The following is a 47,257-nucleotide window of genomic DNA, read 5'->3' as shown; positions in this document are numbered from 1 at the left end:
ACGGCATACGAGATCAGCCTCGGTCTCGTGGGCTCGGAGATGTGTATAAGAGACAGGTGCGGGGTGGGTGGGGCGTGCGGTGGCTGTGTCAGACGGCCGTCCAGTCGGTGATGTAGGTGGTCAGCCGGCTGACCGCGGCGTCGATGACGGCCCGGCCCTGGTCGGCGGTCGCGGTGGTGGGGTCGCCGAGGACGCCGTTGAGGCTGAGCCGGTCGTAGCGGACCGTCAGGGAGGGGTGGCCTGGCCGCCGTGACAGCCGGGCCAGGGGGTCGAGCGCGGCGGTGGCCGTGCTGCCGGGGGTGAGGCGCGCGGTGTGGACGAGGTCGGGCGCGACGTGGAGCATCTGCGCCGTCTCGGCCTCGCCGCTGTGGCCGTGGACCTCGCTGACGCCCATCGCGGCGACGACGTGCGCGGCGAGCGGGGTGAGAGGGGTCCAGGCGAACTGGAGGTCCTCGTGGGTGGTGAGGAGGTCCTGGGCGACGGTGGCGAGGGCCGGGCCGTTGCCACCGTGTCCGGTGAGGACGAGGATCTTGCGCCAGCCGTGGCGGTACAGGCTGTGCGTGTACTCGCGGGTGACGGCGGCGAAGGTCGTGGTGGTGAGGGTGACGGTGCCGCTGAACGCGAGGTGGTGCGGCGAGACGCCGACGGGCAGGGCGGGGCCGACGACCGCGAGGCCGCCGAGGGCCGTGGCCGCCTCGGCGGCGACGTGTTCGGCGCGCAGGGTGTCGGTCGCCAGCGGGAGGCCGGGGCCGTGCTGTTCGAAGGCGCCCGCGGGGAGGATGACGACCGGGCTCGACCGTACGGCGGCGGCGGCCTCCTCGGTGGTCATGCGGGCGAGGTGGTGTCCGTGGTGGTCACTCATGGGGGATGTCCTCGGGGAACGCGGCGGTCTCGATGGCCTCGCGGATGGCGGCCAGGTGGCGGCGGGTGAGGTCCTCGGCGGCGGCGGGGTCGCCGTCGCGGACGGCCGCGTAGATCTCCAGGTGTTCGGCGTGGTCGCGGGCGCGGTCGTTGTACCGGTGGCGGATCTCGACCTGTTCGCGGGCGCGGACCTGGAGCAGGGCCTCGACGGTCTCGCGCAGCAGGGGGTTGCCCGAGGCCGCGGCGAGGGCGACGTGGAAGGTGGCGGATCTCGCCGGTGCGCGGCGCGGGGGGTGCAGCGCGTTCCCTGTGGTGGCGTGGAGGTGCGCGACGGCCTCGGGGGTGCGCACGCGTGCCGCCACCGCCGCGATGGCGGGCTCGACGACCAGGCGGGCATCGACCAGTTCGAGCACGGAGCGTCGGTTGCTGCGGGGCAGGTGCGGGTTGGCGAGCACGCGCCGGTCGATGCCGGGGCCGACGTAGGTCCCCGAGCCGTGGCGGAACTCGACCACACCGGTGGCCTCCAGGCGGCGCAGGGCCTCGCGGACGGTCGGCGTCGTGACGTCGAAGTGGCGCGCGAGTTCGCGGGAGGAGGCCAGCACGTCCCCCGGCCCGAGGTGCTGGGCCCGGATGATGTCCACGATGTCGTCGGCCAGGCGGGCCGACAGGGACTGCTCACCAGAAGTCATAAAGTGACTAGATCAGTCGGGGCGCGGTGGCGTCAACACCTGTGACGGCACTTACCGGCGGAGCCCGGGAGGGGCCGCACGCCCCGCACGGCGGGGGGAACGGCCGTGCGGCGGCGGCGCGTTCGCCGCCTGGAGGCGCCCGGGACGGCCCCACGGGACGCGCGGCGCGTGACGGGCGTCACATTCCGGGGCCGGACGGGCGCCGCGGCGTCCCACGACCGGGCCCCGCTCGAACAGGGGCACGGCAACGGCGGGCGCGCGCGGCGGACACCGGGAGGAAGTGCTCCCGGAGCTGACGGTATGTTCGGGCTCACGGCGGACCGGTACGCGCGCGGTGCACGGCGCCGGGCCGCCGTAGCCGCCGTACCGGCCCGGTGCGGCGTCCCGTTCGACCGAGAGAGAAACCCATGCCGCCGACGATCCGCAGGGCCGTCATCCCTGCCGCCGGGCTCGGTTCGCGCCTGCTGCCGCTGACCAAGGCGACCCCCAAGGAGATGCTGCCGGTCGGTGACAAGCCGGTGATCGAGCACACGGTGCGTGAACTGGTGGCGTCCGGTGTCACGGACATCACCATCGTCGTCTCCGGCGGGAAGTCCCTGATCCAGGAGCACTTCCGCCCCAACCCCGCCCTCGTGGAGCGGCTGCGCGCCGACGGCAAGACGGCGTACGCGCAGGCCGTCGAGGAGGTCGCGGACCTGGCCAGAGCGGGCCACATCACCTATCTCGACCAGCACGGCCCCTACGGCAACGGCACGCCGGTGCTGAACGCGGCGCGGCTGGCGGGGGACGAGCCGATGCTCGTCCTGTGGCCCGACGACGTGTTCGTGGCCGAGGTGCCGCGGGCGCAGCAGCTGATCCGCGCGTACGAGGCGACCGGCTGCCCGGTGCTGGCGCTGATGCCCATGGAGCCGGGCGACTCGCGGCGCTACGGCGTGCCGCTGGTGAAGGAGGACCTCGGCGACGGGCTGCTGCGGATCACCGGTCTCGTCGAGAAGCCGGAGCCGGAGCAGGCCCCTTCCGCGTTCGCGGCGATCGGCGGCTACGTCGTCACGGCGGGGATCATCGAGGAGCTGCGCGAGCAGACGGCGCGCTGGCACGAGCACCGCAGCGGCGAGATCTACCTGACCGACGCCATCAACGCGTACGCGGCGAGCCGCGCCGTGTACGGGCAGGTGATCTCCGGGCGCTGGTACGACACGGGCAACCCCGCCGACTACCTCGTCGCGCAGATGGCGTCCGCGCTGGCGCACCCGGAGTACGGGCCGCTGCTGCGCGGGCTGGCGCGTGACCTCGACGGCACGGCGTCGTCCGTCTGACCCGGTGGCCGCCCGCGCGGCGGCACGGCGCGGCCGGTCACCCGGCCGCGCCGGATCAGCCCTTCAGGGAGCCGCTGAGCAGGCCGCTCTCGAACAGCCGCTGGAGCCCGAGGTAGACCAGGACGCTGGGGATCATCAGCATCAGCGAGGCGGCCATCCGCACGCCGACGCCCTGTTCCTGGCTGGCCGACAGGTTGGTCACGACCAGCGTGAGCGTGTACATGTCCGGGGTCTGGGCGACGAGCAGCGGCAGGAGGTACTGGTCCCAGATCATCAGGAAGCCGAAGACCGCGCAGGTGCCGAGCGCCGGGCGGCACAGCGGCAGGACGATCTGCGCGAAGATCCGGAAGTCGCCCGCGCCGTCGGCCCTGGCCGATTCTTCGAGCTCCAGCGGGATCGTCCGCATGAAGCCGGTGAGGACGTAGACGGGCAGCGCCCAGCCGACGACGGGGAGGACGAGCCCGGCGTACGAGTTGAGCAGGGTGCCGCCGCCGAGCGGGTCGGGCAGTTCGCCGAGGACCAGGTAGAGCGGGATCGCGATGACCTCCTCCGGCATCATCATCGTGGAGAGCACCGCCAGCAGCACCAGGGCCTGGCCCCTGAACTTCTTGCGGGCCAGCGCGTAGGCGGCGAAGGCGCTCACCGTCAGCTGGAGGAAGAGCCCGACGCCGGTGACGACGGCCGAGTTGAGCAGCCCGCGCCCGACGCCGTAGCCGAACGCGGTGCTCAGGTTGTCGAAGGTGAACTCGCGCGGGAGAACGGCGAGTTCGCCCAGGCGCAGGGGGACGCCGCTGAAGACCGTGGCGACCATGGTCCACAGCGGCAGGACGAACACGGCGAGCACGAGCGCGTACAGCAGCGCCCGGACGGCGGCGCGGGCGCCGCGCCCGGCGGGCATCCGCAGGCCGAGCGCGGTGGTCGGAGCGGCCATGGCGGTCAGTCCTCCCTTCTTCTGCGCCACCACAGGGTGAGGCAGGTCAGGACCACCGTGACGAGGAAGAGGACGGTGGAGACGGCGGAGGCCATGCCCAGCTGGTTGTTCTGGATACCGGCCTTGTAGGTGTAGGTGACGACGGTCTCCGTCGATCCGGCGGGACCGCCGCCGGTCAGGACGTAGATCTCGGTGAAGACGCGCAGGCCGCGGATGACGCCGAGGGTGAGCACGATCGTCGTGACGGGGCGCAGCTGCGGCAGCGTGACATGGCGCATCCGCTGCCAGGCGCTCGCGCCGTCGAGGGCCGCCGCCTCGTACAGCTGGCGGTCGATGGCGGCGAGCCCGGCGACGAAGATGACCATGTCGTAGGGGGCGCTCTTCCAGATCTGGACGAGCATGACCGAGGCGAGGGAGCTGTCCGGGTCGGACAGGAACGGCAGGGGCCCGAGGCCGACGAGTCCGAGCAGCGAGTTCAGCGGCCCGTGCGCGCCGGGGTACAGCAGGGTGTTCCACAGCTCCACGACGGCCACCATGGCGGTGACGACGGGCAGGAAGACCGCCGTGCGCAGCAGCCGGAGGTGTCGGGCCGGGCCCTCCAGCAGCAGCGCGAGGGCGAAGCCGATGCCTGCCGAGAGGGTGACGGTGACGGCGGCGTCGATGACGGTGTGCGCGACGGCGGAGCGGAACGCGTCGTCGCCGAGGGCCTGTGCGAAGTTCTCCCAGCCGGTCCAGGTGTTGCCCAGGTAGGGGCGGACCTCGAAGAAGCTGAGGTACATGCCCCACAGGGTCGGCCAGAACTTGAAGAAGCCGAAGAGGAGCAGCAGCGGCGCCAGCCAGAGCCACGGACCGGCCGCGCGGGCGAGCCGGCGCGGGCGGCGGGCCGCCGTCCGCGCCGGGGCCGTCTCGCGCCGCTTGGTGAGGACGGCCATCGGCGTCAGCCGCCGATGCCCGCGTCGCCGAGCATGCCGGTGAAGGTGGCGTCCAGCTCGGCCATGGCAGCGGCGGTGTCGCCGCAGTCGGCGGCGAGGCTGTTCAGCGTCTCGGCCGCGGCGGCGCGGTACGCGCCCCAGTTGGGGACGGCGACCGGTTCGTAGACGCCGTTCTCCTCGTAGACGCGCCTGGCCAGCTCCCAGCGCTCGTCGCCCGCGCGGACCTCGGCGACGTCCACCGTGGTGTTGACGGGGAGGCGGACGACCGTGGCGGAGCCGACGCCGATCATCCCCGTCTCCTGCGCCTCGGCCGAGATCATGTACTCGGCGAAGCCGGGGAACGCGTCGGCGTGGTCGGAGCCCGCCATGGCGTACAGGGAGGTCCCCTCGGCCAGGCTGCCCGCGCCCGCGGGGCCCGCGGGCGGGGCGACGGCGGTGTAGAGGCCCTCGATCTCGGTGGCGTCGGTGGTCGCGTAGGCGTACGGGCCGGTGAGGTACATGCCGGTCACGCCCGTCTGGAAGGCGGTGTTGGTGGCGCTGGTCACGTGGTTGAGCGCGCCGGGCTGGGCCATGGGCGCGTCGCCGCAGATCATGCGGGTGAGGAGGTCGGCCGACGCGACGGCCGCGTCGGACCCGGCGCCGGAGACGTAGGCGCCGTCGCCGCCGGGGACCGGTTCGAGGAAGGAACCGCCCGCCTGCGCCAGGTAGGTCGCCCAGTTCCAGGCGAGGTAGCCGCGTTCCGTCGAGCCGGGGACCGCCATGCCGTAGGTGTCGTCCTGCCCGTTGCCGTCCGGGTCCTCGGTGGTGAACGCGCGGCCGACGGCGAGCAGTTCGTCCCAGGTCGTCGGTGCCTCCATGCCGACGGCGTCCAGCCAGTCGGTGCGGACGAGCAGGACGTTGGCCTGGGCGGAGAACGGCACGGCGTAGGTGGCGCCCGCGATGTCCGTGGTGGACGCCCACGCGGTGTCGCTGACGTCCTCCTGGCCCGCGAGGGCGTCGCGGTCGATCTCGGTGATGATGCCCTGGCCGAGCATGGTGCCGAGCTGGGCGGCGTCGTTGATGACGACGTCGGGCAGGTCGCGGGCGGCAGCGGCGGCGTTGAGCTTGGTCTCGAAGTCGGTGAGGGTCATGAAGAGTTCGACCTCGACGCCGGTCCGCTCGGTGTACCCGGCGAAGATCTCCTCGTAGGCGGCGGCCGAGTCCTCGGCGCCGCGCACCCAGACCTGGAGCGCTCCCCCGCCACCGCCCGAGCCGCCCTCGCCACCCCCGCAGGCCGTCAGACCGGCCGTCACCACGAGGGCCGTCACCGGTGCCAAGGCACGGCCGACCCAGCGTCCCCGCACTGTACTCATCGCGACTCCGATTCACATACCTGACTGGAATTCAAAACCAGGAACGAGCATCGGACGTTAGGTGCGCCCGGCGACACCCGTCAAGGGGACGGCCGGAATTGCCGAGGTTCGCCTCATGCCCCTTGACTCGGCGGTGCGGCGAACCTAGCTTCCCCTCAACTCCCGTTCAGCGACGGGAATAGCGTTCACTTGCATGAACCGGTCCGACCCCCATGGAGGACACAGAACCATGCGTACGCGCACAGTCACCGCCGCGTCGCTCACGGCCCTGACGCTGGCCGCGGGCGTCCCGCTCGCCTCGGCGACGAGCCCCTCCGCGGCGGCGGCCGTCGTCGAGGTGACCACCGCCGACGAGTTGGAGGACGCCCTCGCCTCGGCCGCGCCTGGCGACACGATCCGCCTCGCCCCCGGCACGTACCGGGGCAACTTCGACGCGACGGCGGACGGCGCCCCCGGCGCGCCCGTCACCCTCACCGGCCCGGCCACGGCCGTCCTGACCGCGGGCGGCGGCTACGGCCTCCACCTCGACGGCTCGTCGTACTGGAACGTCAGCGGCATCACCGTCACCGGCGGCCAGAAGGGCATCGTGCTGGACGACGCCGACCACGTGCACATCAGCGACGTCACCGTCCACGACCTCGACATGGAGGCCGTGCACTTCCGGGAGTCCAGCTCGGACGGCTCCCTCACCGGCTCGCACATCCACGACACCGGGAAGAACGGCCGCGGGATGGGCGAGGGCGTCTACGTCGGCAGCGCGGGCGGCACCGGCGACCGCAGCGACAACATCCTGATCCAGGACAACGTCCTGGGCCCCGGCATCGGCGGCGAGAACATCGACATCAAGGAGGGCACGACGGGCGCCCGCGTCATCGGCAACACGTTCGACGGCAGCGGGCTCACCGGCGCCAACTACGACGACTCGTGGGTGGACATCAAGGGCAACGACGTCCTGGTGGAGGGCAACACCGGCACCCGCACCACCAACGACGGCTTCCAGACGCACGAGGTGCAGGACGGCTGGGGCTGCGGCGCGGTGTTCAGGGACAACCACTCCGACCTGACCGGCGCGAGCGGCCCGGACCGTTACGCCATCAACGTCACCAACTACGACGCCGAGGACTGCCCGGTCACCATCGGGAGCGGCAACACCGTGACCGGCGGCAACGGGCTGGCCAACCCGGGCGTGCCGGTGGACGGTTCGACCGGGCCCACCGACCCCACCGACCCCACGGACCCCACGGACCCCGGCCCTGGCCCTGGCCCCGACGGCGGCTGCACGGCGTCCCACCGGGTCACCTCCAGCTGGTCGGGCGGCTTCAACGCCGCCGTCACCGTCACCAACACCGGCGACGCGCCCCTCGACGGCTGGACCGTCGCCTGGGACCTCGGCACCAGCCGCCTCGCCAGCCTGTGGAACGGCCAGTACACGCTGGACGGTTCACGTATCACGGTGACGAACGCGTCGTGGAACGGCGCCCTCGCCCCCGGCGCGAGCGCGAGCGTGGGCTACTCGGGGGACGGCCCCGCACAGGCAGGACCGGTCGCCACGGTGTGCGCCGCCGGATGACGTCCGCCGCACCGGCCGTCAGGTCGCCGGAGCAGACGCGGCAGTGGCGCACAGCCGGTGGACCAGCGGGTGCCAGGGCCGTCGCGCGGGGCCGGTGAGCACGAGGACCCGGCCGAGGCGCGGCGTGAGCGGCACCATGACGAGCGCGTCGCCCAGCATCGTGTGGGCGAGCGACGGCATGACGGCCACGCCGAGCCCGGCCTCCACCATCCCGAGCAGCGTGCCGATCGTGTGCACGCGCTGGGCGGGGCGGTAGGGCACGTCGGCCTCCGCGTGGAGCGCCGTGATCTGCGGCTCGCAGCCACCGGCCGAGACGAGCAGCGGGTCGTCGAGGAGGTCGGGGAGGCGGATCACCGGCTCCGCGGCGAGCGGGTGGTCGCGGCGGAGCACGGCGCGGAAGTCGTCGCGTGCCAGCTCGACGGCCTCGGGGTGGCGCTGCCCCGGGTCGATGAGGACGGCGGCGTCCACCGCGCCGGTGCGCAGCCAGTCGGCCAGCTCGGCGTCCGTGCCCTCGAACAGGCGCACGTCCAGGCCGGGCAGCCCGGCCTTCCAGTGCCGCAGGAGGCCGGGGACGAGGCGGTGGGCGGCGGTGGGGGCCGCCGCGAGCCGTACGGTGCCCGTCGCCGCGCTCGTGTGCAGGCCGGAGACCCGCGCCTCCAGCGCGCGTGCCGCCGCCTGCACGGCGCGCGCGTGGGCGAGCAGGGCGTCCCCGAAGGCCGTGGGGGCGACGGCGGGGCCGCGCTGCACCACGGGCGTGCGGACCTCGCGTTCCAGCGCGGCGACGGTGTGGGACACGGCGGACTGGCTCATGCCGAGCTGGTCGGCTGCGGCGCTGAACCCGCCGTGGTCCACGACGGCGAGGAAGACGTCGATCTGCCGGAGCGTGACGGCCATGAGGTCAGCTCATCCTTTTATGCGCATCATGTGTTTGCCGCATGATGCCAGCCTAGTCCAGGCTCGGGACCGCGGAACGGGGCGTGGGACGGCACGGACGGGAGCGGGCATGGGCCGGGGTGGGAAGGGCGCGCTCGGCGCCGGTTACCTGGGGGCGGCAGCCGCCTGGAGCGCGAGCTTCCTGTTCATCAAGGTCGCCGTGGGCGGCCTGCTGCCGGGACAGGTCGTCGTCGGGCGCCTCGCCCTCGGCGCCGCGACGCTGGCCGTCGTCATGGCCGTCACCGGCCGGACGTGGCCGCGCGGGGTGCGGGTGTGGGCCGAGCTGACCGCGATGGGGGCCGTGCTGTGCGTCGCGCCGTTCCTGCTCTTCACCTGGGCCGCGCAGGACCTCCCCTCCGGGCTGTCCAGCATCTTCAACGCGGCCACGCCGGTGGCCACGATGCTGGTGGCGCTGATCCTGCTCCCCGAGGAACGGCTCACCAGGACGAAGACCGCCGCCTTCCTCACTGCGGCGGCCGGGGTCGTGCTCGTCGCCGGGCCGTGGCAGTCGGCCGGAGACCTGGGCGGCGGGCGGGCGCTGACGGCCCAACTCGCCTGCCTGGCCGGAACCGTCTGCTACGGCATCGGCTTCGTCCAGACCCGCCGCTTCCTGCGGCGCACGCCCTACGACGCGGTGACCGTGACGGCCGGGCAGATCGGCGCGGGCGCGCTGCTGGCCCTGCTCCTGGCGCCGTTCGTCGCCGTCGGGCCGCTGTCGCTCACGCCGGGCATCACGCTGAGCATGCTGGCCCTGGGCGCGGTGAGCACGGGCGTCGCGTACATCTGGTACGCCCGCGTGATCGACGCCTGGGGTGCCACCGTCGCGTCCACTGTGACCTATCTGACACCGGTGGGCGGAGTCGTCCTCGGCGTGCTGGTGCTCGGGGAGGAACTGGCCTTGCGGGAGGTGGCCGGTGGGCTGGTCGTCGTCCTCGCCGTGCTCGTCGGCCAGGGGCGGCTGCGGCTGCCGCGCGCAGGCCGGGGGGCGGGGGCGGGCGGCACGGAGCACGCGTCAAGGGGTATACCGGACGGAACGGGACAGGAGCGGGACGAGAGAAGTCGCCCGGAACGACGGAGGTGAGCGCGTGCACCGGACCGACGGGCAGCGCGTGGTGGTGGGTGTCAACGGATCGCTCGGCAGCATGACGGCGCTGCACCGGGCCGTCGAGGAGGCACGGCGCCGTGGCGCGTCCCTGGTGACGGCCCTGGCGTGGTCCCTGCCGCCCGGCGGGCTGCGGCGGCCGACCTCCCCGTCCCTGGCGGACGACCACCGGCTCGCCGCGCGCGACCGCCTGCGGGAGGCGCTGCGGACGGCGTTCGGCGAGGCACGCGTCGGGGTGCCGGTGGAGGCGGTGGTGATCGAGGGACCGGTCGGCGCCGCGCTGGTCTCGCTCGCCCACCGGCCCGACGACCTGCTCGTCGTCGGCGCCGGGCGGCGCGGACCGTGGCGGCGGGTGCTGGGCACCTCGGCCACCCGCTACTGCCTGGAACACGCCCCCTGCCCGGTGCTGGCCGTGCCGCACGCGCCGCTGCACGACGACCTGGACGCGCTGCGGCGCCTCGGCCGCCGGAGCGCGTGGCGGGAGGGCTTCCTGCCGGGGCCGCGTACGCCGCGCTGAGCACCTTCGCGCCAACACGCGCGCCATGGATTGACGGCCGCGGCCGTCGCGCTTACAACCCTGGATGAGAGCGCTCTCACCTCGGGAACGGCCGGGCCCTGGACAGGCCCGGCCGTTCCTCCACCGTCCAGGAAGGCGTTCCCCCATGACCGCATCCCGCGCGGCACTCCCGCGCGCACGAAGATTCGGGCCGCGACCGGCGGCCCGCACCCTGCTCACCACCGTCGTGGCCCTGGCAGGCGTCCTCGCGGCGCTGCTGTCCACCCCGGCGAGCGGCGCCGTCCCGTCCCGTCCCGGCTGGGCGCTCCAGTGGAGCGACGACTTCACCGGCGCGTCCGGCTCCCTGCCCTCCGCCGCCAACTGGCGGATCGACACGGGCCACGGCTACCCGGGCGGCCCCCCGAACTGGGGCACGGGTGAGATCCAGAACTACACGAACTCCCCCGCCAACCTGAGCCAGGACGGCAACGGCAACCTCAGGATCACGCCGCTGCGCGACCCGGCGGGCAACTGGACGTCGGCCCGTATCGAGACGCAGCGCGCCGACTTCAAGGCCCCGGCGGGCGGCGTGCTGCGCATCGAGAGCCGCCTCCAGATGCCCAACGTCACGGGCGAGGCCGCGCTCGGCTACTGGTCCGCCTTCTGGGCGCTCGGGTCGCCGTACCGGGGCAACTACTGGAACTGGCCCGCCATCGGCGAGTTCGACGTGATGGAGAACGTCAACGGCATCAACTCCGTCTGGGGCGTGCTGCACTGCGGCGTCAGCCCCGGCGGCCCCTGCAACGAGACGAACGGCATCGGCGCCAGCCGCCCCTGCCCCGGCGCCTCGTGCCAGTCGGCGTTCCACACGTACAGCTTCGAGTGGGACCGCTCGGTCACGCCCAACGCGCTGCGCTGGTACGTGGACGACCAGCTCTTCCACACCGTCACGCAGAGCCAGTTCGACGCCACGACCTGGGCCAACATGACGGACCACGCCGGGTACTTCATCCTGCTGAACGTCGCGATGGGCGGCGGGTTCCCCGACGGCGTCGCGGGCCGCGCCACCCCGACCCCGGCCACCGTGCCGGGGCGGCCGATGGTCGTGGACTACGTCGCGGTCTGGACGCGGGGCGGCGGCGGTGGCCCCAGCGACCCGCCGGACCCGCCCGGGTCGCCCCGGCTCCACCTGGGCACGGGCGGCGCCCTCGGCGCGGCGGGGAGCACGGCGGGCAGCGCGACGGTGGCCTCGGCGGGCGGCGCGAACCACGACGGCACGCCGAACCAGCCGCAGACGTTCACCGCCTCGGGGGTGAACGGCGAGTGGACCGGCGGCGCGACGACGTTCGACCTGTTCGCCGACTCGGGCACGGCGGTCGGCAACGGGCAGCAGGTCCGGATCTCGTACGACCGGACGTCCGACGGCAGTTGGGACCGCACCGAGACGTACCACTACTTCGCCACCGACCCGGTGCCCGGCTACGAGCACTACACCCAGGCCGCCGGGCTGCGCGCGTCCACCGGGAGCCACGGCAACCTGGTGAACGGGCGGGTGCGCGTCGAGGTGTGGAACGCCATCGGGAACGGCCCGAGCACCGTGGGCGTCGGCAACCAGTCCGTCGTCACCATCCCGTACAACTGATCCACGCGCCGTGCCGCCGTCCGCCGCGCCAGGCGTGACGGGCGGCGGCACGGCCACGCGTCAGCCGTTCACGAGGGACATGTAGAAGTCCCAGTCCCAGTTGGGCCCCGGGTCGGTGTGGTCGTTGCCCGGCACCTCGACGTGGCCGACGATGTGCTCGCGGTCGGTCGGGATGCCGTGGCGGTCCGCCAGGTAGCGCGTGAGGGCGGCCGAGGAGCGGTACATCACGTCGGTGAACCACGCCGGGTCGTCCACCCAGCCCTCGTGCTCGATGCCGACGCTGTACGCGTTGCCCGCCTTCGCGTGCCAGGCGGTGTCGGCGTCCCGCACCATCTGCGTGACCTCGCCGTCCGACGAGCGGATCACGTAGTGGGAGCTGACCTCGGAGTCCGGGTTCTGGAACCAGCTGATCGAGCCCGCGTACGAGCCCTGGGTGACGTGGACGACGACGGCGCTGATCTCCTGGGTGCGGCCCGCCCGGTAGTTCTCGCTGTGCGCCGGGACCCAGCGGGCGGGCGGATAGTCCTCGCTCCGCGCGCCGGGCGCCGCGTCGGCGTACCGGCCGCGGTCGGGGCGGACGGCGTGCGGCGTCGTGGTGACGGTCTCGCCGCCCTCGACGCGGACGCTGACGCCGTCGCGCAGCAGGCCGTAGACGGTGTCGGCGTAGAGGCGGGCGGCGGAGTCGGCGCTCGCCCCGCCGTACTCGGCGACGAGGGGGTACCAGGCGGCGAGGTCGCGCCGTTCGTCGTCGGTCAGTCCCGCCGCGTCGGCGGCGGAGCGCAGGACGGCGGCGGCGCCGAGGATGTTGGCGGGGGTTTCCTGGCGGAGCCGGTCGGCGGGCAGGCCGGTGACGGCCGCGGCCGTCTCCAGGGTCCGGTGCGCGGGGTTGTCCACCAGGTGCATGACGCCGTAGCCGCGCAGGTGGCTGGGGAGGCCGTCGTGGTCGTCGAGGCGCGTCTCGCCGTAGCCGACCGCGACCAGCAGGTCGCGCGGTACGCCGTACGTCTCTGCCGCCGCGGCGAACGCGTCGTTGACGGACGCGGCGTCCGCCGGGGCGGCGGTGGCGGCCAGGGGTGTCGCCGCGGCGAGGAGGGAGGCGAGGGCGGCGGCCAGGGGGATCATGCGCAGGCGTCCATGGGCAGATCGTCCGGACATGAGGCTCCGATCGGTGAAGGCGGACGCCGGGGGCGCGCGCCGGGGACGAGCGGCGCCGCGTGGGGGTGGGCGCCGCGCCGGGTCCACCCTCAGGGCCGCTGCATGCCCATGTCAACGAGGCGTGCCGGGGGTCGGCCGCGGCCCACCGATCGGACGCACCCGGGCGCGCTCAGGAGCCGTCACGGACGCGGGCGTCGCCCTGGACGCGGTACGTCCGGTCGCGGCGCAGCGGGCCCGGCGCGACGGCCGGGGGGACGGACGGCTGCGCCTCGTCCCGCGCCGCGGTCGCCGCGGTGGACGCGGGGCCCGGCCGACGCCCGTGCCGGATGGCGTTCCCGGCGTTCACCCCGTGCCCGACGGCCCGCGCGAACCCGAGCAGCGACCTGAACAGCGGCGACACCTGTCCCATCGAGACCTCCGACTATACTGATCTGTGAAGTTGATTCGATGCTAGGTATACAGATCTGTGAATGCAAGGGGGTGCTCGGCATGACCGCTGCCACCACGGGCGGAGGCGAGCGTCTGACTCCGGGCGCGCGGCGCATCCTCGACGTCGCGTCCGACCTGTTCTACCGGCGCGGCATCCACGCGGTCGGCGTGGACACCATCGCGGCCGAGTCCGGCGTGACCAAGCGGACGCTCTACGACCGGTTCGGCTCGAAGGACGGCCTCCTCGTCGCCTACCTGGAGAAGCGGGACCGGCGCTGGCGCGACCAGGTGGCGGCGCGCCTCGACGAGGTCGGGGACGACCCGGCCGCCCGCGTCCTGGTGCCGTTCGACGTCCTGCCGGGCTGGCTCGCGGAGTCGGACCGCGGGTGCAGCTTCATCAACGCCTTCGCCGAGCTGCCCGAGCCCGAGCACCCGGGCCGGAAGGTCGTCGTGGCCGAGAAGAAGTGGCTGCGCGAACTGTTCCACCGGCTGCTGACCGAGGCGGGCGCCGCCGACCCCGACGACCTCGCGGTGCAACTGCTCAGCCTCCACGAGGGCGCCGTCGTGAGCGCGTCGATCGCCGGTGAGCGCCGGGCTGCGGTGTCCGCGCGGGCGGCGGCCGTCCTGCTGCTGGACGCGGCACTGTCCGGCCGCTGACCCCGCACCGGCCCGCACACGGCCCCTGCGCACGACCGCCCACGTATCGCCCCCTTCTTGTTGCACAACGGTGACAACCCAGCCCCACGCTTCACGGTCCATGACGTGTCGGGAGCGGTGCCGTTCGACAGGAAAGTGGGCCCCCAGTGCGCGACAACCAGCACGGACGAGCGGAGAAGCAGGGCGTCGTGGGCCGCCGGAGTCTCCTCGCCCTGACGGCGGCGGGCGTCGCGTGGGGCGCGACCCGCCCGGCGCGTGGCTCGGCGCTGGGCGACATCGGCGCGGCAGGCGGGCGGCGCCCGCCGGAGCCGGGCACGGGAGGCGGGCCCGCCGCTCCCGAGGAGCCACCACCGCCGAGCCTGGAGAACCCCCGGCTGATAGGCGACGGTTCCACCGCCGACACCGGGCCCCAGCCCCACCAGCCGGAGGCCCGCCGCCTGACGCACGGCGAACGGCCGCCGCAGTTCGTCGTCGTCTCCTGGGACGGCGCGGGGGCCCTCGACGACGGCCTGTTCGAACGGTTCAGGGGCGTGGCCGACGACATCGGCGCGTCGATGACGTTCTTCCTGTCGGGCCTCTACCTGTTGCCCGAGTCGCGGCGCGACCGGTACAGGCCGCCGCGCAACCCGAGGGGCGCGTCCGACATCGGCTACCTCTCGGACGCCCACATACGGGACACGCTGGAGCAGCTGCGGGCGGCCTGGCTGGAGGGTCACGAGATCGGCACCCACTTCAACGGCCACTTCCTGGGCGGTGACGGCTCGGTGGCCCACTGGAGCGCGGACGACTGGCGCAGCGAGATCGCGCAGGCCAAGGCGTTCGTCGCCGAGTGGCGGACCAACACCGGCCTCGGCGACGACGTGCCGCCGCTGCCGTTCGACCACGAGCGGGAGCTGACCGGCGGCCGGACGCCCGGCCTCATGGGGCAGGAGACGCTGCTGCCGGTGGCCGCCGAGCTGGGCTGGCGGTACGACGCCAGCTCGCCGGGCGGGCTCCAGCAGTGGCCCGAGCGGCGGGAAGGTCTGTGGGACCTGCCGTTGCAGTCGCTGCCGTTCCCCGGCCACGGCTTCGAGGTCCTGTCGATGGACTACAGCATGCTGGCCAACCAGTCGGGCGACACGACGCAGGGCGATCCGTCCCGGTTCGCCACCTGGCGGGAGGAGGCGCGGGGGGCGCTCGTCGGCGGATTCGAACGCGCCTACACTTCCAACCGCGCTCCGCTGTTCGTGGGCAACCACTTCGAGCAGTGGAACGGCGGCGTGTACATGGACGCCGTCGAGGACGCCCTGCGGCACATGGCGGGCGAGGACGAGGTGCGCTTCGTCTCCTTCCGGCAGCTGTGCGACTGGCTGGACGTCCAGGACCCCGGTGTCCTGGCCAATCTGCGCGCCCTCGGTGTCGGGCAGGTCCCGCCGGGCGGCTGGGAGGCCGTGGTGACGGCATGACGCGCGCGCTCCTCGCGGACGCGAGGGCAGGGGACGGACCGGCTGTGAGGACGGAACGGGTGCAGGGCGGGAGCGGTCGAGGCGGCGGCGAAGCCGGAGGTGGAGGCGGCGAACGGGCGGCCGAGGCGCTGTTCGAGGACTTCTACCCGCGGCTGGCCGGCTGGTGCCGCGGGCTGGTGGACTCCGACGAAGTGGCCCACGACATAGCCTCCGAGGCGTTCACCCGCCTGTGGTCCCGCTGGTCGGCCGTCGAGCGGCCGGAGTCGTACCTCTTCAGCGTGGCCGCCAACCTGGTCAAGGACCACTGGCGCGGACGGGACCGCGAGCGGCGCGCCGCGCGTGACCTGGACGTGGCGCGGGAGCACGCACCGGCCGCCGACCAGGGGCTCGGCGTCCGGGCCCTCGTGGAGTCCCTGCCGGACCGCCAGCGGGTGACCGTCCTGCTGCACTACTACGCCGGGCTGCCGGTGGACGAGATCGCGGCGGTGCTGCGGCGCCGTCCCGGCACCGTCAAGAGCGACCTGTACAAGGCCAGGCAACGGCTGCGGAGCGCGTTGAGGGGACCTCATGACATCACCACATGACCCGTCCGGTGCGCCGGGCGGGCGGCAGGAGCCTTCCGAGCTGGTCGATGCCTTCTCGGCACCCGTGACGCCGCTGCCGCCTCCGGCGGGGAGCTTCGCGGCGGTGCGGCGCCGGGCCGCGGCGCGCAGGCGCCGCCGGGTGGTCGCCGCCGGGGCGGTCACCGTGCTGTGCCTGGCCGGGGCGACGACCGTCGTCTCGCTGTCGCGGCCCGACGGGGACCCGCCGGTGAGCGCGCCGCCGGTGTCCCGCTCGTCCGTCCCCGCGCCGGAGGACTCCCTGACGAGCGAGTCGGCGACGGAGCGGCCGGTGCCCCCGGCGGACTCGCCCTCGGCCGAGCCGTCCCCGGAGCGGAGCGCGCCCACGGGCTCCCCCACGGCCGACCCGTCCGCCGAGGACGACGGCGCGGCGGCCTGCGCGAGCGACCGGCTCGGCCTCGACATCGCCGCGTCGGAGGGCGCGGCGGGGTCGGTGTACCTGACGCTCCGCCTCACCAACACGGGCGAGGCCGCCTGCGTGATGACGGGCTTCCCCGGCGTCTCCCTGGTGACCGGCGACGACGGCGAGCAGATCGGCGCCGCCGCCGAGCGGGAGGAGACGGGCGGCGCGCCCACCGCCGTCGCCCTGGCGCCGGGCGCCTCGGCCCTCGCCGACCTGCGCGTGACGCAGGCCGCGAACCACCCGGCCGAGGACTGCGACCCCACTCCGGCGCGCGGCCTGCGCGTCTACCCGCCGGACGAGCGGTCGGCCCTGTACCTGCCGGACGAGGGCCTGACCGGCTGCGCCGACGAGGGCGTCTCCCTGCTCTCCGTGACCCCGGTGCGCGCGGAAGCGACGACCTGACCACAACCTGACCCTGGCCTGAACACAGCCCGAGCAGGGCGCAGCCACGCCTCTCCCCGCGGCCCCCGTGACAGTGAGTGTCGCGGGGGCGACGTGGTGTGCGCCCCGGCCGCCCGCCGTGTGAGCCGGGCCACGTGACCCGGGTCACATACGATCGGGGATAGTAGTTCGCGGTCGCAATCACTCGACTGACGCCGGAGCAGAGCCCTGGGACCGGGACTTTCGCCTACGAAAAAGGCTCGTAGGTCCCGTGCTTGTCGGGCTTCGGAACACCTGCTGAGAATGGCCGCTCGTCCGCATTCGCGACGTTTACCGCCCTCTCTGCGAACGAGGTACCACTCTTGACCGCGACCCGCACCACCGGCACGCGCCGGACGTGGAACCGCAAGGCGTCCCTCGCCGGTGTCGTCACCGCCGGCGCCGCGGCCCTGACCGTCGCCCTCGTCCCGGCACACGCGTCCGCCGCCGAGTCGGCGGCGCGCGTGGCGACACAGACCGACGCCCCGATGGCGTTCCTCAGCGCCGCTCCCGGCGAGAACGCCACGACGGTGAGCGACACGCTCGGCGGACAGCAGCACCTCCTGGACATCGCCCCCGAGCGGAGCCCGGCCGCGAAGACACCGGAGACGGTCGCGGCCACCGCGCCGGAGACCCAGCCCGAGAGCGCGCCGGAAGCCGCTCCGGAGGCGCAGCCCGAGGCCGCCCCGGAGAGCGCCCCCGAGGCCGAGGCCAAGGCCGCGCCGGAGTCGAAGCCCGCCGAGGTGACCTACCCGGACAACCTGGACGGCTGGATCCGTGAGGCGATGGCCATCATGAAGGAGCACGGCATACCCGGCTCCTACGAGGGCATCCACCGCAACATCATCCGCGAGTCCAGCGGCGACCCGAACGCGATCAACAACTGGGACATCAACGCCCAGAACGGTGTGCCGTCCAAGGGGCTCCTCCAGGTCATCCAGCCGACCTTCGACCGCTACCACGTCGAGGGCACGCCGTACGACCTGTACGACCCGGTCGCCAACATCGTCGCCGCCTGCAACTACGCGGCCGACCGCTACGGCTCGATGGACAACGTCAACAGCGCCTACTGACCCGGCGCGAGGCGAGCGCGTCCCGCCGCCTGATGCTCCCCCTCCCCCTCACGCTCCGCCCGGTCACCGCCGGGCCGCGGCGGCGGGCCTCCGGCGACGAGGACCCGCCGCCGCGTCGTGCGTATCCAGCGCTCGCGCTCCCGCAGGCGCCGCCCGCGCCGGGTGAGGCCCCACGGCTTCACGTAGGAGACGGCGGTGAGGAACACGTACAGCGTCAGGGAGACGAGCGGCGGGGCGAGCAGGCCCGCCGTGTCGTCCACGGGTATGCCCGCCGCGGCATGGGCCGCGGCCTCCTCGACCGTTCTCCTGAAGACGAGCACGGACGCCCCGGCCGCCGCCAGCGTGCTCCAGAGCTTGACCGCGACCCAGCGGTGGCGCAGCAGCCCCCAGTGGGTGCCGAGCGACAGGGCGACGCCGGTGAGGACGGCCGACACGGCGAGCGGTATGAGCAGCCAGTCGGTGAACGTCCCCATGGAGCGGTGGGCGGCCTCCGCGCGGTCCTGGTCCCCGGTGGCTCCCGCGACGGCCAGCACCAGCAGGCACAGCGTGAGCCCGAGCCAGCCGACCGACGACACGACATGGGCGACGAGGAGGCCCCGGCGGGCGGGGCGCGGCAGTGGTGACATGGCTCCACCGTCTCGTGAAGAGCCGCGCCGGTCGTCCCACAGCGGGAGTATCCGTCCGTACGCGCGCCGGAGTACACGGGGCGCGGCGGGCCGGACACGGCGCCGCTCGGCGCGGCACCGTCACCCGATCCCGTCCCGCGCCGCGATCCGCTCGGCGTCGGCGATGACTTCGAGGGCGAACTCGCCTGTCAGTCGCAGGAGCCGCGGGGACGCGGGCGGCGTGGCGCCGTCGCGGTGCGCCAGCGCGGCGTGGATCAGGGCCTGCCGGTGCGGCGGGAAGAGGTCGAGCCCGTGGCGCCCAGCCGTCTCCTTGGTCACGACCTCGCCCGTCGCGACCGTGCGGTGCAGGCGTAGCGGGCCGAGCGTGCCCGTGGTGATCTCGGCCCGCAGCAGCGGTGCGGGCGGCGGCTTGCCGTTGAGGGCACGGCGGGCCCAGGAGCCCCAGTGCTCACGCAGGTTGGCCAGGGTCCAGGGCCGCAGGCGGGACGGCTCGGGGTCGAGGTCGAGGAGGTAGGGCGCCGGGCCGCGCAGGGTGATGGCGCGCTCGGCGAGGACCTTCCACACCACCGGGTTGACGTCGGAGCCGTACCCGGGGCGGAAGGCCGTGCCGACGTGGGAGGCGAGCGGCCGGATGGTGGTGACCGGCCTGGCGAGGTCGTCGGCGCTGACGTAGGCGCCGTTCACCGTGCCGGGGACGGTGGGCCGCGCGTGCAGGAGCGCGGAACCGGCGGGGAACGCGTTGCCCGCCAGGTGGAGGGCGCGCAGCCTGCGCAGGTCGCGGGCGTCCAGCGGGCCGTCCGTCGCGGCGATGAAGTCGGTGTCGCTGCGCCGGGGGCGCCAGCCGCCGAGTGCCGCGGAACCGACGAGCCAGAAGCCGGTGATCCGGCGCGGCAGGAGCAGGTCGGCGGCGGACAGGTAGCGGCTCGCGACGCCGATCGCCTCGCGGCTCACCGGGCGGCCCCCGTGGGCGGGCCACCGTGGCGGGCCCGGGCGGCGTCCGGCGTGGATGACCTGGGTCGTTGCGTCATCACGCCACCGTAGTGCGCGCGGTGGAGGAGCCGGATCAGGGGGCCGCGGGGAGCCGCCGGGGAGTCGCCCGCGTCTCGTCGCGGCCCCCTGGGCGTCCGCGTGCCGGGGCGCGTGACATTGTCGTGGCAGCAGTGTTGCCCCGTGTGGTGCGGCGCCCCCGGCACGGTGTCGCCATGTGCACGCGCGCCCGGTAAGTGCCGCTTCGGGACGGCGCGTTCTGCCGATGCGCGCGCCGGTGGCGCACTCCCCGTGGGGGTCCGGCGCGCCGCGCGCGCCCCCTAGGGTGCCGTGCCGTGAACCCCATCACGCCCTCAGCCCTCGGCCCCGTGCCGCCGGACGACGGGGAAGGTACCGGGTCCCCGGGCCTCACCCGCCGCGTCTTCCTCCAGGCGACCGCGACGGCGTCCGGCGCCGCCGCCCTCGCCCCGGTGACCTCCGCCACCGCCGCCACGACCGCACGTACCGCGTCTCGTACCGCGACGCTGACCTTCACCGCCGCGACCAACGGCGCCGCGACCCTCTCCCCCGCGGGCGACAGGCTCGTGGCGGAGATCCAGGGCGTCCTGTGGTCCGTCCCGCGCGCAGGTGGCGCGGCCACCGCGCTGACCCCCTCCGACCTGGAACCGGGGCGCCCCCACTTCTCCCCCGACGGACGGACCCTCGCCGTCACCGCCTACCGCGACGGCGGCTACCACCTCTTCACCCTCCACGCGGACGGCACGGGTCTCCGCCAGCTCACCGAGGGCCCCTGGGACGACCGCGCCCCCAGCTGGTCCCCGGACGGCACGCGGATCGCGTTCTCCTCAGAACGCGACGGCGACCCGGTGACGGGCGCCCCCTACCGCGTCTGGACGCTCGACGTCCGCTCCGGCGCCCTCACCCGGCTCACCGGGCTCCCGGACCAGGAAGGCCCGCTCCAGGACGGCGCCTGGGAGGACTTCGACCCCACCTGGTCACCGGACGGGCGGCGGATCCTGTTCGTCCGCGCGGCGGTCGGCACGCCAGGGGAGCTGCGCGCGCGGACGGTCGCCTCGGTGCGGGCGGACGGCACCGGCGCCGTCACGACGGAGCACACCGCCCCGGACGCAGGCCAGATCATGGTGCCCTCGCTCTCCCCCGAGGGGCGCCTCGCATACCTGCGCACAACTCCGCAACCCGGCGCGTCCTGCACCCTCGTGGTGGACGGCGCCCCCGTCCCGGTGGACGGCGACATCCACCCGGTGCCCGTGCGTTGGGTCTCGGGCGACGAGCTGCTGCTGACGGTGGACGGCCAGTTCCGCATCGTCCGCCCCGGCACGTCTGACGCAGGGGAGGAGATCCCGTTCACGGCGGCGCTGCCCGTACGGCGCGACCGCTACCGCGCCAAGCGCCACTCCCTCGACGACGGCGGCCGTCACCGCGTGCGCAGTCTCCACATGCCCGCCCTGTCGCCGGACGGACGGCAGGTCGCGTTCGCCGCGCTCAACGCGCTGTGGACCGCGCCCGTGGACGGCAGCGCCCGCCCGCGACGCGTCCTGGGAGCAGACCCGACGCGCTACGTCCTCGCCCCCACCTGGGCGCCCGACGGCAAAAGCCTGGTGTTCGCGGACGACCGCGACGGGCTGTACGCGGTGCGCCGCCGCACCCTGCGCACGGGCGCCGAGACCGTGCTCGCCACCGGCGGGCGCGTCTTCCCCGCGCTCTCGCCCGACGGCCGACGTCTCGCAGCCCTCACGATGGCGGGCGACCTGGTCGTCCGTGATCTCGACGAGGGTTCCGAACGGACCCTCGCCGCGCCGCTGGCGGGCGGCGGCCTGCCGGGACGCCCCAGCTGGTCGCCCGACGGCAGGTACGTCGCGCTGTGCGACCGGAACAGGATCAACCAGCGCTTCCGCGAGGGCTACAACCTCATCCGCGTCGTGGACACGACGGACGGCACGGCCGTCCTGCACGCCGTCGCGCCCCACACCTCGCTGTCCGACCGCTACGACTCGGGCCCCGTGTGGTCCCCCGACGGCCGGTGGATGGCGGTCATCGCGGAGTCGGCGCTGTGGCTGCTCCCCGTCGCAGCGGACGGCACCCCCACCGGCCCCCCGCGCAGGCTCACGTCCGAGGCGGCCGACCACCCCTCCTGGTCAGGGGACTCCCGCACGCTGCTGTACCTGTCGGCCGGACGACTGCGGCGGATCGGGGTGGACGGCTCGGCGCCGGTCACCGTGCCCGTCGATCTGTCCTACCGACGCCCCCGCGCCGCCGACACGGTGGTGCACGCGGGCCGCGTCTGGGACGGGACCGGCGCGGGCGTCAGGCGCGACGTGGACATCGTCGTGCGCGACGGACGGATCACCGCGATCGAGCCGCACCGCGCGGGTCGGCGGGCCGACCGCCGGGTGGACGCGTCCGGCAGAACTGTGCTGCCGGGGCTCTGGGACGCACACACGCATCCCTGGCAGAGCACGTACGGCGGACGGCAGACGGCGCTCCAGCTCGCGTACGGCATCACCACCGCCGTCTCGCTCGGCGGTTTCGCGTACGAGCAGGCGCGGCTGCGCGAAGCGGTGGCCGCCGGTGAGCTGGCGGGGCCCCGGCTGCTCGCGACGGGCGAACTGCTCGACGGCGGACGGGTGGGCTACAGCATGGGCCGGGCCCACCGGACACGCGACGGGGTACGGAGGTCGCTGGAGCGGGCGTCCGGGCTCGACTGGGACTTCGTCAAGACCTACGTGCGCGCGCCCCTGTGGCTCATGGACGAGGCGAGGGCCTACGCGCACGAACGGCTGGGGGTGCGGGCGGGCAGCCACTACTGCGCGGCGGGAATCCACAGCGGGCAGGACCTGACGACACACCTTCAGGCCACGCAGCGCGCCGAGTACGGGCACGCCACGTCCGGCACCGGGCGCGCCGGGCAGGACGTGGAGGAGGTCTACACGGGGACGGACTTCCACCTCGTCGCGACGCCGTTCACGGCGTACCCGCTGCTGGGCAGTGACCCGGCCCTGGCGGACGATCCCCGGGTCACGGTCCTGATGCCGCCCTGGGACGTGCCGCTGGTGCGGCAGCAGGCGGCGCGCCCGCCGACGGACGGGGAGTTGGCGGCGCTCGACACGGAGACGGCCGTGTACCGGCGGGTGCTGGCCGGGGGCGGGCTGGTGGCGGTGGGGACCGATCAGCCGCTCGTGCCGGTGGGCCTGCATCTGCACCTGGCGCTGCGGGCGCTGCACCGGGCCGGGCTCCCCACGGCCGAGGTGCTGCGTACGGCCACGTCGCTCCCGGCCCGCGTCTTCGGGCTGGAGGACGAGCTGGGGACGCTGGAGGCGGGCAAGCTCGCCGACCTGACGGTGATCGACGGTGATCCGTTCACCGACTTCGCCTCGCTCGTGCGCACCGTCACGGTGCTGCGGGGCGGGCACGTCTTCGAACAGGCTGAGCTGACGGCCGCGTTCGAGGGCGCGGTCGCGGAGGACGGGCCGTCGCCGCACGCGGAGCACTGGCTGGATGCAGGGCGCCGGATGCGGCGGGACGGCTGCTGTGACGGCGCCCTCTGAGGGCGCGCGCCGCGTTACTTCTTCTTGCCGTGGTGATCGACGTCGTTGATGCAGACGTTCCCGGCGGCCGGGTTGAGGAGGGCCAGGATGTTCACGCTGTTGCCGCAGACGTTGACCGGGATGCTGATCGGGATCTGCACGACGTTGCCGGAGAGGACGCCGGGCGAACCGACCGCGGTGCCCTTCGCGTCGGCGTCGGCGGCGGCGGGAACGGCCGCACCGAGCACGGCGACGGCGGAGAGGGCGGCGGCGGTGAAGGCGGTACGGATACGCATGGGGCGTCGCTCCTTGGCGATGAGGGGAGGGTGACGGGGCGCCACCCGGGGTTCATCTGACCCTGGGACGCGCGCTGCGGCGGGGATTGCTCCTTCCGGGGGCGTGGTCCGCCCGGTCTCCCGGGCCGCGCCCCCCGGAAGCGGCGTCCGCCCGGTGTGCTCCTAGGATTCACGCGTGACCAGCACCGTCGTCCTGCGTACCGAGGAGTCGGTCTCAGGACCGGCCCTGACCCTGCGACCGTGGCTGGAGTCCGACATGCCCGCCGTGCTCGCGGCGTTCGAGGACCGGGCCATGCGCCGCTGGCTGACGTCCTGGGTGGACGACGAGGCGGAGGCCGCCCGTTGGCTGGGCAGACAGCGCCAGGGCTGGGCGGACGGGGACCGTCTCGCCTTCGCCGTGGTCGGCCCCGCGCCGGGCGCGCGTGACCGCGCGGACGGGGTGGTGGGCGAGCGTGTGCTGGGGAACGTCGTCCTCAAGGGGGCGGTCGGCGGGGCACGTTCGGCCGAGGTGGGCTACTGGACGGTGCCCGCCGCGCGCGGCTTCGGCGTGGCACCGCGCGCGCTCACCGCGCTGACCGGCTGGGCCTTCGCCACCTTCGGCCCGGCCGGTCTCGAACGCCTTGAGCTGCTGCACCAGGAGGACAACGCGGCGTCGTGCGCCGTCGCGGAGAAGTGCGGCTACGCGCTGCGCGGCGTGCTCCCCGCCGCGCCACCCGACCATCCACGCGACGGCCACCTCCACGTGCGGCACGCGCAGGTCTGAGCGCGCCCGCCGCCGCACGGCTCAGCGCCGCGACCCGCAGGGCTCGCGCGCGAGCAGCGGCCAGGCCACCGCGCCCACGGCCAGCGCGACGCACCAGCCCAGGTGCACGGAGGTCCAGCGGGCGTCACCGAGCGGCACGAACGGGGTCCGGCCCTCGGGCAGCACCATGGCCACCGTGAAGAGGGCGAGCAGGGCACCGGCGACTGCCGCGCCCGGCCCGGTCGTCCCGCTGAACCGAATCCCACCGGCCGCCAGGGCGACGGCGAGGGCGGCCAGGGCGGCGGCCTCGACGGTCAGCGCGAGCGCGGGCGGTCCCGGGTCCACGCCACGGCCGACCGCGACGACGACCGCCCACCACACCGCTGCCGACGGGAGCAGCAGGGCGAGCCGCAGCCCCTGCCGCAGGGGACGCCCGACAGGCGCGACGCGCGTGGTGTGCCGCGCCGGGTCGTCGAGCGCGAACGCCACCCCGACCGCACCGCACAGCGCCACGACCCGCAGCAGCCCGAGCCGTTGCTCCGCTCCCACCTCCGGCAGCAGTGCCACGGCCACCGCGAGGACGAGCCCGGCGCCCCAGGCAGCGGCGGGCAGCCGCCACGGGACACCCCGCGCCTCGGCACGCACGAGCGCCGAGGCCGTGCCGGGGCGCGCGCGTGACCGGCGCGCGGCGTCCGTCCCGGCTGCACGGCGCCTCACGCGCACCCCCACTCCCGGTCGGCCGCCGTCTCGGCGGGGGCCCCGACGCCGAGGAGGCGGGCCGCGCGGTCGGTGGAGGTGCCGGGGGCGGTCAGCTCGGCCCAGTGCGTCCTGACGCGTTGACCGACCTCGGCCGCGGGCCGGTCGAACAGCGCCCTGACGACAGCGGTCTCACGTTCCCTGAGCGCGACAGGCGCGCCCGACGACAGGAGGATCGCCCCTCCGCCGGCATGCTGCCGCTCCAGGGTCCGTTCGAACCGCGCCGGGCCGTCCGGCACTCCGTTGACGGCCAGCCAGGTGATCAGGACGGCGCGCGCGTCGCAGTACACCCCGGCCGTCGTCACGTCATGGACCACCACCTCTCTTGCCACTCCCGCGGCGAACCCGAGGTCGAGGTCGCCGCCCCACGCGGTGCTCGCCGTGACCTCGCCCGGTGACACCCGCGGGGCCTCTCCCCCGGTCGCTCCGGTCCCGCTCTCGACGGACACCCTCTGACGCACAGTGAACGCATGGTCACCGATCGGAGTTCCCGGTCCGGTGAGAACTTCCCCGACGACCCGCTCCCACTCGTCCACCCAGGGCAGGAACTCAGGGAACGCGCAGTACGTCACCACTCCCCTCAGGACACATACCTGCTGGTCAGAGGGGTCGGACAGCGCCTGCGCACGCGCCAGGGCGACCGACTCCCCCGTCCCGCGCGCCTGCCCCACGGCCCCGGCCAGCGTCGCCGCAGCCGCGAGCGACGCGACCACGGACACCAGGCGCGTCCTGCCGCCGCCGAACCGCACCGCGCCCGCGCCGAGCAGGGCGGCGAGCCCGGTCAGGTACAGGAGGTGCCAGCCCGCCGGACGCGCCACCAGCCCCGACGGCAGCGCCCCGTCCCCCTCGTCGAACGCGATCGGCGCCAGCCACCGCCCGCCGCCCGAGGCGGTCGCCAGACCGAGCAGCAGCGCGAGCAACCCGACCACGGCGAGCGGCGCGGCCAGCGGCGAACGCGTCGCCCGCCCGAGCACCACACCCGCCACACCGAGCAGCGCCACCACCGCCGGTCCGGTCGCCAGTTCGGGGACCGAGGCGTGCCCGACCGCTCCCGGTCGCAGCGCGTCCCGCGTGAACTCCCCCGCGACCAGCGCCGCGACCACGAGCGCCACGGGGATCACCGACAGCAGATGGGCCGACGTCCGCCGCCACTCCGGCACGACCAGCACGCCGAACTGCGCGTCCGTGCCGTGCCGGTGCGAGCGCAGGAGCGCCGCGTTCGCGGCGATCAGGGTGGCGAGCCCGATCAGCAGGGGCCCGTACTGCGTCTCCCGGTCGATGACGTGGAGCACCGGGTAGGCGCTGCCGGTCAGCGCCCGCCGCGTGAGCAGCGCGATCTGCCCGGCGAGCGCCAGGACGACCAGCGGGTGACGCAGCAGCAGGCGGGCCTCCGCACAGGCCAGCGCGGTCACGGGGGCGGCGCCGCGCGGGGCGGAGGGCGCGGTGGCGGACGGCGGGCGTGCGAGGAGCGTCATACGGCGGCCTCCCGCGCGTGGAGGGTCAGCAGGTAGCCGTCCTCCAGGGTGGGTTCGGCCGGGGACACGCCGGACGGCGGGTCGCCGACGTTGCGGTACGTCCCCACGCCGGTGCGCCATCCGGCCAGCGCGCCGGGGGCGCGGTCGGCGCCGGTCCAGACGCGTCCCGCCGCGCGGGCGCGCAACGCGTCGGGCGGGCCGTCGAAGAGGACGCGCCCGGCGTCGATGACGACGACTCGGTGGCAGAGCATGGCGACGTCCTCCGTCTGGTGGGTGGACAGGAGGACCGTGCGGGACTCGCCCGCCTCGGCCGTCAGTTCGCGGAAGCGCATGCGCTTCTCCGGGTCGAGGCCGACGGTCGGCTCGTCCAGGACGAGGAAGGCGGGGTCCCCGACGAGGGCCGCCGCCAGGGCCACGCGCTGGCGCATCCCGCCGGACAGGGCCCGGATACGCCGCCCCCGCACCTCGCCGAGCCCGACGGTCTCCAGGACGCGCCGCACCTCGGCGTGCCGGGCACGCCGGTCGGTGAGTTCCTTGAGGATGGCGACGTAGTCCACGAACTCGAAGGCGGTGAAAGCGGGATGGAAGCCCGGGTTCTGCGGCAGGTAGCCCAGCACGCGGCGGGCCTCCGTGCGGCCCCGGGGGGTCGCGGGGTCGTGGCCCAGAATGGTGAGGGCGCCGTGGTCGGGTGCCGTCGCGGTGGCCAGCACGCGCAAGAGCGTCGTCTTGCCCGCGCCGTTGGGCCCGAGGAGGCCGGTCACGCCGGGGCCGAGCCGCAGGGACACGCCGTCGAGCACGCGCGTGCGGCGGTGGGTGACGGTCAGTCCGGCGGCGGAGACGGTGGGCGCCGCCTGGTGGTTCGTCGGGTGCGTCACGGGAGCCTCCCGGCTCGTGGTCGGAGGTAGGGGGCGGGACGGCTCGTGCCGTCGAAGCGGTCGCGGGCGGCCACGAGGGCGGCCGCGGCGGCGAGGGCGGCGGCGACGCCGGTCAGTTGCCCGGCGGCCGTCAGCGGGAACGGCGCGCCGTCCGTCAGCAGCCGTCCGGCCAGCAGCGCGGCCAGCCACCCGGCGCCCACCGTGGCAGGCGCGGCAACCGGGCCGAGCCGGGGCGTCAGCACGAGCCCCAGCGAGGTGAGCGCCAGCGCGGGCGGCAGCCAGCCAGCCATGAGAAGTGCGGCGGACGGCATCGTGAGACTCGCCGCGAGTGCTGCGGGAAGCGTCGTGAGCAGCACGGCGACCGATCGGATCATCAGCAGCCGGAACGTGTGCACGGGCGCCACCAGTGCCGTCTCGTACAGCGGATCGATGCGTGGGCCGAACGAGACCGCGACCCCGGCCAGCGGCAGCAGCGGCGCCGTCGCGAGCAGCAGCAGCGGGGTCCCCGTGCGGCCGACCACGGCGGCGAGGAGCAGCGTCAGCGCCACAGCGGCGAGCCAGGAGCGGCGCATCACGGGGGTGGCGGTCAGGAGGCGGGCGGTGTGGTCGGGTGTGCCGCAGCGGACGAGCAGGGATTCGACGGCGCCGGGCCGCGGGGCGTCCAGCTCGGCGTCGAGGCGCGCCCAGCCCGCGTCCGTGACGGCGGGGTCGGCCGTGGCGGCGAGGGCCGTGCGGCAGGGTGCGCAGGCCGCGAGATGGGTGTCGATGGACCACAGGCGCGGGGCGGGCAGGGTTCCCGACGCGTAGTCCCGCAGGTCGGCGGGTGTCGCGTGCCAGGTCATGTCAGCTCCTCCCTCAGCTGTCGGCGGGCGCGCTGCGCCCGGGTCTTGACCGTGCCGGGCGGTATCCCGAGGAGCGCGGACGCCTCACGCGTGGTGAGGCCGTCGATGACGGTCGCCTGGAGGACGGCGCGCAGCTCAGGGGAGAGCCGGGCGAGCGATCCGGCGAGGTCGCCGTGTTCGACGCGGGTGAGGACCAGGTCCTCGGCGGACACGGCGTCGCGGTCGCGCAGGCGGCCCAGGGCCTGGCGGAGCCGTCCGCGTGCACCGTCGCCGCGCAGGGTGTCGATGAGGCGGCGGGCGGCGATCCGCCAGAGCCAGGCGGCGGCGTCGCCGTCGTGCCGGTAGCGGGCGGTGCCGCGCCAGACGGCGAGGAACGTCTCCTGCACGATGTCGTCCACGCGGGCGTGGTCGGCGCAGCGGGTGCGCAGGCGTGCGGTGAGCCAGGGGGCGTGGCGGCGGTACACCTCCTCGAAGGCGCGCCGGTCCCCGTCCGCGACGGCGCGCAGCAGGGCGCCGTCGTCGCGGGGGGTGAGGTCGTTCGTGTGGGTCACGTCCTCAGATCGGGCGAGGGGGCCCGTTCGGTTCACGGCCGGTCGTGGGCAGGCCGCCGGGGGGCGTCCGGTCCAGGTGTGCCGTGCTGCCGAACTCGGCGAGGCGCAACCGTGTTCCGTCGCCGTGCCAGCGGGTGACGGAGGCGTTCGGCACCACCGCGACACCGCCGGGGGGCACGGGCGCCCCGATGCCGTCGATCGCGTGGCGCAGGCACACCACGACGGCGTCGTGCGCGACGACGAGGACGCGCTTCCCCGGAGCGGCGGCGTCGAGTTCGGCGAGGAGCGTGCGGACGCGCAGCGCGACGTCCGCGAGGGACTCGCCGCCCGGCGGGCGGTAGAGCCAGTCGCCCAGGCGGGCGCGGCGCTCGGCCTCGGCGGGGGCGCGGGAGCGGATGGCGGCCGGGGTGTGCAGTTCGAAGACGCCCATCTCCCGGTCCCGCAGCCGCTCGTCGATCAGGAGGGGGACGTCGGGGGCGTGTCCGAGGCGGGCGGCCTCGCGGCGCATCGCCTCCCAGGTGTCGCGGGCGCGGCGGTACGGCGAGCAGAGCACGAGGTCGAGGCGCGGGCCGGTACCGGTACCGGCCCGTGTGCGCGCGAGCCACGCGCCGAGCGCGGTGGCCTGGGCGACGCCGGTCGCCGAGAGGGGGACGTCCGTGTCGCTCCCGTCGAGCACGGCGTCGGTGATGCCGTCAGCCTTCGCCTGCTCGAACACGACGTTGGCCTCGCTCAGTCCGTGCCGGACGGCGACGAGTTCCGCGAGGCGGCGCGGGAGCGGGAGCGGCGCGGGCACGGTCGGGGCATCAGGTTCGTTCACCACAAGGGGTCATGCTCTCACCGGCGGGCGGCGCGCCCCCTGCCCGCCGCCCGCCCCGCGCCGCGCGTCACACGGTCCAGGCGCCCTCGGCCGCCGCGACCTTCGCGTACTCGGTGAAGCTGCGCGGCGCGCGTCCCAGGGCCTCCTCGACGCCGTGGACGACGGACGCGTTCCGCCCGTCCGTGATCAGGCCGAAGAGGTCGGCGAGTTCGCCGGGCAGTCCCTGCGCGGTGAGGGCCGCGCGGTAGTCGGCGTCACTCACCGGGACGTAGGAGACCGGGCGTCCGATGGCCGAGGACAGGATGTCGGCCACGTCCCAGAAGCTGAGCAGGTCGGGGCCCGACAGCTCGTAGGTGCGGCCGATGTGGCGGGGGTCGAGGAGCGCGGCGGTCGCCACGTCGGCGATGTCGTCGGCATCGACGAACGGTTCGACGGCGTCGCCGACCGGCGCGACCAGCTCGCCAGCCGCCACCCCTTCCTGGAAGAAGCTCTCGCTGAAGTTCTGGTCGAACCAGTTGGCGCGTACGACCGTCCAGTCGGCGCCCGACGCCTTCACCCGGTCCTCGCCGCGCACCGCGCCCTCCTCGCCGCGGCCCGACAGCAGGACGAGGCGCCGCGTCCCTGCGGCGACGGCCGCCTCCGCGAAGGCGCCCACGGTCTCGTCGGCGCCGGGGAAGGCGAGGTCGGGGTAGAACGTGATGTAGGCGGCGTCGGTGCCCTCCAGGGCGGCGGACCAGGTGTCGGGCCTGTCCCAGTCGAACGGGGGCCGACCGGCGCGGGAGCCGATCCGGACGGGGAGACCCCGCTCGGTCAGGCGCGCGGCGACCCGGCGTCCGGTCTTGCCCGTGCCCCCGACGACGAGGGTGGTCGGGTGGTCGGTGTGCTGTGTGTGCGTCATGGCTCCAGCACACCGTGCGCGCCCGGGCCACGGCCATGGCCGTCACTCTCGGCTGCATAAGCGAACGTCTCAGTGCGGAAACGGGAACCCGTCACCGCGTCCCGCGCGTCTAGAACACGTGTCCTTGATTACGAGTCAGGTCCCGCGAAGCCCCGCCGGGGGGCACATGATCGTCTGCGGTGACGACGTGTTGGCGGCGAGGCTCGCCTCGGAGCTGCACCAGGTGTACCGGCAGCGCGTCACCCTCGTCGCGCCGCCCGCGCCGACGCCGGGTGGCGTGCCCGCGGCGACGAGCCGCACGCGGATCTCCGCGCTGCTCGGACGTGCCATCGCGCCGCGCGGCCGGGGCATGCCGCTGCCGCCCCCGCCGAGCGCGTCCGGGTTCGTGCCGATACCCGTCCGGGAGATCGAGGCGGCGGAGGCCACCGAGGAGGTGCTGCGGCAGGCGGGCGCGCAGGGGGCCGCCGCGCTCGCGGTGGTCTACGACGACGACGTGACCAACATCCGCGTCGCGCTCGCCGCCCGTCGGCTGAACCCCCGGCTGCGGCTCGTCATCCGGCTCTACAACCGGAAGCTGGGCCAGCACCTCGCCGACCTGCTGGACCAGGCCGCCGCCGTCACGTCCGAGGGGCCGCGCGGCGTCCCGGTGTCCGAGGCGACGACGACGGTGCTCTCCGACGCGGACACGGCCGCCCCCGCCCTGGCGGGCGCCGCGATCGTGGGCACCCGCAAGGTCGTCCAGGCGGACGGCCTGCTGCTGCACGCGGTCGAGCGGACGCCGCCCGGCAGCGGCGAGCAGGCGCGGCCGGGGCTGTGCACGCTGGCCCTGCTCTCCTCGACGGCCGACGACCCCGGGGGCGCCGAGGGCACGGACGGCGGCGGTCCGCGCGACCCCCTGCTCCTGCCGGACGACGAGACCGTGGCGGCGGCGGTCGGCCGCAGGACGGTGGTGCTTGAGGCGATCATCCGGGCCGGGCCCGCCGTACCGTCACGGCGCCGCACGGGGCGGGCCGCGCCGCTGCGGGACCTGATCCCCTCCCGGCTGCTGTGGGCGGTCGCCGGGATCGCCACGTCCGTGGTGGCGCTCGCGGTCGCGCTGGCGTGGACGACGGGGGACCATCCGCTGCACGCCGCCTACCTGACGCTGCTCGACCTGTTCGCGATCGGGGACCCCGCCGTGGAGGACGCGGTCCCCCGGCAGATCCTCCAACTGGTCTCCGGGCTGGCCGGTCTCGCGCTGCTCCCGATCCTCGTGGCGGCCGGGCTCCAGGCGCTCGGCGCGTTCCGGGGCGCGTCCGCGCTGCGGCGGCCCCCGAGGGGGCTGTCGGGGCACGTGGTGCTGCTGGGCCTCGGGAAGGTCGGCACGCGCGTGCTTGAACAGCTGCGCGAACTCGACGTCCCGGTGGTCTGCGTGGAGGAGGACCCGGAGGCGCGGGGCATCCCGCTGGCGCGGCGGCTCGGCGTGCCCGTCGTGCTCGGCGACGCGACGCAGGAAGGGCCGCTGGAGTCGGCCAAGATCCACCGGGCGCGGGCCCTGCTGGCGCTGACCAGCTCGGACGCGACGAACCTGGAGGCGTCGCTGTACGCGCGCACGGTGAAGGCGGACGTGGGCGTGGTCCTGCGGCTGTACGACGACGACTTCGCGACAGCCGTGTTCAGGACCCTGCGGGCCGCGCACCCCAAGGCGCTGACCCGCAGCCGCAGCGTCTCGACGCTGGCCGCGCCCGCGTTCGCCGGTGCGATGATGGGCCGCCACGTGCTGGGCGCCGTGCCCGTGGAGCGGACGGTGCTGCTGTTCGCGGCGGTCGAGGTACGCGCCCAGCCGCGTTTCCGTGGGCGGACGGTGGCCGAGGTGAACCGCCCGGGTGCCTGGCGGATCATCGCCCTGGACACGGCGGCCCCGGACGAACGCGGGCCCGACCTGGCGTCGTCACAGACGGCGGGTCTGCTGTGGGACCTGCACCCGGGCTACGTGCTGCGCGCCGAGGACCGTGTGGTGCTGGCCGCGACGCGCCAGGGGTTCGCCGAGTTGCTGGGACAACGCTGATCCGCCGCCGCGTCCGGGGCGCCGGGCACGGGCGGCTGCGGCGCCCGGTCGCAGGGGCCGGGGCACCGCCAGGAGCTATCGGGTCCTGCCCCGGGCCGGGGCCGTGCGCGTGTCCGGGAGGTGTTCCTGCGTGTCCTCGGTCAGGAAGTCCTCGTCGTCCCCGAGGTGCGGGGCCTGGAAGGGGTTCGTCGTCGGAGGTGGCGACGCCGCGGTGGTCCGGCGGGGCGCCCCTTCCGGAGCGGAGAAGAGGGAGGTGAGGTCGATGAGAGGTCTTCCCATACGTCGGAGGGTCGGGAGGGGGACGGCGTGCACGTGACCGTGCGGGGCCGGTCCTACAGCTTGCTCATCTTGGTGTACGGGCTCAGGATCCGCTCACGCACCGAGCCGAAATCGACGAGTGCCGCGATTCCGTCCTCGATGACGAGCACGCGGCCGAGGCCGTACATGTCGTGTGTGACCTGGTCGCCCACGGCGAACTGCTTCGGGGGCGGCGCGACCGGGGCCTTGAAGGGGCTGGTGGGCAGGGAGCGCTTCGGTGCAGCTGGCTTTGTCATCATCACCAGTATGCGCCCGCGTGCCTCCGTTCGTGGCGGCCGTCCCCACATCCGCTGTGCGGGACGGGCCCCGACGAGGGCACGCCGGGTGGGGGCGAGGCATGGCAGGCACGGCTGCGACCTGCGGAATGTCTCCCGGACGGTGCGCGGCCCGGTCGGTCGTCGGCCATCTGCCTTCCCCACGCCCCCCAGGGAATCCGGCAAGGGGTGTGACGCGGGCCGTCCGGTCCATGCCTCGAAACGGTGACGGTACGGCCACGACGCGGTGCGGCGACGCGGTCAGGGGCGCGCGACGATCTTCACGGCCGTGACGACCATGACCGTGCGGGAGACGTAGTACACGACGAAGGCACCGGCGACGGTGGCCTCCCTGCGGTCGCGCTCCTTCCCGACGGGGCAGGAACCGTGGCCGTACGGGTCGCGGCCCAGCGTGGCGCTCATCTCGGAGTCGAACAGGACGCGGGACGGGCGCGGCAGTGCGCGGCGTGCCTCGTCGGCGAGCGGCGCGAACTGGACGCGGTAACCGCTCACGCCGCGCCGTTCCCCCGGTCGCGGTCGTCGAGGGGGACGCAGCCGGAGAGATCGCCGACCTCCAGGCGTGCGAACTCCTCCTCGACCTCGGCGACCGCCTGCGGGTGGGTCTCCAACGCCCAGTGGGCCAGCACCTGGTGGAGCCTGTCGCCCGGGGTGCTGCCCACCACGGCGTCGAACTCGTGCCGCCGCTGCGCGGGCAGGGCCGCGCGGATGCCGTCGATGGTGGAGGGCAGCTCGACCATGCCGTCCCCCACATAGGTGACCCAGGTCACCTCAGAGGTGTCGCCCATCCACCGTCCTCCCGTGCCACGCCGAACGCGCCGCCGGGCCCTCATCCTTCCGCAGGTGGACGTACGGGCTCAAGAGGCCGTGAACGCCCCCCGGTTCGAGGGGGAGATGGCCGCCAGTGCCCGTGACCCGACGACCTGCGGGTAGTCCGTCGCTAATGAGTTGACGGCCCGTCAACGGCAATCGCCTTGCCCGGCGCAGCATCTGACGCCCGTCAGCCGCTCGCGTCGGGCCCCACGCGCGTGGTGGAACTGCCGAACGGCAGGTGTGTCCGCCGGTGGGCCAGCAGCCACACGCCGCCGATCCTGCGGAAGTCGTCCTCGTAGTGGCCGACGTTCGCGGGGAGCCGCGGCGGGATCATGGTGCCGTCGAACCCGTCCACGCGGTAGGTGGCGAGGTAGGAGACCGCCGTGGCCGTGGAGGCGGAGGTGACGGTGACCAGGACGTTCGTCATCTGACGGCGCGAGAGCCGGTCGGCGGGTCGGCCCGCGAAGTAGGTGCGCAGCGCGTCCCGTCCCTCGACCCTGCGTCCGTCGTAGGGCCACTCCCAGACGCCGTCAGGCGTGAAGAGGTCGGCGACCGAGCCGGGCTCGCCGAGGTCGAGCCGGTGCGTGAAGTCCACGATCAGCCGCTCACAGGCCCGTTCGGCGAGGAGGCGGTCCAGCGGGGCGATGTCGTCGGCGGTCATGCGCGCGTTGTACGACGGTCGGCGGAGCGCGGGCAACGGGATTCCCGCCTCCGGCGCGCGGTCACCCCCCGGGCTCCGCGTCGTACTGGAGGGCCCGGCGCACCTCGCGCGCGCGTTCCGGGGAGGCGAGGCGGGCGACGAGGTGGAGCGACATGTCGATACCCGCCACGCCACCGGCCGAGGTGAGGAGGTCGCCGTCGTCCACGATCCGCTCCCCCGGCCGGATCTCGACGCTCGGGTCGAGCTTGACCAGCAGGTCGAGCGACGACCAGTGGGTGGTCGCCGGGCGGCCCCTCAGCAACCCGGCGGCGGCGAGGGCCAGCGCGCCCGTGCAGACGCTCGCCAGCAGCGGGACGGCCTCCCGCTGCCGCCGGAGCCATTCCAGGTGGGCCTCGTCGTCCACCAGCGCCGTCACTCCGGCACCGCCCGGGTGCAGGAGCACGTCGGGCGGCGGCTGACCGGCCGCGGGGCGCTGCGGCTGGATCGTGAGCCCCTTGGCGCACGTCACCGGCGCGCCGTCGTGCGAGAAGCAGTACGCCCGCCAGCCGTCGCCCGGGAAGTTCCGCGTCCAGTGGGCGAGCACCTCCCAGGGGCCGACGGCCTCCAGTTCCTCCGCGCCGGGGAAGAGGAAGATGCCGATGCTCCGCGCCTGCGTGTCGCTCATCGCGCCATCCCACCAGACCGCGGGGCCGGGGCGCCGGATGCCACGAGCCGTCACCTTCCTCGAACGGCCGTGCGGAGCCCGTGGCATGATGGCCTCCCCCCGACCGGCAGCGTTCCTCACGCGGGAGAGCCATGTCTGAACGGAAGCCTCCGGCCATCGACTCGTCGGTGCCGCACTCGGCCCGGATCTGGAACTACTGGCTCGGCGGCAAGGAGCATTACCAGGCCGACCGCGACATGGGCGACCAGATCATGCGGTACTTCCCCGAGATCGTGGAGAACGCGCGCGGCAACCGGTACTTCCTCTGCCGGGCCGTCCGCTTCCTCGCCGCCGAGGCGGGCATCCGCCAGTTCCTCGACATCGGCACCGGCCTGCCGACGGAGGACAACACGCACGAGATCGCGCAGCGGATCGCGCCCGCGACCCGCGTCGTGTACGTGGACAACGACCCGCTGGTCCTGGCGCACGCCCGCGCCCTGCTGACCAGTTCACCCGAGGGCGCCACCGACTACATCGACGCCGACGTGAACGACCCGGACTCGATCCTCGCCAAGGCCGCCGCGACCCTCGACTTCTCGCAGCCCGTCGCGCTGATGCTCCTCGGCATCCTCCAGTTCGTGCCGGACGCGGAGGAGGCGTCCCGGATCGTCACCCACCTGATGGAGGCGCTGCCCGCCGGCAGCTACCTGGCGCTCTCCCACCCGACCAACGCGGTGCGCGGGGAGCGGATGGACGCGGCCGTCCGGCAGTGGAACGAGGGCGGCGGCTCCCCCGTGCTCACCCTGCGGACCCCTGAGCAGGTGACGCGCTACTTCGACGGCCTGGAACTCCTCTCCCCCGGCGTCGGGTCCACGGCGCTGTGGCGGCCGGAACTGTTCGACGCCGACTTCACCAGCCCCATCGACGACTTCGGCGGCGTCGCGGTCAAGCACTGACCGCCAGGCGTCGCCCCGCGCCGAAATACGGCTGCCCCGGCCGCGTTCCTGTGGTCGGCTGTGCCGATGGACGTGTCATGGCTGGGGCCGCCGCTGGACGTGCGGCCCCTCTTCCCCGAAGAACGCGCCGAACTGCTCGGCCTGTTGGCGTCCCTGTCCCCCGCGGACCGAACGCGCCCGACGGTCTGCCCCGGCTGGGACGTGGGGGACGTGACCGCGCACATCCTGCACGGCTACGTCCGCCGCCTGTCCAACGGGCGTGACGACCACCGGGGCGGGCCGTCCCCCGGGCCAGGCGAGTCGCTGCCCGCGTTCCTGACCCGGGCGAACGAGGACTTCGTCGCCACGTCGCGGCAGCTCAGCCCCCGTCTGACGGCGGACCTCATCGCCCACCTCGGCCCACAGGTGGACGCGCTGTGGGCGGACGCCGTGCTTGCCGGCCCGGCCGGGGTCGCGGTCTCCTGGGCGTCCCCTGACGCGCCGACGCCCGCGTGGCTCGACCTGGCGCGCGAGTACACCGAGCGCTGGACGCACCAGCAGCAGATCCGCGACGCCGTCCTGCGCCCGGGGGCCGACGCGCCCCGGCTGCTCGGGCCCGTGCTGGACACCTTCCTCCGCGCCCTCCCGCAGACGCTGCGCGGCGTGGACGCGGCGGTGGGAAGCGGCGTGCGCGTGACGGTGCCAGGCTCTGCCGGGGGCCGGTGGACCGCCGTACGCCGTCCGGAGCGCTGGGAACTGGCCGACGACAGGGGCCCGCCCGCCGCCGAGGTCGTCATCGGCGCCGACACGCTCTGGCGGCTGGCCACGCGCGGGATCGGCCCCGGCGAGGCACGCAGGCGGGCCGAGCTGCACGGCGACGCTCTCCTCTGCGACGCGGTGCTCGGCATCCTCGCCGTCGTCAGGTGAGCGGGTCGTCCGAGATTTTTCCCCGGGGCCTGTAGAAAAGGGCGCCGTCGGTTCGTCGGATGGGTGTCGAAAGGAGCAGGACATGCACGACCTCGTCACCGGCGCCCGCACGGAGGTGGCCCTGACCGTCCCGTTGCCGCGGGAGCGCGTCTGGGAACTGATCACCGATGTGACGCGGCACGGCACCTGGAGCCCCGAGTGCTACCACGCCGCCTGGCTGCCGCCCACGGCGAGCGCGATCCGGCCAGGGAACCGTTTCGAGGGACGGAACCGCTTCCCGGACGGCAGGGTGACCCGGGTCGTCTGCGAGGTGACCGAGGCGGTGGCCCCCGTGGTCTTCGCCTGGGCGGTGCTCGACGCGCACGACGACCCGGCACGTCCCTTGGCGTTGTGGCGCTACGAGCTGGGCCCCGCCGGGGCTGCCGACCGCACCGAGGTGCGGCACTCGTTCGTCCACGGCCCCGGCGACAGCGGCGCGCGCGTCGCCGCGCTGCGTGACCCGGGGACCCTCGCCGGGCGGCTGGCGCAGCTACGGGACAACATGGCCGTGTCGCTCGCCGCACTGGCGGGATGCCCGAAGGAGGACCGATGAAATACCTGCTGCTGATCTGCACCGACGAAGGCTTCGACGCCCCGCCCGGGGAACTGGACCCGACCGCCTGGGTGGAGGAGACGGACCGCGCGGGCATCCGCCTCCTCGGCGACCGGCTCCGGCCGTCCGGGGACGTCACGACGGTGCGGGTGCGCGACGGCGCGGTGCTGCTCACCGACGGGCCGTTCGCCGAGACCAAGGAGGAGATGGGCGGATTCGACCTGATCGAGTGCGCGGACCTGGACGAGGCGATCGAGGTGGCGGCGCGGCATCCCATGGCGCGGTTCGGGATGATCGAGGTCCGGCCGCTGTGGGGATGAGCCCGGCCACCACCGCCCGCGCGGCGGTGGCCGACGCCTGGCAGGGCGAGTGGAGCCGGATCGTGGGCGCGCTGATCCGGCACACCGGCGACTGGGACCTCGCCGAGGAGTGCGCGCAGGACGCCTTCACGAGGGCACTGGAACGCTGGCCGCTCGACGGCGTACCGGCACGCCCCGGCGCCTGGCTGATGACGACGGCACGCAACCGCGCCGTGGACCGCCTGCGCCGCGCGACCGTCGAGGCCGCCAAGCTCCGTGAGCTCGCCGCCGCGCCCCTCCCGTCCCTCGCGGCCGGTGAGGTGGACGTCCAGGACGACCGGCTCCGGCTGATCTTCACCTGCTGCCACCCCGCGCTGTCGGACGAGGCCCGTGTGGCGCTCACCCTGCGCACCGTCGCGGGTCTCGGCACGGGGGAGATCGCGCGGGCCTTCCTCGTGTCGGAACGGACCATGGGGCAGCGGCTCTTCCGGGCCAAGAGCAAGATCCGGCACGCCCGCATCCCCTTCCGGGTGCCGCCGCGCGAGGAGTTGCCCGCCCGCCTCGACGGCGTGCTGCGGGTGCTGTACCTGCTCTTCAACGAGGGGTACGCGGCCACGGCGGGACCGGTGCCGGTCCGCGCCGACCTGACGGGGGAGGCGATCCGGCTGGCCCGCCTGCTCGCCGGTCTCCTCCCGGACGAACCGGAGGTCGGCGGCCTGCTGGCGCTGCTGCTCCTCCAGAACGCCAGGAGCGCGGCCCGCACGGACGCGGCCGGGGACTTCGTGCCCCTCGCCGACCAGGACAGGTCACGCTGGGACGCGGCGCGCATCGCCGAGGGGGTGGCCGTGCTCGACCGCGCGCTGGGCCGACGGCGGCCGGGGGCGTACCAGGTGCAGGCCGCCGTCGCGGCCTGCCACGCGACGGCGCCGGGCCCCGAGGAGACGGACTGGCGGCAGATCGCACTGCTGTACGGGGAGCTGGCCCGGTGGGCGCCTGGCCCGGTGGTGGAGCTGAACCGGGCGGTGGCCGTCGCGATGGCCGAGGGCCCGGCGGCGGGACTCGCCCTCCTGGCCCCCCTCACGGCGGCGGGGACGTTGGACGGCTACCACCTGCTACCGGCCACGCGTGCCGATCTCCTGCGGCGCCTCGGGCGTCACCGGGAGGCCGCCCTCGCCTACCGGGAGGCCCTGACGCTCGCCACCTCGGACACCGACCGCCGCTACCTGGCCGCCCGGCTGGAGACGGCCACGCAGTCGGCGGCGGACGGGGGACGCGCGCGTCCGGCCGGCTGACAGCCCGCCGGACGCCGGTCGGCCCCGAGGGCTCAGACGTCCCGCCAGCGGGCGAGGGCTATGGAGAAGACACCGAACATCACCAGGCCCACGGCCATCACGACCAGCAGTGCCGGGCCCGCGGGGGTGTCGGCGAAGCTGCGGAGGGTGTCGTCCATCCCCTTGGTCTTGTCCGGGTCGTAGTCGGCGGCTGCCTGGACGGCGAACACACCGGCCACCGCGAAGGTCGCGCCCCGGGCCAGTCCCCCGCCTATGCCGAGGGTGTCGATCAACCGTCGTGCCCGGCGGGGCAGATGGCCGTCCTTGAGGTGCTTGCGGAACTTCCGCATGAGGGCGCGTACCGCGATCATCAGGCCCGCGGCGGCGATCCCGAGGCCCACCGCCCCGACGAGCCACTGCCCGGCGGGCAGGTCGAGGGCGCGGGCGGTGATGTCCTGGGAGCGCTGGTCGCTCGACCCGCTGCCGCTCTCGCCCATCGCGAAGGAGAGGACGGTGTACGCGCCGAAGCAGTAGAAGACGAACCGTCCGGCCGAGAGCAGCCGCTTGGTCGCCTTGCGCCCGTCAGGTCCCGAGGCGCCGAACAGCGCCTCGGACAGCCGCCACAACGCCATGCCCACCAGCCCCACACCGACGGCCCAGATGAGGAAGCCACCGAGCGGCTTCTCCGACAACTCGCGGAGGGCGCCGCCCTGATCGGCCTGCTCCGCCCCCGTGCCGAAGGCTATCTGCCAGGCGAGGGCGCCGATCAGGAGGTAGAGGACGCCGCGCGCGACCAGTCCCCAGCGTGCCGCGCCGTCCATCGCCGAACTGTTGGCCGCCCGGCGGGCGGTCGCCCGGCCCTGTAGTCCGATTGCTGATCCCATCGCCATGCCTCCAGGTCGTGTCCCACTCGGCTGCCCCGGCACCCGAAGCGGAAACGACCTCCTGGGCCGGAGCGTTCCGGACAGAAAGGATTTTCTTGTCCGAAATACCGAAAAGGACATCAAGCGCCTCCCGGGCGTCAATTCCGGTCGGCTTCCGACGCATCGACGACACCGGTGACCCCACGCGCCCCGGCCGCCCGCACACACCCGCACACACAGGAGCCGGGCACACCCCCGAGGGGTGCGCCCGGCTCCGCGCGTCGTTCAGGCCCGCACGAGCGGCGTGTCCACGAGATGCTCGGCGAGGAACCAGGACTCCAGCTCCCCGGTCCTGATGACGTCGGAGACGAGCAGGTCGTTGGTGCCGTCGTCCCCCATCTCGTCCGCCCGCGCCGCCGCGTCGTGGGAGTCGGTCAGGATCAGCGTGTGCGCCTCCAGCAGCCGGGAGATCATGGCCGGGACCTCCTCGACGCCGTTCGGCGGGCGCGGCACCTTGGTGATCTCCGCCGCGTGCCGCGGGTCGCCGACGGCGACGCCCCCGAGGGACTGCACCCGTTCCGCGATGGTGTCCACCAGCTCCAGCTGCTCGCCCGCGTGCTTGTCGAGCAGCAGGTGGAGCGAGTAGAAGGTCGGGCCACGCATCAGCCAGTGGCACTTCTTGTAGAGGTTGTAGAGCATCTGGCTGTCGCTGAGGACCTGGTTCAGCCGCTGGCAGGAGTACATCCGGGTGTCGTACGACAGGACCATCGGCAGCTGCCTGACCGTGCCGAACTCCTGGATCACCTCGCCCTGCTGGTGCAGCCACGGCTGGCTGCTACCGGCCGCGTGATTCTTGGATACGGACTTGAGCCTGGCCATGAACCGCCTCCTGTGTCTGCCCCCCGTGCGCGCGAACTCTCCCGTCACTCTAGGAAGGGGCCGGGCGATCGGCATCCGCGGCGCCGCCGGGCGGGTGGTGGCGTCCGTACGGCGTCCCGGCCCACCGGATCTCGCCGTCCTGCCGGTGCGGGGTGGGCGCGAGTCCGAGGGCGTGCGCGACGGCCGCCGAGGCGGCGTGCTCCGGGTGGACGTGGGCGACGACGCGGTGGACCGACCGGCCCGCGAGCCAGCCGACGAGCCCGCGTGCCGCCTCGGTGGCGATGCCGCGTCCCTGCCAGGGCGTCCCCACCACCCAGGCGACCTCGGCGACCGGCTCCCGGCCGGTCGCGGCGGCGGACGTCACGGTGGCCTGGACCGTGCCGGCGAGGTGACCGCCCTCGCGCAGGCCGATCGTCCAGTTGCACCAGGAGACGGCCGGGTCGGGCGAGCCCACGGCGAGCCGTTCGTACCGCGACCGCAGGGCCCCCGCGGTGGGCGGTGTGCCGCCGGTGAACCGGTAGAGGCCGGGATCGGCCAGCACCGCGGCCATCTCCGCCGCGTGCCCGGGGTGCAGGGGCACGAGGAGCAGACGCGCGGTGCCGATCGGGCCGGGGCGCAGGGGCCCCGGCCTCGGGGCCGGGGTGCTCAGCGCCTGCTCCGGCCACCGGCGACGAGCGAGACACCGACGGCGGCGAGCCCGATCTGGATCAGCCATTCGATCCAGTCCACGCCGTTCGTGTCGTTCACGTCGAGCCCGGACGCGAGGGCCGAGCCGAGGAGGGCGGCGATGATGCCGACGGCGATCGTCCAGAGGATGCCGATGCGCTGACGCCCGGGAAGCACCAGACGCCCCAGGAGTCCGATGATGAGACCGATGACGATCGCACTGATAATGCCGGAGATTTCCATCATCACACCTTTTTGTCTCGACGTTCCTTCCGGGTGCCCCGCTCCCCGGCTCTCACGCCCTGGGATGTGTCACGCGGGGACGGGCCCGGCGTCGGCCCACGCGGCGACCCGTATCTCGTCGCCCACCGCGATCCGCCCGGGGCGCACGACGGAGAACTTCGCGCCGAACGAGACCCCGCCCCCGCCCGTCCCGATGTCGGCCCCCCTGCGGTAGCGGGCCAGCGTGCGCAGCGGCTCGGGCCCGGAGCGCGCGCCCGTCGCCTGGTTGACCAGCGTGACGGCGCAGCGGACGGCGAGCTTGGTGTACCCGAGGACCGCGGCGCCGACGGCTGCCTCACGCACCCTGTCCTCGGTGTGCGGCTCCGCCCAGCCGGTGACCACGAGGTTCGGACGGAAGCGGTCCATCGGCAGAGGCGGTCGCCCTTCGGCGGCCAGCCGGGCGTTCAGGCCGTCGAGGGATGCCTGGGACAGGATGTGGACGGCGGAGCTGTCCGCGTATCCGGAGGTGCCGGGCGTCACCCCGTCCGTGACGCGGCCGTGGTCGGGCGGCACCCGGACGAGGCGGCTGGGGGTGGCCAGGACCTCCGTGAGCCAGGCGGCGGCGTCGGCGCCCTGGTCGATGCCGCGGTAGGGGTCCCCGAAGAGGGAGACGGGCCGGGCGGGCCCCTCCGCGTGCACCGGGACGTCGAGCGGACCGAGACCGGGCGCTTCGAGGCGAAGCAGGGAGCCGTCCTCGCTGACACGCGGGCGTATGAGGGAGAGCCGGGGATCGGCCCGCTGGCTCCGGAAGACGCCCGCCGTGTCGGTGACCATGAACGCGCGGTCGTGCGCCGCCCCCGCCGGGCCGAAGCGGATCGCGGGAACGGTCACTCCCGCACAGCCCTTGATCGGGTAGGAGGTCACTTCGGCAACACGGGCCACGCCGGTGAGCATACAAGGGCCCTGGCTACGATGATGCGGCCATGGACAGCGCACCTGATTTCCGCAGTTTCGTCGCCGTCGGGGACTCGTTCACCGAGGGCATGTCGGACCTCATGCCGGACGGCACCTACCGCGGCTGGGCCGACCTGCTCGCCCAGCGCTTCGCGAGCCGCAGGGCCGGTTTCATGTACGGCAACCTGGCCGTCAGGGGCAAGCTGATGCGGCAGATCGCGGAGGAACAGGTGCCCACCGCCGCGGCGATGGGCGCGGACCTCGTGACGCTCGTCGGCGGCCTGAACGACGTCCTGCGGCCCCGCTGCGACTTGGAGCAGGTCACGGGACTGCTGCGGCAGTCCGTCGAGCAGCTCGCGCCCACGTGCAAGCAACTGGTGCTCATGCGCAGCCCGGCGCGGCGCGGCCCGATGCTGGAGCGCTACCGGAGCCGCATGGAGCGCCTGTTCGAGTTCATCGACGAGCTGGCCGAGCGGCACGGCGCCGTCGTGGTGGACCTGTACGCCTCCACGTCGCTCGGCGACCCGCGTCTGTGGGCGGACGACCGGCTGCACCTCAGCCCGGAGGGGCACCGGCGGGTGGCCGAGGCCGTGTGGCAGCGGCTGGGGTACGAGGCCGGATTCGCGTGGGACGAGACGCTGCCGCTCTCCCTGCCGGCGGGCTGGTACGCGCGGCGCACCGCGGACGTACGGTTCGCGCGGGAGCACCTCATCCCCTGGATCGGGCGGCGCCTGACGGGCCGGTCGTCGGGCGACGGGCGGGCGCCGAAGCGTCCTGACCTCGCCCCGCCGGTGAACGAGGAGTAGCCCGTAGAATCCGGTGCCGTGACTGACAAGCCCCGCATCCCGAACGTCCTCGCCGCCCGCTACGCCTCCGTCGATCTCGCCGGACTCTGGTCCCCCGCGCACAAGGTGGTGCTGGAGCGCCGTCTGTGGCTCGCGGTGCTCCGGGCGCTCGACGAGCTGGGCGTCCCGGTGCCCGAGGGCGCGGTCGCGGACTACGAGCGGGTGCTGGAGCAGGTGGACCTCGGCTCGATCGCGGAGCGCGAGCGCGTCACCCGGCACGACGTCAAGGCGCGGATCGAGGAGTTCAACGCGCTGGCGGGGCACGAGCAGGTACACAAGGGCATGACCTCGCGCGACCTGACGGAGAACGTCGAGCAGCTCCAGATCCGGCTGTCCCTCGAACTGGTGCGCGACCGGACGGTGGCGCTGCTCGCGCGGCTCGCGAGCCTGGCCGCCGAGTACGGCGACGTGGTGATGGCGGGGCGCTCGCACAACGTCCCGGCGCAGGCGACGACGCTGGGGAAGCGTTTCGCCACCGCCGCCGACGAACTGCTGGTCGCCTTCGGGCGGCTGGAGGAGCTGCTGACCCGCTACCCGCTGCGTGGCGTCAAGGGCCCGGTGGGCACGTCGCAGGACATGCTGGACCTCCTCGGCGGCGACGAGCGCAAGCTCGCCGAGCTGGAGGGCAGGATCGCCGGTCACCTCGGCTTCGGCCAGGTCTTCACCTCCGTCGGGCAGGTCTACCCGCGCTCGCTGGACTTCGAGGTGACGACGGCGCTGGTGCAGCTCGCCGCGGCGCCGTCCTCGCTGGCGAAGACGATCCGGCTGATGGCCGGGCAGGAGCTGGTGACGGAGGGGTTCCAGCCCGGCCAGGTCGGCTCGTCGGCGATGCCGCACAAGATGAACACCCGGTCGTGCGAGCGGGTCAACGGGCTGGCGGTGGTCCTGCGCGGCTACGCGTCGATGACGGGCGAACTCGCCGGTGACCAGTGGAACGAGGGCGACGTCTCCTGTTCCGTCGTCCGGCGCGTCGCGCTGCCCGACGCGTTCTTCGCGTTCGACGGCCTGGTGGAGACGTTCCTGACGGTGCTGGACGAGTTCGGCGCCTTCCGCCCGGTGGTCGCGCGGGAGCTGGACCGCTACCTGCCCTTCCTGGCGACGACGAAGGTGCTGATGGCGGCCGTACGCGCGGGCGTCGGCCGTGAGACGGCGCACGAGGCGATCAAGGAGCACGCCGTGGCGTCCGCGCTCGCCCTGCGCGAGGGCGCCGAGCGCAACGAGCTGCTGGACCGGCTGGCCGGGGACGGACGCATCCCGCTGGACCGGCCGGGACTCGACGCCCTCATGGCGGACCGCCTGTCGTTCACCGGCGCCGCCGGCGGCCAGGTCGCGGCGGTGGTCGCGCGGGTCGAGGACGTCGTCAAGCGGTATCCGGCGGCGGCGGCCTACCGGCCCGGCGCAATTCTCTGAGCGCGGGGACACGGGCGCTGTGAGCGGCCTGGTGGGCGGCGATCCGTCGCTGCTGCGCCGGATCAACTCGGCGGTGGTGCTGCGCGCGCTGCGCGAGGCGGGCCGGACGCCGCGGTCACTGACCGATCTGGCCGGGGCGACCGGGCTGTCGCGTCCCACCGTCGAGGGAGTGCTCGACGGGCTGACGCGGTCCGGTCTCGTGGCCGCGTCGGAGGAGCCCGCGACGGCGGGGGCGCGGCGCCTCGGACGCCCGGCCAGGCGTTTCCGTTTCCGCGCCGAGGCGGGGCATCTCCTCGGGGTGGAGGTGGGCGCACACCGGGTCGCGGCCGTCCTGTCCGACCTGGCGGGGCGGCGCCTCGGGACGCTCGCGCGCGAGGTGTCCACGGCGGCGTCGGCCGAGGAGCGGCTGGCGTGCACGGCCGAGACGGCGACGGAACTGCTGGCCGCCCACAGCGCGCCGGACGCCGCCCTGCGGGCGGTGGGCGTGGCCAGCCCGGGGATCGTCGGCCCTGACGGCTCGGTGCGCCTCGGGACGGCGTTGCCCGGCTGGACAGGGCTGCCGCTGCGGGAACGGCTCGGCGAGATGTTCGGCTGCCCGGTGCAGGTGGAGAACGACGCGAACGCGGCGGTGCTCGCCGAGCGGTGGCTCGGCGCGGCGGTCGGCGCGGACGACGTGGTGATGGTCCTGGCGGGGCTCAGTCCTGGCGCCGGGTCGCTGATCGGCGGGCGGCTGCACCGGGGGCACGGCGGGGCGGCCGGGGAGATCGGGGCCCTGCACCTGCTGGGGCGTCAGGCCACTCCGGAGCGGCTGCTCTCCACATCCGTGGAGCCGCTGGTGCCGCTCGACGAGCAGGCGGTGGCGGCGGTCTTCGCGCGCGCGGGAGCCGGGGACGAGGGCGCGGCGCAGGCGGCGGAACGGTTCCTCGACCGCCTGGTGCACGACGTGACGGCGCTGGTGCTCGCGCTGGACCCCGAGCTGGTGGTGATCGGCGGGTGGGCGGCCGGGCTCGACTGGGTGGTGCAGCCGCTCCGGGCGCGGCTGGAACGTTACTGCCTGCGCACCCCGCGCGTCGTGGCGTCCGTGCTCGGCGCGGCGGCCGTCCCGCTCGGCGCGCTGCGGCTGGCGCTCGACCGGGTGGAGGAGGAGTTGTTCGCGCTGCCGGAGCGCGTCAGTCGGCAGGAACGATGACGGGCTGCCGTCCGCCGAAGGTGAGACGGCACGTGTCGGCGCGGTAGGTCGCGACGGCGACGGCGACCGTGTGCCCGCCGGACAGGTAGCGCGTGGTGACGACGAGGACCGGGGCGCCGGGCAGTTGGTCGAGGCGCCGGGCCTCGTCCGCCCCGGCGGAGCCCAGTTCCACAGCCCGGTCCTGGCCGTCGGGCGCGAGGGCGTGGAGGTGGGCCAGGACGCCGCCGCGGTCGGCGGGCGAGGCGGGGACGGGCACGTAGACGTGCTCGACGGCGACGGCCCGGCTGTGGCTGATGAGACTGCGGTGGGCGATCTGCACGGGCTCGCCCGGCTCCGTGCCGAGGAGGCGTGCGACGGGCTGCGGTGGCGGGGCGGTGCCGCCGTCCGTGGTGGCCCAGGGGTCTCCCGGGGCGCCGGGGAGTCCCTGGCCGCGCGGGCTGACGTCCACGCCGACCCGGGGCGGGGCCACGGTCGTGCCGATGCCGCGTCGCCGCTGGAGGCGGCCTTCCATCTCCAACTGGTCGAGGGCCTGACGCAGGGTGGCGCGGGCGACGCCGAACCGTGCGGCGAGGGTCCGCTCGTCGGGCAGGGACTGGCCGACGCTGAACTCGGAGTCGAGCGCCGCCGTCAGCACCGTCTTGAGGTGCCAGTACTTGGGCTCCGGCTGCCTTTCGGCCGTGTGCGCGCGGCCGAGCTGAGTGGTCCCCACCCTTGCCTCCCGTGATCGTCCCACCTCCTGCGGGGCCGCCGTCGCCTCGCGGGAACCGTGGGTACGGGACCGGCGACGACGGGCGGTCATGCGCAGGGCGCCATGGGCCGGCGGGCCAATGGCGCGATTATGAAAGGTTGTTGCGTATGTGGGGACCATACGGGCGCACGGCACCTTGGTCAAGACCAATCCAGGGGAGGGATTGTCAGTGGGCGCCCGTATGGTGCCGTTATCGGGGAAAAGGCGGTCGTCGGGCGGGAGGGCACCGGTGGGAGACGGGGCGTGGGGACGGAACGGGAGCGCGAC

51 protein-coding genes and 1 pseudogene are annotated in these 47,257 nt (G+C 74.5%); 22 read left to right on the top strand and 30 right to left on the bottom strand.

Features of this window, described 5'->3' with window-relative positions:
• Positions 1-88: 88 nt before the first annotated feature.
• On the bottom strand, positions 89-862 hold the full coding sequence (locus tag IF27_RS28895) for a creatininase family protein (RefSeq protein ID WP_052852805.1): 774 nt from the start codon (positions 860-862) through the stop codon (positions 89-91).
• The gene (locus tag IF27_RS28890) at positions 855-1,550 is read right to left on the bottom strand and encodes a FadR/GntR family transcriptional regulator (RefSeq protein WP_052852804.1); all 696 of its coding nucleotides are present in this window, start codon (positions 1,548-1,550) and stop codon (positions 855-857) included. The genes IF27_RS28895 and IF27_RS28890 overlap by 8 nt, the downstream gene beginning before the upstream one ends.
• A 407-nt stretch (positions 1,551-1,957) precedes the next feature.
• Here IF27_RS28890 and IF27_RS28885 point away from each other — a divergent pair, with 407 nt between their 5' ends.
• The gene (locus IF27_RS28885; protein ID WP_052852803.1) at positions 1,958-2,866 is read left to right on the top strand and encodes a UTP--glucose-1-phosphate uridylyltransferase; all 909 of its coding nucleotides are present in this window, start codon (positions 1,958-1,960) and stop codon (positions 2,864-2,866) included.
• Positions 2,867-2,921: 55 nt separating this feature from the next.
• Here the strand turns inward: IF27_RS28885 and IF27_RS28880 are convergent, their stop codons facing one another.
• From IF27_RS28880 to IF27_RS28870, 3 genes are read right to left on the bottom strand one after another with little or no spacing between them, the layout of a single operon-like run.
• Positions 2,922-3,797 (bottom strand): carbohydrate ABC transporter permease, encoded by an 876-nt coding sequence (locus IF27_RS28880; protein ID WP_110946334.1) that lies wholly within the window; start codon positions 3,795-3,797, stop codon positions 2,922-2,924.
• Between the two features lie 5 nt (positions 3,798-3,802).
• The gene (locus tag IF27_RS28875; protein ID WP_052852802.1) at positions 3,803-4,729 is read right to left on the bottom strand and encodes a carbohydrate ABC transporter permease; all 927 of its coding nucleotides are present in this window, start codon (positions 4,727-4,729) and stop codon (positions 3,803-3,805) included.
• A gap of 5 nt (positions 4,730-4,734) precedes the next feature.
• On the bottom strand, positions 4,735-6,081 hold the full coding sequence (locus IF27_RS28870) for an extracellular solute-binding protein (RefSeq protein ID WP_110946333.1): 1,347 nt from the start codon (positions 6,079-6,081) through the stop codon (positions 4,735-4,737).
• Between the two features lie 229 nt (positions 6,082-6,310).
• Between IF27_RS28870 and IF27_RS28865 the strand changes: the two are divergent.
• Together IF27_RS28865 and IF27_RS31725 are read left to right on the top strand one after the other, a co-directional pair.
• Positions 6,311-7,270, top strand: a pseudogene (locus tag IF27_RS28865) (right-handed parallel beta-helix repeat-containing protein); the annotation flags it as partial.
• Complete coding sequence (locus IF27_RS31725) at positions 7,268-7,651, top strand: cellulose binding domain-containing protein (protein ID WP_420822063.1); 384 nt, start codon at positions 7,268-7,270, stop codon at positions 7,649-7,651. The pseudogene IF27_RS28865 and the gene IF27_RS31725, both read left to right, overlap by 3 nt.
• Positions 7,652-7,669: 18 nt before the next feature.
• Here the strand turns inward: IF27_RS31725 and IF27_RS28860 are convergent, their stop codons facing one another.
• Positions 7,670-8,545, bottom strand: a complete 876-nt coding sequence (locus tag IF27_RS28860) for a LysR family transcriptional regulator (protein ID WP_052852800.1) — start codon at positions 8,543-8,545, stop codon at positions 7,670-7,672.
• Positions 8,546-8,654: 109 nt separating this feature from the next.
• Between IF27_RS28860 and IF27_RS28855 the strand changes: the two genes are divergently transcribed.
• The 3 genes from IF27_RS28855 to IF27_RS28845 all read left to right on the top strand — a co-directional run bounded on the left by IF27_RS28855 (position 8,655) and on the right by IF27_RS28845 (position 11,824).
• A complete protein-coding gene (locus IF27_RS28855) occupies positions 8,655-9,665 on the top strand; it encodes a DMT family transporter (protein WP_110946331.1) in 1,011 nt (336 codons plus the stop codon).
• Between the two features lie 4 nt (positions 9,666-9,669).
• Positions 9,670-10,203 carry a universal stress protein gene (locus IF27_RS28850; protein WP_223291249.1) on the top strand — a complete coding sequence of 178 codons (534 nt, stop codon included), beginning with the start codon at positions 9,670-9,672 and terminating at the stop codon, positions 10,201-10,203.
• 145 nt (positions 10,204-10,348) lie between these two features.
• Positions 10,349-11,824 carry a glycoside hydrolase family 16 protein gene (locus IF27_RS28845; RefSeq protein WP_110946330.1) on the top strand — a complete coding sequence of 492 codons (1,476 nt, stop codon included), beginning with the start codon at positions 10,349-10,351 and terminating at the stop codon, positions 11,822-11,824.
• A 60-nt stretch (positions 11,825-11,884) separates the two neighbouring features.
• Here the strand turns inward: IF27_RS28845 and IF27_RS28840 are convergent, their stop codons facing one another.
• Positions 11,885-12,946: an N-acetylmuramoyl-L-alanine amidase gene (locus IF27_RS28840; RefSeq protein WP_420822061.1), complete on the bottom strand. Its 1,062-nt coding sequence runs from the start codon at positions 12,944-12,946 to the stop codon at positions 11,885-11,887.
• Positions 12,947-13,148: 202 nt separating this feature from the next.
• Positions 13,149-13,388, bottom strand: a complete 240-nt coding sequence (locus IF27_RS28835) for a hypothetical protein (protein WP_052852798.1) — start codon at positions 13,386-13,388, stop codon at positions 13,149-13,151.
• 80 nt (positions 13,389-13,468) lie between these two features.
• On the opposite strand from IF27_RS28835, the gene IF27_RS28830 reads away from it, so the two are divergent.
• The 5 genes from IF27_RS28830 to IF27_RS28810 all read left to right on the top strand — a co-directional run bounded on the left by IF27_RS28830 (position 13,469) and on the right by IF27_RS28810 (position 18,026).
• On the top strand, positions 13,469-14,065 hold the full coding sequence (locus tag IF27_RS28830) for a TetR/AcrR family transcriptional regulator (protein ID WP_052852797.1): 597 nt from the start codon (positions 13,469-13,471) through the stop codon (positions 14,063-14,065).
• A 146-nt stretch (positions 14,066-14,211) separates the two neighbouring features.
• Entirely contained in the window at positions 14,212-15,510 is a 1,299-nt protein-coding gene (locus IF27_RS28825) for a polysaccharide deacetylase family protein (protein WP_052852796.1), read from the top strand.
• A gap of 59 nt (positions 15,511-15,569) precedes the next feature.
• Positions 15,570-16,094, top strand: a complete 525-nt coding sequence (locus tag IF27_RS28820; RefSeq protein WP_052852795.1) for an RNA polymerase sigma factor — start codon at positions 15,570-15,572, stop codon at positions 16,092-16,094.
• Positions 16,078-16,935 (top strand): DUF4232 domain-containing protein, encoded by an 858-nt coding sequence (locus IF27_RS28815; protein WP_110946328.1) that lies wholly within the window; start codon positions 16,078-16,080, stop codon positions 16,933-16,935. Before IF27_RS28820 ends, IF27_RS28815 begins: the two co-directional genes overlap by 17 nt.
• 341 nt (positions 16,936-17,276) lie before the next feature.
• Positions 17,277-18,026 (top strand): transglycosylase SLT domain-containing protein, encoded by a 750-nt coding sequence (locus IF27_RS28810; RefSeq protein WP_052852793.1) that lies wholly within the window; start codon positions 17,277-17,279, stop codon positions 18,024-18,026.
• On the opposite strand, the gene IF27_RS28805 is transcribed toward IF27_RS28810, so the two are convergent.
• Positions 18,020-18,652 (bottom strand): DUF2269 domain-containing protein, encoded by a 633-nt coding sequence (locus tag IF27_RS28805; protein WP_338058227.1) that lies wholly within the window; start codon positions 18,650-18,652, stop codon positions 18,020-18,022. The two genes, IF27_RS28810 and IF27_RS28805, sit on opposite strands and share 7 nt — an antisense overlap.
• A gap of 120 nt (positions 18,653-18,772) precedes the next feature.
• Positions 18,773-19,603: a hypothetical protein gene (locus tag IF27_RS28800; protein WP_052852792.1), complete on the bottom strand. Its 831-nt coding sequence runs from the start codon at positions 19,601-19,603 to the stop codon at positions 18,773-18,775.
• A gap of 404 nt (positions 19,604-20,007) precedes the next feature.
• Between IF27_RS28800 and IF27_RS28795 the strand changes: the two genes are divergently transcribed.
• Positions 20,008-23,205 carry an amidohydrolase family protein gene (locus IF27_RS28795; RefSeq protein ID WP_052852830.1) on the top strand — a complete coding sequence of 1,066 codons (3,198 nt, stop codon included), beginning with the start codon at positions 20,008-20,010 and terminating at the stop codon, positions 23,203-23,205.
• Positions 23,206-23,219: 14 nt separating this feature from the next.
• Here IF27_RS28795 and IF27_RS28790 read toward each other — a convergent pair whose 3' ends face one another.
• Complete coding sequence (locus IF27_RS28790) at positions 23,220-23,480, bottom strand: chaplin (RefSeq protein ID WP_052852791.1); 261 nt, start codon at positions 23,478-23,480, stop codon at positions 23,220-23,222.
• Positions 23,481-23,655: 175 nt separating this feature from the next.
• On the opposite strand from IF27_RS28790, the gene IF27_RS28785 reads away from it, so the two are divergent.
• Positions 23,656-24,243 (top strand): GNAT family N-acetyltransferase, encoded by a 588-nt coding sequence (locus IF27_RS28785; protein ID WP_052852790.1) that lies wholly within the window; start codon positions 23,656-23,658, stop codon positions 24,241-24,243.
• Between the two features lie 21 nt (positions 24,244-24,264).
• On the opposite strand, the gene IF27_RS28780 is transcribed toward IF27_RS28785, so the two are convergent.
• The 7 genes from IF27_RS28780 to IF27_RS28750 all read right to left on the bottom strand — a co-directional run bounded on the left by IF27_RS28780 (position 24,265) and on the right by IF27_RS28750 (position 30,436).
• Complete coding sequence (locus tag IF27_RS28780) at positions 24,265-24,939, bottom strand: ABC transporter (RefSeq protein WP_223291248.1); 675 nt, start codon at positions 24,937-24,939, stop codon at positions 24,265-24,267.
• Positions 24,936-26,453, bottom strand: coding sequence for a hypothetical protein (locus IF27_RS28775; RefSeq protein ID WP_052852788.1), 1,518 nt, complete (start codon positions 26,451-26,453; stop codon positions 24,936-24,938). The genes IF27_RS28780 and IF27_RS28775 overlap by 4 nt, the downstream gene beginning before the upstream one ends.
• A complete protein-coding gene (locus IF27_RS28770) occupies positions 26,450-27,328 on the bottom strand; it encodes an ABC transporter ATP-binding protein (protein WP_052852787.1) in 879 nt (292 codons plus the stop codon). The genes IF27_RS28775 and IF27_RS28770 overlap by 4 nt, the downstream gene beginning before the upstream one ends.
• The gene (locus IF27_RS28765; protein ID WP_052852786.1) at positions 27,325-28,170 is read right to left on the bottom strand and encodes a cupin domain-containing protein; all 846 of its coding nucleotides are present in this window, start codon (positions 28,168-28,170) and stop codon (positions 27,325-27,327) included. Before IF27_RS28765 ends, IF27_RS28770 begins: the two co-directional genes overlap by 4 nt.
• Positions 28,167-28,721 carry an RNA polymerase sigma factor gene (locus tag IF27_RS28760; protein ID WP_052852785.1) on the bottom strand — a complete coding sequence of 185 codons (555 nt, stop codon included), beginning with the start codon at positions 28,719-28,721 and terminating at the stop codon, positions 28,167-28,169. Before IF27_RS28760 ends, IF27_RS28765 begins: the two co-directional genes overlap by 4 nt.
• A gap of 4 nt (positions 28,722-28,725) precedes the next feature.
• The gene (locus IF27_RS28755) at positions 28,726-29,538 is read right to left on the bottom strand and encodes a histidine phosphatase family protein (RefSeq protein ID WP_110946346.1); all 813 of its coding nucleotides are present in this window, start codon (positions 29,536-29,538) and stop codon (positions 28,726-28,728) included.
• A gap of 67 nt (positions 29,539-29,605) precedes the next feature.
• Positions 29,606-30,436 carry an NmrA family NAD(P)-binding protein gene (locus IF27_RS28750; RefSeq protein ID WP_052852784.1) on the bottom strand — a complete coding sequence of 277 codons (831 nt, stop codon included), beginning with the start codon at positions 30,434-30,436 and terminating at the stop codon, positions 29,606-29,608.
• A 166-nt stretch (positions 30,437-30,602) separates the two neighbouring features.
• On the opposite strand from IF27_RS28750, the gene IF27_RS28745 reads away from it, so the two are divergent.
• Positions 30,603-32,483, top strand: coding sequence for a potassium channel family protein (locus IF27_RS28745; protein ID WP_052852783.1), 1,881 nt, complete (start codon positions 30,603-30,605; stop codon positions 32,481-32,483).
• Between the two features lie 75 nt (positions 32,484-32,558).
• Here IF27_RS28745 and IF27_RS28740 read toward each other — a convergent pair whose 3' ends face one another.
• The 6 genes from IF27_RS28740 to IF27_RS28715 all read right to left on the bottom strand — a co-directional run bounded on the left by IF27_RS28740 (position 32,559) and on the right by IF27_RS28715 (position 35,211).
• Positions 32,559-32,762 (bottom strand): hypothetical protein, encoded by a 204-nt coding sequence (locus IF27_RS28740; RefSeq protein ID WP_052852828.1) that lies wholly within the window; start codon positions 32,760-32,762, stop codon positions 32,559-32,561.
• A 53-nt stretch (positions 32,763-32,815) separates the two neighbouring features.
• On the bottom strand, positions 32,816-33,037 hold the full coding sequence (locus tag IF27_RS28735; protein WP_052852827.1) for a hypothetical protein: 222 nt from the start codon (positions 33,035-33,037) through the stop codon (positions 32,816-32,818).
• Between the two features lie 279 nt (positions 33,038-33,316).
• Positions 33,317-33,568: a hypothetical protein gene (locus IF27_RS28730; RefSeq protein ID WP_052852782.1), complete on the bottom strand. Its 252-nt coding sequence runs from the start codon at positions 33,566-33,568 to the stop codon at positions 33,317-33,319.
• A complete protein-coding gene (locus IF27_RS28725) occupies positions 33,565-33,861 on the bottom strand; it encodes a hypothetical protein (protein WP_052852781.1) in 297 nt (98 codons plus the stop codon). The genes IF27_RS28730 and IF27_RS28725 overlap by 4 nt, the downstream gene beginning before the upstream one ends.
• Before the next feature lie 212 nt (positions 33,862-34,073).
• Positions 34,074-34,547, bottom strand: coding sequence for a nuclear transport factor 2 family protein (locus tag IF27_RS28720; protein ID WP_052852826.1), 474 nt, complete (start codon positions 34,545-34,547; stop codon positions 34,074-34,076).
• Positions 34,548-34,608: 61 nt separating this feature from the next.
• Positions 34,609-35,211 (bottom strand): DJ-1/PfpI family protein, encoded by a 603-nt coding sequence (locus tag IF27_RS28715; protein ID WP_052852780.1) that lies wholly within the window; start codon positions 35,209-35,211, stop codon positions 34,609-34,611.
• Positions 35,212-35,342: 131 nt separating this feature from the next.
• On the opposite strand from IF27_RS28715, the gene IF27_RS28710 reads away from it, so the two are divergent.
• From IF27_RS28710 to IF27_RS28690, 5 genes are all read left to right on the top strand, one after another.
• On the top strand, positions 35,343-36,146 hold the full coding sequence (locus tag IF27_RS28710) for an SAM-dependent methyltransferase (RefSeq protein WP_052852779.1): 804 nt from the start codon (positions 35,343-35,345) through the stop codon (positions 36,144-36,146).
• 66 nt (positions 36,147-36,212) lie between these two features.
• On the top strand, positions 36,213-37,052 hold the full coding sequence (locus IF27_RS28705) for a maleylpyruvate isomerase family mycothiol-dependent enzyme (protein WP_052852778.1): 840 nt from the start codon (positions 36,213-36,215) through the stop codon (positions 37,050-37,052).
• Between the two features lie 82 nt (positions 37,053-37,134).
• Entirely contained in the window at positions 37,135-37,644 is a 510-nt protein-coding gene (locus IF27_RS28700) for an SRPBCC family protein (RefSeq protein ID WP_052852777.1), read from the top strand.
• Positions 37,641-37,964, top strand: coding sequence for a YciI family protein (locus IF27_RS28695; protein WP_052852776.1), 324 nt, complete (start codon positions 37,641-37,643; stop codon positions 37,962-37,964). Before IF27_RS28700 ends, IF27_RS28695 begins: the two co-directional genes overlap by 4 nt.
• Complete coding sequence (locus tag IF27_RS28690; RefSeq protein ID WP_052852775.1) at positions 37,961-39,235, top strand: RNA polymerase sigma factor; 1,275 nt, start codon at positions 37,961-37,963, stop codon at positions 39,233-39,235. The genes IF27_RS28695 and IF27_RS28690 overlap by 4 nt, the downstream gene beginning before the upstream one ends.
• 32 nt (positions 39,236-39,267) lie before the next feature.
• On the opposite strand, the gene IF27_RS28685 is transcribed toward IF27_RS28690, so the two are convergent.
• The 5 genes from IF27_RS28685 to IF27_RS28665 all read right to left on the bottom strand — a co-directional run bounded on the left by IF27_RS28685 (position 39,268) and on the right by IF27_RS28665 (position 42,786).
• On the bottom strand, positions 39,268-40,098 hold the full coding sequence (locus IF27_RS28685; RefSeq protein ID WP_110946345.1) for a DUF1206 domain-containing protein: 831 nt from the start codon (positions 40,096-40,098) through the stop codon (positions 39,268-39,270).
• Positions 40,099-40,362: 264 nt separating this feature from the next.
• The gene (locus IF27_RS28680) at positions 40,363-40,956 is read right to left on the bottom strand and encodes a Dps family protein (RefSeq protein ID WP_052852773.1); all 594 of its coding nucleotides are present in this window, start codon (positions 40,954-40,956) and stop codon (positions 40,363-40,365) included.
• A 49-nt stretch (positions 40,957-41,005) separates the two neighbouring features.
• Positions 41,006-41,545, bottom strand: coding sequence for a GNAT family N-acetyltransferase (locus IF27_RS28675; protein WP_420822062.1), 540 nt, complete (start codon positions 41,543-41,545; stop codon positions 41,006-41,008).
• Positions 41,546-41,601: 56 nt separating this feature from the next.
• A complete protein-coding gene (locus IF27_RS28670) occupies positions 41,602-41,865 on the bottom strand; it encodes a GlsB/YeaQ/YmgE family stress response membrane protein (protein WP_052852824.1) in 264 nt (87 codons plus the stop codon).
• A 69-nt stretch (positions 41,866-41,934) separates the two neighbouring features.
• Entirely contained in the window at positions 41,935-42,786 is an 852-nt protein-coding gene (locus IF27_RS28665) for an MOSC domain-containing protein (protein ID WP_052852823.1), read from the bottom strand.
• Between the two features lie 41 nt (positions 42,787-42,827).
• On the opposite strand from IF27_RS28665, the gene IF27_RS28660 reads away from it, so the two are divergent.
• From IF27_RS28660 to IF27_RS28650, 3 genes are read left to right on the top strand one after another with little or no spacing between them, the layout of a single operon-like run.
• A complete protein-coding gene (locus tag IF27_RS28660; RefSeq protein WP_052852772.1) occupies positions 42,828-43,604 on the top strand; it encodes an SGNH/GDSL hydrolase family protein in 777 nt (258 codons plus the stop codon).
• 18 nt (positions 43,605-43,622) lie between these two features.
• The gene (purB, locus tag IF27_RS28655; RefSeq protein WP_052852771.1) at positions 43,623-45,053 is read left to right on the top strand and encodes an adenylosuccinate lyase; all 1,431 of its coding nucleotides are present in this window, start codon (positions 43,623-43,625) and stop codon (positions 45,051-45,053) included.
• A 19-nt stretch (positions 45,054-45,072) separates the two neighbouring features.
• A complete protein-coding gene (locus tag IF27_RS28650; protein WP_052852770.1) occupies positions 45,073-46,242 on the top strand; it encodes an ROK family transcriptional regulator in 1,170 nt (389 codons plus the stop codon).
• Here the strand turns inward: IF27_RS28650 and IF27_RS28645 are convergent.
• Positions 46,223-46,951 carry a GntR family transcriptional regulator gene (locus IF27_RS28645; RefSeq protein WP_052852769.1) on the bottom strand — a complete coding sequence of 243 codons (729 nt, stop codon included), beginning with the start codon at positions 46,949-46,951 and terminating at the stop codon, positions 46,223-46,225. The two genes, IF27_RS28650 and IF27_RS28645, sit on opposite strands and share 20 nt — an antisense overlap.
• Positions 46,952-47,257: the final 306 nt, after the last annotated feature.

The organism is Streptomyces avicenniae (assembly GCF_000719135.1).
GTDB lineage: Bacteria > Actinomycetota > Actinomycetes > Streptomycetales > Streptomycetaceae > Streptomyces > Streptomyces avicenniae.
Note: the sequence above shows the minus strand (reverse complement) of the source record. Positions and strands in the feature narration are given on the sequence as shown.

What these genes read in the sequence shown, in the direction of transcription:
- IF27_RS28895 (WP_052852805.1), bottom strand. Translation starts at nt 862, where the DNA reads ATGAGTGACCACCACGGACACCACCTCGCCCGCATGACCACCGAGGAG.
- IF27_RS28890 (WP_052852804.1), bottom strand. Translation starts at nt 1,550, where the DNA reads ATGACTTCTGGTGAGCAGTCCCTGTCGGCCCGCCTGGCCGACGACATC.
- IF27_RS28885 (WP_052852803.1), top strand. Translation starts at nt 1,958, where the DNA reads ATGCCGCCGACGATCCGCAGGGCCGTCATCCCTGCCGCCGGGCTCGGT.
- IF27_RS28880 (WP_110946334.1), bottom strand. Translation starts at nt 3,797, where the DNA reads ATGGCCGCTCCGACCACCGCGCTCGGCCTGCGGATGCCCGCCGGGCGC.
- IF27_RS28875 (WP_052852802.1), bottom strand. Translation starts at nt 4,729, where the DNA reads ATGGCCGTCCTCACCAAGCGGCGCGAGACGGCCCCGGCGCGGACGGCG.
- IF27_RS28870 (WP_110946333.1), bottom strand. Translation starts at nt 6,081, where the DNA reads ATGAGTACAGTGCGGGGACGCTGGGTCGGCCGTGCCTTGGCACCGGTG.
- IF27_RS28860 (WP_052852800.1), bottom strand. Translation starts at nt 8,545, where the DNA reads ATGGCCGTCACGCTCCGGCAGATCGACGTCTTCCTCGCCGTCGTGGAC.
- IF27_RS28855 (WP_110946331.1), top strand. Translation starts at nt 8,655, where the DNA reads ATGGGCCGGGGTGGGAAGGGCGCGCTCGGCGCCGGTTACCTGGGGGCG.
- IF27_RS28845 (WP_110946330.1), top strand. Translation starts at nt 10,349, where the DNA reads ATGACCGCATCCCGCGCGGCACTCCCGCGCGCACGAAGATTCGGGCCG.
- IF27_RS28840 (WP_420822061.1), bottom strand. Translation starts at nt 12,946, where the DNA reads ATGATCCCCCTGGCCGCCGCCCTCGCCTCCCTCCTCGCCGCGGCGACA.
- IF27_RS28835 (WP_052852798.1), bottom strand. Translation starts at nt 13,388, where the DNA reads ATGGGACAGGTGTCGCCGCTGTTCAGGTCGCTGCTCGGGTTCGCGCGG.
- IF27_RS28830 (WP_052852797.1), top strand. Translation starts at nt 13,469, where the DNA reads ATGACCGCTGCCACCACGGGCGGAGGCGAGCGTCTGACTCCGGGCGCG.
- IF27_RS28815 (WP_110946328.1), top strand. Translation starts at nt 16,078, where the DNA reads ATGACATCACCACATGACCCGTCCGGTGCGCCGGGCGGGCGGCAGGAG.
- IF27_RS28805 (WP_338058227.1), bottom strand. Translation starts at nt 18,652, where the DNA reads ATGTCACCACTGCCGCGCCCCGCCCGCCGGGGCCTCCTCGTCGCCCAT.
- IF27_RS28790 (WP_052852791.1), bottom strand. Translation starts at nt 23,480, where the DNA reads ATGCGTATCCGTACCGCCTTCACCGCCGCCGCCCTCTCCGCCGTCGCC.
- IF27_RS28775 (WP_052852788.1), bottom strand. Translation starts at nt 26,453, where the DNA reads ATGACGCTCCTCGCACGCCCGCCGTCCGCCACCGCGCCCTCCGCCCCG.
- IF27_RS28765 (WP_052852786.1), bottom strand. Translation starts at nt 28,170, where the DNA reads ATGACCTGGCACGCGACACCCGCCGACCTGCGGGACTACGCGTCGGGA.
- IF27_RS28750 (WP_052852784.1), bottom strand. Translation starts at nt 30,436, where the DNA reads ATGACGCACACACAGCACACCGACCACCCGACCACCCTCGTCGTCGGG.
- IF27_RS28745 (WP_052852783.1), top strand. Translation starts at nt 30,603, where the DNA reads ATGATCGTCTGCGGTGACGACGTGTTGGCGGCGAGGCTCGCCTCGGAG.
- IF27_RS28740 (WP_052852828.1), bottom strand. Translation starts at nt 32,762, where the DNA reads ATGGGAAGACCTCTCATCGACCTCACCTCCCTCTTCTCCGCTCCGGAA.
- IF27_RS28735 (WP_052852827.1), bottom strand. Translation starts at nt 33,037, where the DNA reads ATGACAAAGCCAGCTGCACCGAAGCGCTCCCTGCCCACCAGCCCCTTC.
- IF27_RS28725 (WP_052852781.1), bottom strand. Translation starts at nt 33,861, where the DNA reads ATGGGCGACACCTCTGAGGTGACCTGGGTCACCTATGTGGGGGACGGC.
- IF27_RS28720 (WP_052852826.1), bottom strand. Translation starts at nt 34,547, where the DNA reads ATGACCGCCGACGACATCGCCCCGCTGGACCGCCTCCTCGCCGAACGG.
- IF27_RS28715 (WP_052852780.1), bottom strand. Translation starts at nt 35,211, where the DNA reads ATGAGCGACACGCAGGCGCGGAGCATCGGCATCTTCCTCTTCCCCGGC.
- IF27_RS28710 (WP_052852779.1), top strand. Translation starts at nt 35,343, where the DNA reads ATGTCTGAACGGAAGCCTCCGGCCATCGACTCGTCGGTGCCGCACTCG.
- IF27_RS28705 (WP_052852778.1), top strand. Translation starts at nt 36,213, where the DNA reads ATGGACGTGTCATGGCTGGGGCCGCCGCTGGACGTGCGGCCCCTCTTC.
- IF27_RS28700 (WP_052852777.1), top strand. Translation starts at nt 37,135, where the DNA reads ATGCACGACCTCGTCACCGGCGCCCGCACGGAGGTGGCCCTGACCGTC.
- IF27_RS28695 (WP_052852776.1), top strand. Translation starts at nt 37,641, where the DNA reads ATGAAATACCTGCTGCTGATCTGCACCGACGAAGGCTTCGACGCCCCG.
- IF27_RS28690 (WP_052852775.1), top strand. Translation starts at nt 37,961, where the DNA reads ATGAGCCCGGCCACCACCGCCCGCGCGGCGGTGGCCGACGCCTGGCAG.
- IF27_RS28685 (WP_110946345.1), bottom strand. Translation starts at nt 40,098, where the DNA reads ATGGGATCAGCAATCGGACTACAGGGCCGGGCGACCGCCCGCCGGGCG.
- IF27_RS28680 (WP_052852773.1), bottom strand. Translation starts at nt 40,956, where the DNA reads ATGGCCAGGCTCAAGTCCGTATCCAAGAATCACGCGGCCGGTAGCAGC.
- IF27_RS28670 (WP_052852824.1), bottom strand. Translation starts at nt 41,865, where the DNA reads ATGGAAATCTCCGGCATTATCAGTGCGATCGTCATCGGTCTCATCATC.
- IF27_RS28660 (WP_052852772.1), top strand. Translation starts at nt 42,828, where the DNA reads ATGGACAGCGCACCTGATTTCCGCAGTTTCGTCGCCGTCGGGGACTCG.